Annotated in this window: 52 protein-coding genes and 1 tRNA gene (2 of these 53 cut by a window edge); 29 read left to right on the forward strand and 24 right to left on the reverse strand. The window is 38.7% G+C overall.

Going from position 1 to position 57,671, the window contains the following annotated elements:
• Positions 1–459: the beginning of a beta strand repeat-containing protein gene (locus AC1EU2_RS09580; RefSeq protein ID WP_480298053.1), read on the reverse strand. The gene continues 4,281 nt to the left of window position 1, outside the view; the window shows 459 of its 4,740 coding nt (coding positions 1–459); it begins with the start codon at positions 457–459; its stop codon lies beyond the left edge, outside the window.
• Positions 460–1,053: 594 nt separating this feature from the next.
• Between AC1EU2_RS09580 and AC1EU2_RS09585 the strand changes: the two genes are divergently transcribed.
• Both AC1EU2_RS09585 and AC1EU2_RS09590 read left to right on the forward strand, forming a co-directional pair.
• Positions 1,054–3,195 (forward strand): type I secretion system permease/ATPase, encoded by a 2,142-nt coding sequence (locus AC1EU2_RS09585; RefSeq protein WP_480298054.1) that lies wholly within the window; start codon positions 1,054–1,056, stop codon positions 3,193–3,195.
• On the forward strand, positions 3,195–4,625 hold the full coding sequence (locus AC1EU2_RS09590) for an HlyD family type I secretion periplasmic adaptor subunit (RefSeq protein WP_480298055.1): 1,431 nt from the start codon (positions 3,195–3,197) through the stop codon (positions 4,623–4,625). Before AC1EU2_RS09585 ends, AC1EU2_RS09590 begins: the two co-directional genes overlap by 1 nt.
• Positions 4,626–4,670: 45 nt before the next feature.
• On the opposite strand, the gene AC1EU2_RS09595 is transcribed toward AC1EU2_RS09590, so the two are convergent.
• Positions 4,671–5,453, reverse strand: a complete 783-nt coding sequence (locus AC1EU2_RS09595; protein WP_480298056.1) for a sporulation protein — start codon at positions 5,451–5,453, stop codon at positions 4,671–4,673.
• A 362-nt stretch (positions 5,454–5,815) separates the two neighbouring features.
• On the opposite strand from AC1EU2_RS09595, the gene AC1EU2_RS09600 reads away from it, so the two are divergent.
• From AC1EU2_RS09600 to AC1EU2_RS09625, 6 genes are all read left to right on the forward strand, one after another.
• Positions 5,816–6,880, forward strand: coding sequence for a DUF3083 family protein (locus tag AC1EU2_RS09600; RefSeq protein ID WP_480298057.1), 1,065 nt, complete (start codon positions 5,816–5,818; stop codon positions 6,878–6,880).
• Positions 6,881–7,437: 557 nt separating this feature from the next.
• A complete protein-coding gene (locus AC1EU2_RS09605) occupies positions 7,438–9,345 on the forward strand; it encodes a bifunctional 5-dehydro-2-deoxygluconokinase/5-dehydro-2-deoxyphosphogluconate aldolase (protein WP_480298058.1) in 1,908 nt (635 codons plus the stop codon).
• A gap of 29 nt (positions 9,346–9,374) precedes the next feature.
• Complete coding sequence (gene iolD, locus AC1EU2_RS09610) at positions 9,375–11,228, forward strand: 3D-(3,5/4)-trihydroxycyclohexane-1,2-dione acylhydrolase (decyclizing) (protein ID WP_480298059.1); 1,854 nt, start codon at positions 9,375–9,377, stop codon at positions 11,226–11,228.
• 24 nt (positions 11,229–11,252) lie between these two features.
• Entirely contained in the window at positions 11,253–12,152 is a 900-nt protein-coding gene (gene iolE, locus AC1EU2_RS09615; RefSeq protein WP_480298060.1) for a myo-inosose-2 dehydratase, read from the forward strand.
• A 21-nt stretch (positions 12,153–12,173) separates the two neighbouring features.
• The gene (locus tag AC1EU2_RS09620; protein ID WP_480298061.1) at positions 12,174–13,676 is read left to right on the forward strand and encodes a CoA-acylating methylmalonate-semialdehyde dehydrogenase; all 1,503 of its coding nucleotides are present in this window, start codon (positions 12,174–12,176) and stop codon (positions 13,674–13,676) included.
• Between the two features lie 367 nt (positions 13,677–14,043).
• On the forward strand, positions 14,044–16,635 hold the full coding sequence (locus AC1EU2_RS09625; protein ID WP_480298062.1) for a TonB-dependent receptor: 2,592 nt from the start codon (positions 14,044–14,046) through the stop codon (positions 16,633–16,635).
• Between the two features lie 64 nt (positions 16,636–16,699).
• On the opposite strand, the gene AC1EU2_RS09630 is transcribed toward AC1EU2_RS09625, so the two are convergent.
• Positions 16,700–17,527 (reverse strand): MurR/RpiR family transcriptional regulator, encoded by an 828-nt coding sequence (locus AC1EU2_RS09630; protein ID WP_480298063.1) that lies wholly within the window; start codon positions 17,525–17,527, stop codon positions 16,700–16,702.
• Positions 17,528–17,806: 279 nt separating this feature from the next.
• Here AC1EU2_RS09630 and AC1EU2_RS09635 point away from each other — a divergent pair, with 279 nt between their 5' ends.
• Positions 17,807–19,099 (forward strand): alkaline phosphatase, encoded by a 1,293-nt coding sequence (locus AC1EU2_RS09635; protein WP_480298064.1) that lies wholly within the window; start codon positions 17,807–17,809, stop codon positions 19,097–19,099.
• A 55-nt stretch (positions 19,100–19,154) separates the two neighbouring features.
• Here the strand turns inward: AC1EU2_RS09635 and AC1EU2_RS09640 are convergent, their stop codons facing one another.
• The 7 genes from AC1EU2_RS09640 to AC1EU2_RS09670 form a co-directional block, all read right to left on the reverse strand.
• On the reverse strand, positions 19,155–20,348 hold the full coding sequence (locus AC1EU2_RS09640) for a UxaA family hydrolase (protein ID WP_480298065.1): 1,194 nt from the start codon (positions 20,346–20,348) through the stop codon (positions 19,155–19,157).
• Positions 20,349–20,351: 3 nt separating this feature from the next.
• The gene (locus tag AC1EU2_RS09645) at positions 20,352–20,666 is read right to left on the reverse strand and encodes a UxaA family hydrolase (RefSeq protein WP_480298066.1); all 315 of its coding nucleotides are present in this window, start codon (positions 20,664–20,666) and stop codon (positions 20,352–20,354) included.
• Entirely contained in the window at positions 20,663–21,508 is an 846-nt protein-coding gene (locus tag AC1EU2_RS09650; RefSeq protein ID WP_480298067.1) for an amidohydrolase family protein, read from the reverse strand. Before AC1EU2_RS09650 ends, AC1EU2_RS09645 begins: the two co-directional genes overlap by 4 nt.
• Positions 21,498–22,538: an aldo/keto reductase gene (locus tag AC1EU2_RS09655; RefSeq protein ID WP_480298068.1), complete on the reverse strand. Its 1,041-nt coding sequence runs from the start codon at positions 22,536–22,538 to the stop codon at positions 21,498–21,500. The genes AC1EU2_RS09650 and AC1EU2_RS09655 overlap by 11 nt, the downstream gene beginning before the upstream one ends.
• 191 nt (positions 22,539–22,729) lie before the next feature.
• Positions 22,730–23,566: a fumarylacetoacetate hydrolase family protein gene (locus AC1EU2_RS09660; protein WP_480298069.1), complete on the reverse strand. Its 837-nt coding sequence runs from the start codon at positions 23,564–23,566 to the stop codon at positions 22,730–22,732.
• A 56-nt stretch (positions 23,567–23,622) separates the two neighbouring features.
• Complete coding sequence (locus AC1EU2_RS09665; protein WP_480298070.1) at positions 23,623–24,369, reverse strand: SDR family oxidoreductase; 747 nt, start codon at positions 24,367–24,369, stop codon at positions 23,623–23,625.
• A 16-nt stretch (positions 24,370–24,385) separates the two neighbouring features.
• On the reverse strand, positions 24,386–25,537 hold the full coding sequence (locus AC1EU2_RS09670) for an alpha-hydroxy acid oxidase (protein ID WP_480298071.1): 1,152 nt from the start codon (positions 25,535–25,537) through the stop codon (positions 24,386–24,388).
• A gap of 179 nt (positions 25,538–25,716) precedes the next feature.
• On the opposite strand from AC1EU2_RS09670, the gene fucU reads away from it, so the two are divergent.
• From fucU to bfr (AC1EU2_RS09715), 9 genes are all read left to right on the forward strand, one after another.
• Positions 25,717–26,151 carry an L-fucose mutarotase gene (fucU, locus tag AC1EU2_RS09675; protein ID WP_480298072.1) on the forward strand — a complete coding sequence of 145 codons (435 nt, stop codon included), beginning with the start codon at positions 25,717–25,719 and terminating at the stop codon, positions 26,149–26,151.
• A 70-nt stretch (positions 26,152–26,221) separates the two neighbouring features.
• Entirely contained in the window at positions 26,222–28,210 is a 1,989-nt protein-coding gene (locus AC1EU2_RS09680; RefSeq protein ID WP_480298073.1) for an alpha-amylase family protein, read from the forward strand.
• Positions 28,211–28,353: 143 nt separating this feature from the next.
• A complete protein-coding gene (locus AC1EU2_RS09685; RefSeq protein WP_480298074.1) occupies positions 28,354–29,673 on the forward strand; it encodes a PTS sugar transporter subunit IIC in 1,320 nt (439 codons plus the stop codon).
• Positions 29,670–30,680 carry a phosphatidylinositol-specific phospholipase C domain-containing protein gene (locus AC1EU2_RS09690; protein WP_480298075.1) on the forward strand — a complete coding sequence of 337 codons (1,011 nt, stop codon included), beginning with the start codon at positions 29,670–29,672 and terminating at the stop codon, positions 30,678–30,680. Before AC1EU2_RS09685 ends, AC1EU2_RS09690 begins: the two co-directional genes overlap by 4 nt.
• Before the next feature lie 333 nt (positions 30,681–31,013).
• Positions 31,014–33,776, forward strand: coding sequence for a TonB-dependent receptor (locus tag AC1EU2_RS09695; protein WP_480298076.1), 2,763 nt, complete (start codon positions 31,014–31,016; stop codon positions 33,774–33,776).
• 166 nt (positions 33,777–33,942) lie between these two features.
• On the forward strand, positions 33,943–34,941 hold the full coding sequence (iolG, locus tag AC1EU2_RS09700) for an inositol 2-dehydrogenase (protein WP_480298077.1): 999 nt from the start codon (positions 33,943–33,945) through the stop codon (positions 34,939–34,941).
• Positions 34,942–34,944: 3 nt separating this feature from the next.
• Positions 34,945–35,754, forward strand: a complete 810-nt coding sequence (gene iolB / locus AC1EU2_RS09705) for a 5-deoxy-glucuronate isomerase (RefSeq protein WP_480298078.1) — start codon at positions 34,945–34,947, stop codon at positions 35,752–35,754.
• A gap of 316 nt (positions 35,755–36,070) precedes the next feature.
• A complete protein-coding gene (gene bfr / locus AC1EU2_RS09710) occupies positions 36,071–36,541 on the forward strand; it encodes a bacterioferritin (protein WP_480298079.1) in 471 nt (156 codons plus the stop codon).
• Positions 36,542–36,550: 9 nt separating this feature from the next.
• A complete protein-coding gene (gene bfr / locus AC1EU2_RS09715) occupies positions 36,551–37,030 on the forward strand; it encodes a bacterioferritin (RefSeq protein WP_480298080.1) in 480 nt (159 codons plus the stop codon).
• Between the two features lie 51 nt (positions 37,031–37,081).
• On the opposite strand, the gene AC1EU2_RS09720 is transcribed toward bfr (AC1EU2_RS09715), so the two are convergent.
• The gene (locus AC1EU2_RS09720; RefSeq protein ID WP_480298081.1) at positions 37,082–37,381 is read right to left on the reverse strand and encodes a hypothetical protein; all 300 of its coding nucleotides are present in this window, start codon (positions 37,379–37,381) and stop codon (positions 37,082–37,084) included.
• A gap of 220 nt (positions 37,382–37,601) precedes the next feature.
• On the opposite strand from AC1EU2_RS09720, the gene AC1EU2_RS09725 reads away from it, so the two are divergent.
• On the forward strand, positions 37,602–38,744 hold the full coding sequence (locus AC1EU2_RS09725; protein ID WP_480298082.1) for an alpha/beta hydrolase-fold protein: 1,143 nt from the start codon (positions 37,602–37,604) through the stop codon (positions 38,742–38,744).
• Here the strand turns inward: AC1EU2_RS09725 and AC1EU2_RS09730 are convergent.
• From AC1EU2_RS09730 to AC1EU2_RS09740, 3 genes are all read right to left on the reverse strand, one after another.
• Complete coding sequence (locus AC1EU2_RS09730) at positions 38,715–40,724, reverse strand: winged helix-turn-helix domain-containing protein (protein WP_480298083.1); 2,010 nt, start codon at positions 40,722–40,724, stop codon at positions 38,715–38,717. The genes AC1EU2_RS09725 and AC1EU2_RS09730 overlap by 30 nt on opposite strands.
• Positions 40,725–40,836: 112 nt before the next feature.
• Positions 40,837–41,190 (reverse strand): VOC family protein, encoded by a 354-nt coding sequence (locus AC1EU2_RS09735; RefSeq protein WP_480298084.1) that lies wholly within the window; start codon positions 41,188–41,190, stop codon positions 40,837–40,839.
• Positions 41,191–41,208: 18 nt separating this feature from the next.
• On the reverse strand, positions 41,209–41,601 hold the full coding sequence (locus AC1EU2_RS09740) for a DUF3224 domain-containing protein (protein ID WP_480298085.1): 393 nt from the start codon (positions 41,599–41,601) through the stop codon (positions 41,209–41,211).
• Positions 41,602–41,828: 227 nt separating this feature from the next.
• Between AC1EU2_RS09740 and AC1EU2_RS09745 the strand changes: the two genes are divergently transcribed.
• Positions 41,829–41,916 (forward strand) — tRNA-Ser (locus AC1EU2_RS09745).
• A gap of 208 nt (positions 41,917–42,124) precedes the next feature.
• The gene (locus AC1EU2_RS09750; RefSeq protein WP_480298086.1) at positions 42,125–42,589 is read left to right on the forward strand and encodes a hypothetical protein; all 465 of its coding nucleotides are present in this window, start codon (positions 42,125–42,127) and stop codon (positions 42,587–42,589) included.
• Between the two features lie 715 nt (positions 42,590–43,304).
• Here AC1EU2_RS09750 and AC1EU2_RS09755 read toward each other — a convergent pair.
• Positions 43,305–43,448 (reverse strand): hypothetical protein, encoded by a 144-nt coding sequence (locus AC1EU2_RS09755; protein ID WP_480298087.1) that lies wholly within the window; start codon positions 43,446–43,448, stop codon positions 43,305–43,307.
• A gap of 187 nt (positions 43,449–43,635) precedes the next feature.
• Here AC1EU2_RS09755 and AC1EU2_RS09760 point away from each other — a divergent pair, with 187 nt between their 5' ends.
• Genes AC1EU2_RS09760 through AC1EU2_RS09770 form a run of 3 tightly spaced genes read left to right on the forward strand, consistent with a single transcriptional unit; the run spans position 43,636 to position 45,869 of the window.
• On the forward strand, positions 43,636–44,487 hold the full coding sequence (locus AC1EU2_RS09760) for a S1 family peptidase (RefSeq protein WP_480298088.1): 852 nt from the start codon (positions 43,636–43,638) through the stop codon (positions 44,485–44,487).
• 37 nt (positions 44,488–44,524) lie between these two features.
• Positions 44,525–45,214 carry an alpha/beta fold hydrolase gene (locus AC1EU2_RS09765; protein WP_480298089.1) on the forward strand — a complete coding sequence of 230 codons (690 nt, stop codon included), beginning with the start codon at positions 44,525–44,527 and terminating at the stop codon, positions 45,212–45,214.
• 58 nt (positions 45,215–45,272) lie between these two features.
• Positions 45,273–45,869, forward strand: coding sequence for a putative periplasmic lipoprotein (locus AC1EU2_RS09770; protein WP_480298090.1), 597 nt, complete (start codon positions 45,273–45,275; stop codon positions 45,867–45,869).
• An 81-nt stretch (positions 45,870–45,950) separates the two neighbouring features.
• Here the strand turns inward: AC1EU2_RS09770 and AC1EU2_RS09775 are convergent, their stop codons facing one another.
• The 3 genes from AC1EU2_RS09775 to AC1EU2_RS09785 are packed head-to-tail and all read right to left on the reverse strand — an operon-like array spanning position 45,951 to position 48,328.
• A complete protein-coding gene (locus AC1EU2_RS09775) occupies positions 45,951–47,336 on the reverse strand; it encodes a S41 family peptidase (RefSeq protein WP_480298091.1) in 1,386 nt (461 codons plus the stop codon).
• A 45-nt stretch (positions 47,337–47,381) separates the two neighbouring features.
• Positions 47,382–47,960: a bifunctional diaminohydroxyphosphoribosylaminopyrimidine deaminase/5-amino-6-(5-phosphoribosylamino)uracil reductase RibD gene (locus AC1EU2_RS09780; protein ID WP_480298092.1), complete on the reverse strand. Its 579-nt coding sequence runs from the start codon at positions 47,958–47,960 to the stop codon at positions 47,382–47,384.
• Between the two features lie 32 nt (positions 47,961–47,992).
• Positions 47,993–48,328, reverse strand: coding sequence for a hypothetical protein (locus tag AC1EU2_RS09785; RefSeq protein WP_480298093.1), 336 nt, complete (start codon positions 48,326–48,328; stop codon positions 47,993–47,995).
• Between the two features lie 473 nt (positions 48,329–48,801).
• Between AC1EU2_RS09785 and AC1EU2_RS09790 the strand changes: the two genes are divergently transcribed.
• Positions 48,802–49,194 carry a hypothetical protein gene (locus tag AC1EU2_RS09790; protein WP_480298094.1) on the forward strand — a complete coding sequence of 131 codons (393 nt, stop codon included), beginning with the start codon at positions 48,802–48,804 and terminating at the stop codon, positions 49,192–49,194.
• A gap of 14 nt (positions 49,195–49,208) precedes the next feature.
• Positions 49,209–49,403: a hypothetical protein gene (locus AC1EU2_RS09795; RefSeq protein WP_480298095.1), complete on the forward strand. Its 195-nt coding sequence runs from the start codon at positions 49,209–49,211 to the stop codon at positions 49,401–49,403.
• Between the two features lie 354 nt (positions 49,404–49,757).
• Here AC1EU2_RS09795 and AC1EU2_RS09800 read toward each other — a convergent pair whose 3' ends face one another.
• Entirely contained in the window at positions 49,758–50,063 is a 306-nt protein-coding gene (locus tag AC1EU2_RS09800; protein WP_480298096.1) for a hypothetical protein, read from the reverse strand.
• A 382-nt stretch (positions 50,064–50,445) separates the two neighbouring features.
• On the opposite strand from AC1EU2_RS09800, the gene AC1EU2_RS09805 reads away from it, so the two are divergent.
• Together AC1EU2_RS09805 and yidZ are read left to right on the forward strand one after the other, a co-directional pair.
• Positions 50,446–51,636 carry an MdtL family multidrug efflux MFS transporter gene (locus AC1EU2_RS09805; protein WP_480298097.1) on the forward strand — a complete coding sequence of 397 codons (1,191 nt, stop codon included), beginning with the start codon at positions 50,446–50,448 and terminating at the stop codon, positions 51,634–51,636.
• Positions 51,620–52,630, forward strand: coding sequence for an HTH-type transcriptional regulator YidZ (yidZ, locus tag AC1EU2_RS09810; RefSeq protein WP_480298098.1), 1,011 nt, complete (start codon positions 51,620–51,622; stop codon positions 52,628–52,630). Before AC1EU2_RS09805 ends, yidZ begins: the two co-directional genes overlap by 17 nt.
• Here the strand turns inward: yidZ and AC1EU2_RS09815 are convergent.
• The gene (locus tag AC1EU2_RS09815; protein WP_480298099.1) at positions 52,594–54,426 is read right to left on the reverse strand and encodes a hypothetical protein; all 1,833 of its coding nucleotides are present in this window, start codon (positions 54,424–54,426) and stop codon (positions 52,594–52,596) included. The two genes, yidZ and AC1EU2_RS09815, sit on opposite strands and share 37 nt — an antisense overlap.
• A gap of 211 nt (positions 54,427–54,637) precedes the next feature.
• On the opposite strand from AC1EU2_RS09815, the gene AC1EU2_RS09820 reads away from it, so the two are divergent.
• Positions 54,638–55,489, forward strand: coding sequence for a pseudouridine synthase family protein (locus AC1EU2_RS09820; protein WP_480298100.1), 852 nt, complete (start codon positions 54,638–54,640; stop codon positions 55,487–55,489).
• A gap of 10 nt (positions 55,490–55,499) precedes the next feature.
• On the opposite strand, the gene AC1EU2_RS09825 is transcribed toward AC1EU2_RS09820, so the two are convergent.
• From AC1EU2_RS09825 to AC1EU2_RS09840, 4 genes are all read right to left on the reverse strand, one after another.
• Complete coding sequence (locus AC1EU2_RS09825) at positions 55,500–56,099, reverse strand: class I SAM-dependent methyltransferase (protein WP_480298101.1); 600 nt, start codon at positions 56,097–56,099, stop codon at positions 55,500–55,502.
• Positions 56,100–56,423: 324 nt separating this feature from the next.
• Positions 56,424–56,630: a hypothetical protein gene (locus tag AC1EU2_RS09830; protein ID WP_480298102.1), complete on the reverse strand. Its 207-nt coding sequence runs from the start codon at positions 56,628–56,630 to the stop codon at positions 56,424–56,426.
• Between the two features lie 31 nt (positions 56,631–56,661).
• Positions 56,662–57,114, reverse strand: a complete 453-nt coding sequence (locus AC1EU2_RS09835) for an N-acetyltransferase family protein (protein ID WP_480298103.1) — start codon at positions 57,112–57,114, stop codon at positions 56,662–56,664.
• Positions 57,115–57,236: 122 nt separating this feature from the next.
• On the reverse strand, positions 57,237–57,671 hold the 3' portion of the coding sequence (locus AC1EU2_RS09840) for a GNAT family N-acetyltransferase (protein ID WP_480298104.1). The gene runs 39 nt beyond the window's last position; the window shows 435 of its 474 coding nt (coding positions 40–474); its start codon lies off the right edge, out of view; it ends in the stop codon at positions 57,237–57,239.

Consider the following 57,671-nt stretch of genomic DNA (forward strand, 5'->3'; position numbering starts at 1 on the left):
GACAGAGCTGATCCTGTCATTACCTGTACCACCATTGAGTTTTGCATATAAACCGAACGCTCTGAGAATATCGTCACCGCTGCCTCCTCTCACGTCCGCATAAGCACCATAGGCTTTAACGGTATCATTCCCCGTTCCGCCGTCAGCAATCGCTCTAGCTCCCCAAACTTCGACATAATCATTACCAGAGCCACCATACGCTTCCGCGTTGAGTCCGTGCGCTCTTAGGGTGTCGTTGCCACTTTCGCCCCACAATCTTGCATCAGCCGCCCAAGCAACTAACGTATCGTGCCCTGTTCCCCCCCAGATTTTTGCACCACCTGCAATGGCCTCTAGATAATCATTACCACCGTGTCCCCACATTTGTGCTTTAAAATGAACGAGGGTTTTATGGTCATTGCCATTACCACCATCCCACTTACCTGTAAAAACGGTTCTAAAAAAGCTGAACAACCCCATATTATTCCCCTCGTTTACTTCGCTATCTATTTTTATGTAATTTCGCTAAGTAAAATCATTCAAGTTGTAATTAGACTTTAACCTATACAACACGATTGATAATAAATTGTTAAAAACTTATTTATTACATATGTAACATGTGAACAAAAAAGTATCCAAATATTTTTTAGAATATTAACTCTTATATAAATAACTTTTTTGAATATAAAGAGTGAGCCACTAAATAAGCATTAGTTAATATATATAAGCGACAGCAATAACAGAAAAATCAAATTAACAACCAATGCGTAAACATTCGGAGCACAGTGACGCCAAGCATATGACATAAGTCAGATTTACGTCACACACATCAGCAAAAGTGTGCGACAAATAGTAGATTTCATATTTTAAAAATTCAGTAAAATTAAATTTAACGGTATAAAACACCGTTTAAGTTACATGTTTTTCATATTTATCCAGCCTTATATTTGTGTTTAATAAACAAAAAATGGTATTAATAAAAAATAAAGTTAAAGATAAAAACAAACCATTAACATTTAGTTGGTTTATTAATTTTTATTAATCTTATCCTCTTCAGAAATTGTGGTTGTAATTATGCATTTTCAACAAGCATCAAAAAAAGAAAATAACCAAACTGGATTAATGAGTTTTATTATGATGTTGCAGTACTTAAAAAAGCCTGCTGATATCGAATCAATAAAACATGAATTTTGCCCTGATGGTAACGACCTTTCTCCTACAACCATGCTTAGAGCTGCGAAAAAGCTCAGTATTAAAGCTAAATCAACAATCATTCAACGAGACAGAGCAGAAAAAGCGGCTTACCCACTCATCGCTATTAATAAGGACAATACCTACTTTTTAATCGCTGCAATCCGAGATAAGCAAGCCCTGATACAAGTCCCCGGCCAGCAACCTCAAAAATTATCGACTGATGAATTATTTCAACAATGGGATGGCAGGGCGATTTTGATGACGAGTCGAGCTCGACTTGCAGATAAAGATAGAAAGTTTGACCTTAGTTGGTTTATCCCTGTCATTGTAAAATACAGAAAGTTATTTAAAGAAGTGCTTATTATCTCTTTCTTCATTCAACTTTTTGCTTTAGTTACGCCGTTTTTCTTTCAAGTAGTCATGGATAAAGTTCTGGTAAACAGAGGGTTAACCACACTCGACGTATTGGTCATCGGATTGATCATCATCACCTTATTTGACGTTGTGCTTGGAGGGTTGCGAACCTATATTTTCTCGCATACAACCAGCCGGGTCGATGTCGAATTGGGTTCACGGTTGTTCGATCACCTCGTCCGTTTACCTATTGCCTATTTCAATTCACAACCTGTAGGCCAAATCGTTGCTAGAGTGAGAGAGTTAGAAAGCATTCGTTCTTTTCTAACGGGGAATGCCCTAACCTTAGTGCTTGATCTTGGCTTCACTTTTGTCTTCTTTGTGGTGATGTATTTCTATTCCCCGACGCTCACTTACATCGTATTAGCGTCTATTCCGATTTACTTCTTGATATCAATATTTATTACTCCTGAGCTAAGAAATCGAACTGAGGAAAAATTTCAACGTGGTGCGGTAAACCAAGCCTTTTTAACCGAATCTGTCACGGGTATGGAAACGCTCAAGTCTATGGCCGTTGAGCCTCAAATGCGTCAACGCTGGGAAGAACAGTTGGCAGGATACGTTAAAGCCTCATTCCGGTCAGTGGTACTTGGTATTTTTGGTGGGCAATCTGTTCAATTGGTTAGCCGAGTTGTTTCAGCTATCTTACTTTGGCAAGGCGCACAACTGGTAATTTCCGGCCAATTAACGGTCGGTCAGCTTATCGCATTCAACATGTTATCAAGCCAAGTTTCAGCTCCTATTTTGCGACTAGCGCAATTATGGCAAGATTTTCAGCAATTCAGAATTTCGCTGGATCGTCTAGGTGATGTCCTTAACATTCCACAAGAGCCACAACAAAGTTTAGATCGCCAAGCACTCCCTCCGATTAAAGGAAACATCAAATTTGAAGGTGTGCATTTCCGCTATTCTTCTGAAGGACAAAAAATCCTACAGGGCGTTGATCTTGAAATTCCAGCAGGACAAACCATAGGTATTGTTGGAAAGTCTGGATCAGGAAAATCTACGCTAACAAAACTTATACAGCGGCTTTATATTCCAGAAAACGGAAAGGTACTCGTTGATGGTAGCGACTTAGCATTGCTTGACCCTGCTTGGTTAAGACGACAAGTGGGTGTCGTATTACAAGAAAGCGTGCTCTTTCATCGTTCAGTAAAAGAAAATATTGCCGTTACCGATCCCAACATCTCGATGGATCGCATTATTAACGCCGCAAAACTGTCAGGCGCACATGAATTTATTCTACAACTGCCTCATGGTTATGACACGCCAATTGGTGAGCGTGGTGCAGGTTTGTCAGGTGGTCAAAAGCAGCGTATCGCCATTGCCAGAGCACTTGTAACCAATCCAAAAGTCTTGATTTTTGATGAAGCAACTTCGGCATTGGATTATGAATCAGAAAAAGCAATCCAAGATAATATGAAACACATTTGCCAAGGCAGAACGGTGATCATTATTGCTCACCGACTGTCTACGGTTCGGCATTGCGACCGAATCATCACGGTTGAAAACGGTACCATTGTTGAAGATGGCTCTCATGATGCCTTACTCGCTAAAAATGGACGGTACGCCAAACTCTGGTCTGCACAAATTGGGGAGGCACAATAATGTTTGAGACATTGAAACGATACTCTGCAATCTGGAAATCAGCGATAAAGTATTACGACAAGCAAGGTGAGCAGGATAGGAAAGGTGATGAACTCGAGTTTTTACCTGCTGCGGTAGAGATTTTAGAAACACCAGCTTCTCCAGTTGGCCGGAGTGTTGCCATCATCATCATGAGTCTATTTATCATTCTAGTGATTTGGGCATGGTTTGGAAAAATTGACATTGAAGCCACTGCTCAAGGAAAGATTGTACCTGTTGGTCAGGTTAAAGCCGTCCAAGCTTTAGAAATTGGCAAGATCGATGCGATTTATGTGACTGAAGGACAGCGAGTTTCTAAAGGTGACAAGTTAATTAAACTCAATCCAACTGAGTCTGAGGTCAATGTCCAACAAGTTCAACACGACATGCAAAATGCGCAACTTAATGTATTCCGTTTAAATTTATTACTGCACAGTCTAGATTCGCCTAACGCTCAAGTGAGCTTTACTCAATCAATATCAACGCAACAACCTGAATTATGGAATAAAACCACTAGCAAACAAATTCAACTGCAAAGCCAGTTGTTTAATCGTGACTTTGAATTATTTAAATCACTCAAAAGCAGCCTTGCGTCGGCACTGCTTCAACAAAAAGCCACAATTGAGTCAGTTAAAACTAACATTGAAAAACTTAAAACATTGGAGCCACTTTTTACCGAACAAGAAAAAGTGACTAAAAAGCTGCGTGATAAAGGGCATGTTTCTTATGTGGATTGGCTTGCATACAAAGAAAAACAGGTAGAAACAAGCCAAACATTGAAAGTACAAAAAAGTCGGTTGATAGAGGCTAAATCTCAACTCGCCTCAATTATCAGCAATGGCGTTCATCAAGACAGAATGTTTCGCTCTCAAAGACTCAAGCAACTTGAAGAACAAACGCTTAAGTCAGAGTCTTATGCATTAACTTTGCGCAAAGTGAAACAAAGAGAACGTAATCAATATCTAACAGCACCTGTGTCAGGTACCGTTCAACAAGTTCAGGTACATACTATCGGTGGCGTTGTGCAACCTGCGCAACCATTAATGGTGATTGTGCCTGACAGTGCGAACCTTGAAATCGAAGCTTATGCACTTAACAAAGATATTGGATTTTTAAAACCCAATATGAGAGCTGAAATTAAAGTAGAAAGCTTTCCATACACACGATATGGATTAATACCCGGTGAACTTGTTCAAACCTCGCGTGATGCTATTGAGCAGCAGAATGTTGGCCGTGTTTATAAGATTAAGGTGAAAATGGACCAAAAATCGATTCTTGTAGGCGATAAACAGATAGCGCTACAGCCGGGTATGAGTGTCACCGTTGAAGTCAAAACCGGCAAGCGCAGATTGTTAGAGTTTTTCTTGGCACCATTTTTACGTTATCAAAATGAGGCGATGCGGGAGAGATAACAATGAAGGAGGTAGAGGCATTTGATTCTCTATTTCCTCAATAAATTAAGATTCAGAATCAATTAAATGATGCAATGCATCAGTGAAATTATCATTTAAATCTTCATCGGTGATATCCCAACGAACAAGGCTTTCGTCCATATCAAGCATTTCAGATAAAAAGCCAGTAAACCCTCTTGCTCTTCTGTCTATTTCGAATAATGCGCCAAGATGATGTGGTTCATTCAGCATCACAATTTCAACTTCATCTAACTTGCGATAAAAATCACCTGCTGTTGGCTTAAATTCAAACTCTTGAACAAATGGAATCGACTCCCCTCTGAGTTTTGCGGCTTCACATTTTACTTCTGAAATCCTAAAGCCAAGCGTTTCCATTGCAGATAGTAATGTATGTTGCTTAACATTAGGTGTTACTGAGAATGCATCTTTATCTGACTTATCTAGCGCATTATCAATATCTAGATCAGTAACTATCCAGTTTCTAGATTGTCCAATTGATAAAGGGGCACGTGAGTGCATATTGAACTCAAAATCAAATACCAAAGATTCATCACTTTGGATGGTAAATGCATCAGAGACCTTCACGGCTGATAATTGATACTGTCGTTTTCGTTTTTGACTATTACCTTCGCTGTCTTCTACTTCTTCAATATATTCACAAAAGTGTCGAATGATGATGTGGTTAATCTCTTGATCAACGTTTCCACCTTTCACTTGTACTTCACCGTGAATTGCGCCGCCGCATTCAAACTCGTTAAGCGATAACAGGGTATCAACTTTGGCTGCACCAATTCCAATCGTACTTAGGGCTTTTTTAAAAAATGACATTCCAACTGCTCTGTAAAACAAAATTTTGATGCATTTTATGGAAATATTCTGAGTTTTTATAGTCCTTAATCAGAGGGCTGAGCAGTAAAGTGTTGATCATAATAAACTTAGGACATCCACACGACACTGTTTCTGTATGAACTTATAAGCCTTTTGAGCCTTTTTAGTTTGTCGACCGGTTTCGCTTCTTATCGAATTGTCTTATGAAATTCATCCTCTGATTTATGAAACACTTGTTTTCGTTATGATTTCAAATACAAAGTCAAATTGACAACGAAAACCCAACCTAGATCAAATTTTGAATATTGAGAACTGTTAAGATGCGTGCACTTTTGGCAATACACTAAATCAAGGAAAGCAGCATGCCGATCAGTCACAAACATCGGGTATACATTCCGACAAGTGCTCGTTCTAATCAGTACATCACAGCTGACATCAAAGTCACTCCAGAACTCATTCAACATTTTGGAGGTTTGGAAAATTTATATAAAAATTTAAATCCGACGATTTTCAAATTAGCTGAAGATGAAGGACTTCATAACTGCCAAGTTATTGCCAATGACAAATTACCTGTAATCCGATATCACACTGAGTCATATCACTTTCAGACCAAAGAGCAGATCATATTTTTTTACAATCCTTCTTACCATGAAGCTCAAAATGTGTTTATCGATAAAGGCCATCAACCAAATAAAATCCGTATTGTGCTTTTAGCTACAGGTGAAGATTTAAGAGCAAATTCTGCATCATTCCATAGTCAGGTTCAGTGTTTTGTCACAAAGCTTCAGCAACAATATAAAGATGTAGACCTAAGAATAAAGTTTCGTGACCATCAACATCTTTCTTACGATTTATTTGCTAAGTCCAAAGGCTTTAAAGAATCATATGGATTTAAGCTACGCTCCATTTCTGAGCGTTATAAATCTAGAGGTTGTACATTACCGGATGAACACAGCTCTTTGGCTTACGTGACAATAAACTTGCCAATTAACAGAAAACTGAAAAATGCTTTAATGAACGGTGAAAGCGTTTTATCAAACTTATACGACACGATTCAAGACCATTACTTAACTGCGATTGAAACAAAGTCTCTTACCCGTACCGCTATGATCGCCAATGGGCGGACACCTCTTGTTAGAAACAGCAAATTTGACCAACAAGAAAAAACTGAAGAATTGCAAATGATTGGATTTGATCCTGAATCTAAAGATCTTCAATTCGTTTACGAATGTGATGTTAATGGCACTGCTGACTGTATCAATTTTATAATCGTAGCAGGTAGCGATGACTGTGATCGTGAAGGCTATGGTAAATTTATGAACAAAGTTGAAAAAGTGTTTAAAAAATTAACTGAACAACTAAAAATGGATAAAGAACATGAAGATATGATTGTTCGATTCCATCAACACATTAGCTACAGCAAGTAAGGTTTCGATAGTGACAATGCTGTCTCAAACCGAGGCAGCCTTTATCATTCACACTTGAATCGCATTTTATCGTTTTAGTCCACATAGAGAACCAAAGAAATTAAACCTCACCTTATTCAGCTACATTTGAAACTCTGTCAATTTAATAATTTCAAAGCCTAAACTAGAGGCCGTTCCCAATTAGTCATTTTGATTCTAGGCGTAACCCGTAGGGCTGTGTATATTTTTCATTTCTTCTGTGTTGCCGAACGCTTATGTAGAACAACTACACCTCACATTCGTCGTCTGTGAGCTGAAATTTTTTGTCAGGTTATTAAAATCACCATTCTAACTATCCTTTAAAAAACTAAACCTAAATGTGTAATGAATTTTCTTTGAAATTTAAAATTCTATAAACTTTCAAATTGAAATATTTATTTCATCGTGGTATTTTTTGTTCCATTAATTTCATAGTGGTAAATTGTTTAAGTACCTGACGATAAAATCTTAAGAAATTTATGGTTAGATACTTATGCCTACCACTACAAGAATAACAATAAATTAGGAATAGTTTGCGTATGGAACAACATAAGGCGCTCGACGTAATTTGCCTTGGCCGTGCGGCTGTTGACTTATATGGTCAGCAAATCGGAAGCCGACTTGAGGACATGACAAGTTTTGCTAAATATTTGGGTGGGTCATCCGGAAACATTGCCGCAGGTACAGGTAAACTGGGCTTAAAATCAGCGATGCTAACCCGGGTTGGTGATGAACACATGGGGCGTTTTGTCCGTGAAGAGCTCGCTAACAACGGAGTCGATGTAAGCCACGTTGTAACTGACAAAGAGCGCCTGACGGGCTTAGTGATTCTGGGTGTTAAAGATCAAGAAACGTTTCCTCTTATTTTCTATCGCAATGATTGTGCGGATATGGCGATCAGTTGTGATGATTTTGATTATGACTATATCGCACAATCTAAGTCGCTATTGATCACTGGTACTCACCTTTCACAATCTAAAAGTTATGAAGTGTGTCAGCAAGCCATCAAATACATGAAACAAAGTGGTGGTAAGTTTGTTTTAGATATCGACTATCGCCCTGTTCTATGGGGGCTTTCGAGTTTAGGCGATGGTGAAACGCGTTTTATCTCTAATGAAACGGTATCGAAACATCTTCAAAAGGTTTTGCCTGATTGCGATCTCATTGTTGGCACAGAAGAAGAAATCCACATCGCCGGCGGCAGTGAAGATACCATTACTGCACTTAACAACATTCGTAAATTATCAGATGCGACGATTCTATTAAAATTGGGCGCTCAAGGTTGTACGGTACTTGATGCAGATATTCCAGCATCGGAAGCTCACTTCGAAACCTTTGGCGGCTTTAGAGTTGAAGTGCTCAATGTTCTCGGCGCTGGCGATGCTTTCTTAAGTGGTTTCTTACGTGGTTGGTTACGTGGTGAGTCATATGAAACCGCTTGTGCCTATGCTAATGCGTGTGGTGCCTTGGTGGTTTCTCGCCACGGTTGCACACCAGCATCACCGTCAGAAGAAGAGTTATTCCACTTCATTAAAGAATACGCAAACATCAATGATGTAGCTAATGATCCAACGCTGAACTATTTACACCGTGTCACGAATCGTCCGCCAAAGAACGAACAAGATTTATGCATTCTGGCCTTCGATCACCGTAAACAGTTTTTCGATATGGCTGTTGAAGTCGGTGCCGACCCTAAGCGCATCAATAAGATGAAATCACTGCTCACTCAAGCGGTTGAAAAGGTGCAATCTGAACAAGGACTTGGCGATAAAGTGGGTGTGTTGATTGACGATACTTATGGTCAAGATGCTCTGAACCGAGCTACAGGGCAAGGTTGGTGGATTGGTCGCCCTGTCGAATTGCCTTCGTCTCGCCCTATCGAACTGGAAGGCGGTCGTGATATCAGTGCTCGCCTGCAAACTTGGCCTATCGAACATATCGTTAAGTGCTTGGTTTTCTATCACCCTGACGACAGTACAGAATTGCAAATTGCACAAGAGCGCCAAATCATCGAGCTTTACCAAGCCTGCTGTAATTCTGGTCATGAACTGCTGCTTGAAATCATTCCACCGCATGATATGGACAAAGATGACTCAACCGTTGTCACCGTAATGGAGCGTTTCTACAACTTAGGCGTTTTTCCTGATTGGTGGAAACTCCCGAGTCCAACAGATACAGCATGGCAATTAATCGACAGCTTGATAAAAAGCAGGGCGCCACATTGTAAAGGTGTCTTACTGCTTGGTTTGGATGCACCGATTGAAGTGTTACAACAAACCTTTAAAGCCAGCTGTAAATTTGATATTTGTAAGGGCTTTGCCGTTGGTCGTACGATTACGTCTCAACCGTGTAAACAATGGCTTGCGAATGAAATCGATGATGAAGAAATGGTTGAAAAAGTCAGCCAAAACTACATCAATTTGATTGAAATTTGGCAAAGCCGATAATAAGAAAAATACTAATTGAAGGTAGATTTATGGAAACCCTACGTCTTACTACCGCACAAGCTGTGATTAAATTTTTAGCGGCGCAAAAAGTCGAAATTGATGGCCAATTGGAATCCATGTTCGCAGGTTGTTTTGCAATCTTTGGACATGGAAATGTCGCAGGCCTTGGCGAAGCACTTTTTCATGCGCAAGATGTGCTGCCGACTTATCGTGGTCACAATGAGCAAGGCATGGCACATGCTGCAATAGCCTTTGCGAAGCAACACAACCGCCGTCGTATGATGGCGTGTACGTCTTCGATTGGGCCCGGTGCCGCCAATATGGTTACTGCTGCAGCTTTAGCTCATGTTAACCGCTTACCGGTGTTATTTATGCCGGGCGATACTTTTGCTAATCGCACACCAGACCCAGTATTACAACAAGTTGAAGCCTTCCACGACCCAAGCATTAGTACTAATGACTGCTTTAAACCGGTGAGCCGCTATTTCGACAGAATTAGCCGTCCAGAACAGATCATTACCAGTTTGCCAATGGCAATGCATTACTTGACTGATCCTGCTGATTGCGGTCCTGTTACCTTATCACTGTGTCAAGATGTGCAGGCAGAAGCATTTGATTACCCTGTGAGTATGTTTGAAGAACGAATTCATACTCCGCGTCGTCAAATGCCCGATTCATTAGAATTAGCTTCGGCGGCTCAAGCGCTTCTAAGCTCATCAAAACCAATGATCATTGTCGGTGGTGGTGTCCATTACTCTGATGCTACAGCTGAACTAAAAGCATTTGCAGAAAAACACAGTATTCCGGTTGCTGAAACGCAAGCTGGCAAAAGTACACTGACTTGGGACCATCCAAATTCTGTCGGTGCTATTGGTGTTACCGGTAGCCAAATCGCTAACGAATTGGCACAAGAAGCAGACGTCATTTTAGCTGTTGGTACTCGCCTGCAAGATTTTACTACCGCATCGCGTACACTCTTCAACGCTAAAACTTTCATCCAATTGAATGTTGCAAAACCAGATGCGATTAAACATGGCGCCCTGCCATTAGTTGGTGACGCTAAAGCAACACTGCCTTTATTGAGTGATGTACTAAAAACATGGCAAGCAGAGACTTCGTGGTTAACTCAAGCTCACGACGGTATTGCTACGTGGAATAAACATTATGATGAAGTCACAGCGCTGAGTGATTCTCCACAAACTGAAACTGGCTTACCCAGTGATGCACAAGTTTTAGGTGCCGTGAAACGTACTGGTTCGAATTCTGATGTAGTCATTTGCGCTGCAGGCGGCCTGCCTGGTGAGCTTCATAAATTGTGGCGTTGTGATTCTGAGAAAAGTTATCACGTTGAATACGGCTATTCGTGCATGGGTTATGAAATCGCAGCAGGTTTAGGCGTGAAAATGGCAAACCCAGAACGTGAAGCCATTGTCGTAGTTGGTGACGGATCATACATGATGATGAACTCTGAACTTGCAACATCAGTAATGATGGGGCAAAAAATCATTGTGGTTGTACTTGATAACCGTGGCTTTGGTTGCATCAACCGCCTACAAAAAGCAACAGGTGGCGCACCTTTTAATAATCTATTGGAAGATTGCCAAACTATTGAATCAGGCGCACCAAAACTTGATTTTGCTGCACACGCCAAAGCAATGGGTGCTGAATCAGAGCAAGTTTCAAGTTTAAGAGAACTTGAAGACGCACTTAAACGTGCTCGAACCTCTGATAAATCCTATGTGGTTGCCATTGATACCGACCCTTACCAAACCTCTGCTGGCGGTTACTGGTGGGATGTGGCTGTGCCAGAGGTGTCTCAGCGTCAAGCTGTTAACGCTTCGCATGAAGCCTATGTTCAAGGTAAGCAAAATCAACCTTACTAATCACTAAAATAAAGATAAGAAAAAATGAGTATTCAATTAGGGATTAACCCTCTTACATGGACTAATGATGATCTGCCATCACTTGGAGCAGAAACGCCATTAGAGACTTGTTTAACAGAGGGAAAACAAGCTGGATTTTCAGGTTTTGAATTAGGCAATAAGTTTCCTCGAACGCCTGAAGCGCTTGGACCAATTTTAAATAACCATGACTTAAAGTTGGTTTCTGGCTGGTTCAGTGGTCAGTTATTTGAACGCAGTGTTGAAGAAGAAATCGAAGCATTAAAGCCACATTTAAACTTACTCAAAACCCTTGGCGCAAAAGTCATCGTCTATTGTGAAGTGGATCGTTGCATTCATGGCGAGCAGCAAACCAGTCTATTGCAACGTCCTACTCTACAAGCTGAACAATGGGCTGAGTTTGGCGAAAAGCTCTCAAAGATTGCAGATTATTGCTTAGAACAAGGCATGCAGATCGCCTATCACCATCATATGGGCACTGTCGTACAGACTGAAGCTGAAGTCGATTTGTTGATGCAGCATACCCGTGACTCTGTCGGTTTACTGCTTGATACAGGCCATTTAACCTATGCTGGCGGCGACCCTATTCGTGTATTTGATAAACACAGTCACCGCATCAATCACATCCACTGTAAAGACATTCGCCCTACCGTGTTGAAAGACGCATTAAACCGAAACATCAGTTTCTTAGATTCGGTATTGAATGGCGTATTTACCGTTCCCGGTGACGGCAGCATTGATTACCCAACATTGTTTGAAAAACTGAAACAGTCTGATTATCAAGGCTGGTTAGTGGTTGAAGCAGAGCAAGATCCTGCCATCTATACACCGCTTAAGTACGCCACATTAGGCAACACCAATTTACGTAAATTCTGTGCCGATGCTGGCATTGAGTTATCAGAATAATCTAAACACAAAGAGTACCTTATGAACACACTAGGGAATTTCATTAATGGCCAGAATACGGCCAGTGAAAGTAATGAATTTGCTGCTGTTTATAACCCAGCAACGGGTGAACAAACCGCTAAAGTATCATTATCAACTGTAGCTGAAACTGAACATGCTATTGAAGTTGCTCAAACTGCTTTTGAAAGCTGGAAAAAAGTCACGCCTCTTAATCGTGCTCGTGTAATGTTTAAATTCAAAGAACTGCTTGAAGAGCACAAAGCAAGTTTGGCTGAGGTCATCACCAATGAGCATGGAAAAGTATTTTCTGATGCCATGGGTGAACTGACTCGAGGTATCGAAGTTGTTGAATTTGCCTGTGGTATTCCGCATCTTGTAAAAGGTGAACATTCACTGAATGTCGGCCGTGGCGTTGATAGTCATTCATTAATGCAGCCACTGGGTGTATGTGCAGGTATTGCCCCTTTTAACTTCCCAGCGATGGTGCCAATGTGGATGTTCCCGATTGCAATTGCATCGGGTAATACCTTCATATTAAAGCCATCTGAGAAAGATCCTACTGTGCCAATGATGATGGCAGAGCTTTTGAAACAAGCAGGTCTTCCTGATGGCGTATTTAACGTCGTAAACGGCAATAAAACTTCGGTTGATGTATTACTATCGGACGAACGAGTTCAAGCTGTCAGCTTTGTTGGTTCAACGCCAATAGCACAATACATTTACGAAACGGCAAGTAAGTCCGGCAAGCGTGTTCAAGCATTAGGTGGCGCTAAAAACCATATGGTTGTTATGCCGGATGCGGATCCGAACCAAGTTGTGCAGTCGCTGATGGGCGCTGCTTATGGCAGTGCTGGCGAACGTTGTATGGCAATTTCTGTCGCCGTATGTGTTGGTGATGAAGTGGCAGACAAACTGATCGGCATGATGAAAGATGAGATTGCTCAAATGCGTGTTGGACCAGGAATGGGACTTGAAGACGAAGCGCATATGGGACCGCTCATCAGTAAAGAGCATGCAGCAAAAGTTAAGTCATACATTGATTCAGGTGTTGAGCAAGGTGCAACACTTGTTGAAGACGGACGCAGTTTTGTTTGTGACGGTAATGAAAATGGCTATTTTGTTGGCCCTACGTTATTCGACCACGTTAAGCCAGGTATGCGCATTTATGACGAAGAAATCTTCGGCCCAGTATTATCTGTGGTACGTGTTGATACGTATGAAGAAGCCGTTGCGTTAATCAACGCTCACGAATATGGAAATGGCACCACTATTTTCACTCGTGATGGTGATACAGCCCGTCAATTCAGCGAAGAAATTCAAGTAGGTATGGTGGGTATCAATGTACCGATTCCAGTGCCTATGGCATTCCATTCGTTTGGTGGTTGGAAACGCTCGCTGTTCGGTCCATTGCATATGCACGGGCAAGATGGCGTTCGTTTTTATACTCGTATGAAAGCCATCACAGCTCGCTGGCCAAGTGGAATTCGTGCTGGTAACGAATTTACCATGCCGACGATGAAATAAGGTTTAGAACAACAGAATCACAAGCATAAGCTTTCTCCCCCTTCCCTTAAGAAGGTTTATGCTTTTTTAGATCATTTAAGAATAATAAAGAATTCAGCTCAAAAGAACTCAGCAGTATACAACTTGCGACATTCCACTTCGAAAAAACCAAACACACTTTCAATTCAAATACACATCGCTATACAGATCCACTCGCTGATTACAATTTCGTATCAATAAAAACACAAAAAATATTTCTATCAACATTAGATTACAATTATGTAATGCAATTGAAATAAATATTCTATATTATCATTCATGGAATTTTTTAGTGTTAACGTTTTAACTTTATATAAATTTTCTAAAAAAAATAAAGGACAAATGGAAAATGTCATACAACAAATCTATTCTTGCATTGGCTATTACTTCTGCTTTAAGTTTTTCACAAACACAAATTGTAGTGGCGGAAGAGCGTAAAAATTCGAAAGAAGAAATTGAAAAAATTGAGATCTCTGGTACCTATTCAGACAGTTTATCTCGTGCACGAGAACTAAAGAAAGATGCACCTACCATAACTGACATTATCTCTGCTGAAGATATTGGTAAATTCCCAACTGAAAATGTAGCTGAAGCGCTTCAGCTAATTCCAGGGGTTCAAATTGATAGAAATAGAGGCGAAGGTCTTGGTGTGAGTGTCCGAGGTCTTGGCCCATCATTTCAGGTAACTCAACTCAACGGTCGAAGCATTGCGGTAAATGAAAATGTAGAAAACAGTGGTCAAACTGGACGTCAATTTCGCTACGATATTCTGCCTTCTGAGCTTATCTCTGGATTAGAAGTTGTAAAATCTCCTTCAGCAAGTATGGAAGAAGGTGCTCTCGGTGGTATTGTGAATATTCAAACATTCCGTCCATTGCAATTATCGAACTCAGGATCTGTGTCAGTAAAAGGTAGCTATTCAGATTTAGCTGATAGTGTCGACCCTAAAATCTCAGGTTTGTATAACTGGGTTAATGATGAACAAGATTTTGGTATTTTATTTTCTGGCGCCTATTCTGAGCGTGAACTTCGCCAAGACCGTGCATTTACCTTTGGTTGGTTACAAGGTGCATTAAACGCTGCTGATGGAGAGCCATCATTAGAAGATGCATTCGCACCACAACGGAACCGCCCTACTTTAGAACGCCAAAACAGAGAAAGAAAGTCGATTTCATCTGCAATTCAATGGCGCAGCAGTCAAGAGCATGAAATGAATATCGACATATTATGGTCGAATTACGTTGTTGGTTTTGATGAAATCGGTATGGATATTGAGCTAGGTGGCGATGTAACTAACGCTGTAGTTCAAGGTAACTCGTTAATTTCAGGTATTGCACACGGTACTGGGTTGCAACTCTCTAGGGAGTCTTCTGAATCTGATCATAATTCATTCACAATTGGGATTAATAACGAATGGTCATTTAATGACTGGCGTGTTGAAGCTGATATCAGCCTTTCAAAAGCGGATAGTGAAACCTCTGATCCTATCAAACGTACTCGCTTAAGGTTAAAAGAGCAGGCCGTAGGTTTTAATTACAGCAGCGGTTACAACTCAGCTCCGCAATTTAGCTTCCCAGTTGATATTACCGATACCAATAATTTCCCTGGCCGTAGAATTGAGTATCGAACAATCGAAGCCAGTGATAAAGATAACGGTTTAAAACTAGATTTTGAACGCTACCTTGATGGGACTTTTTCAAGCTTAGAGTTTGGGCTTAGTCTCAGAGATCGTGAACGTGAATACAACCGTCGTGATATTAGAGTCTCTGATGGCATTAGCGGTGAAATATTCGATAGCGAGTTTTTTGATAAATTTCCAGTAAGCGACTTTAGTTCTGGTATTTCTGGTAATTACCCAAGCAGCTTTGCAGTACCAAGTGGCGACGCATTTCATAGCACATTTTTTGGTAATGACTTAACAAATCAACCTTTGACAACAGGTGATCAAAGAAACTCATATAAAGTTAAAGAAAAGGTTTACGCAGCTTACGTCCAAGCAAATTTTGAGTCTGCCGATGATTTACCATTCTTTGGTAACTTAGGACTCCGAGTGGTTCGTACTGAGCAAAATCCAATGGGTACAAGTATTATTGACGGCGAGCCTGTTAGCGTAGATTTCAAAAATACTTATACTGAGCTCCTACCAAGCGCAAATATTAACTTTGAGTTAGAAGAAGATTTAATTCTACGACTTGCATTTGCAAAAGTAATGACTCGACCTTCACTGCCAGATTTAAGACCGGGTCTCACGTTTAGTACTGATTCACCAACCGCTAAAGGTGGTAACCCAAACCTTAATCCATATGAAGCATTCCAATACGATGCATCGTTAGAATGGTATTTCGATGATTCAAGTTATGCATCTGCAGGAATATTCTATAAAGACATCACGACTTTTATTTCGACTCAAGCGCAACTGCTTAATGTAAATGGTACTGATGTAACCTTAAGTGCTCCGTCAAATACAGGGGAAGGTGATATTCAAGGCCTTGAGTTAGCCTTTCAACATGTATTTACCTCGCTACCTGCGCCATTTGACGGTTTAGGCATGCAAGCTAACTACACTTATGTAGACAGTAAAGTTGAAGCTGTTGAAAATGAAGTGCTAAAAGAACAAACCATTGCTGGTTTATCTAAGAATAGTTATAACCTTGTCGCATTTTATGAAACAGATGATTTTGGTGCTCGCTTATCGTATAACTGGCGTGATTCGTTCTTAGTTAAGAACGGTGTTGGTGTTGTTGCTGATGAAGTACAAGCTGATTTCGGTACATTAGATGCAAGCATTTCTTATTCAATTACTGATTCAATCAATGTTTCTCTTGAAGCCGTAAACTTAACCGATGAAACAATTAAATCATATTTTGAAGATGAAATTCGTGGTGGTCGTATTGACCATTATGGAAGACGCTTTTCATTAGGTATGAATGTGAAATTCTAAACGGGTAAAGTATCAAAAAGCCGCTTAATTTAAGCGGCTTTTTTTAATTATAATGAGTTATTTATCACTCACCATTAAATACTAAACTCGTTGCCAAGGTCTGCGCCAAAATCATCGTTGCTGATAGTGAACGGAATGTATGCACTTCCGCATCATGAACAGTAAAGGCTACTGTAGCGTTGCGTGATATTGGGCTAAACCCGTTATCAGAAATAGCAATATATGGCGTTTTGCTCGTTGATACATGGTTTATCACTTCCAATGCTTCTGCCGAATATGGGTGAAAACTGGTAACGATTAATAAATCTTTTCCAGAAATGGCAGAACATTGCTCTTTTAGTAATCCACCAAGTCCATCAAGTAAGTGCACCTTACAACCTGCATGACTTAATGTGTATGTTAAATACGTCGAGACAGGTAAAGATCGACGCTGACCACAAACATAAATATGATCGGCCTCTTTTATTAAACCCAATGCTTGTTCCAAGCTGCTGGGGGAAATGCCCAACTCTAAATGCTGTAATGAAATAATATTTTCTTGGCAGTATTTCTGCATTAATCCGTATGGCGAATCACCTGCGTTTAAATCAGCTTTAACCATGTCATTACTGATGCGCTCTTTATAACTGGCAGTGTGAGCTGTAACATACACCTGAAATATGCGCTGCATTTCTGTGAAACCAGAATAACCAAAAGCTTTTGCAAAACGAATCAACGCCGATGGCGGCACCTTAGCATCATTCGCAATTTTTGCCACCGTCTCTAGCGCCATTGCCGTCGGATGCTCTAGTGCAAAACTTGCGATATCTTTAAGTCTCTTACTTAAGTTTGGAAACTCTTTTTCAATATTTGCAATGAGATTTTCATAAGCTTTTAGAGCATTATCAGGCATAAGTTTCCTTTATTTGGGATACCAAGTGGCTGTTGAGTTATATGAAACTCGTTTTTGAGACCACTTATGAAATTTGAATTCTAAATGATATACAATTCATTCTACAATAGCCATATAACTTTGATTTTAACTCTTCCTTTGTTAATTTTACCGACTTTCGACCTCCTTTTTACACCCTTTAATTTCAACTAGTTATTATTGGAATAAACATTCCAGACAATACTCTATTCTGTTAGTATTTATATTCACTTAAAACTAAAATTATAAGTTGAAAATTAAATGAAAAATCGACTGTATCTCTCTGCCCTATCTTCTGCTTTGCTATTAGCTTCATCGTCTTTATTTGCTGCCAACGACACTGATAAGCCAAAGAATATAATTTTAATGATTGCCGATGGAATGGGGCCAGCTTATACCTCTGCTTATCGTTATTACAAAGACAACCCTGCAACTGAGCGACTTGAACGTACTATTTTCGATGATATGTTGGTTGGCATGTCCACTACACATCCAGATCTATCCAGCGGTTATGTTACTGATTCAGCTGCCTCGGCAACAGCAATGGCTTCAGGCGTCAAAACTTACAATGGTGCAATTGGTGTTGATGTAAATAAAAAGCCAGTAAAAAGCGTATTAGAAATGGCAAAAGAACAAGGGTTAGCCATTGGCATCGCTGTTTCTTCACAAGTAACGCATGCAACTCCGGCCAGCTTTTTAGCTCACATTGAAAAAAGAGGCGACTATAAAGCCATTGCAGAGCAATACCTTGATTCCGGTGCTGATGTAATTTTAGGTGGTGGAAGAAAATACTTCTCACCTGAGCTGATCAAACAATTTAAGAGTAATGGCTACAACTACGTAAATAAAACAGACAATCTAGATAGTGTTAACTCATCAAAGGTTTTAGGTTTATTTGCTGAAGAACAACTGCCTTGGGCAATTAACAACTCAAGTTCAAATCACTTAAGTCGTTTAACCGCCAAATCCTTAGAACTGCTTTCTCTGAATGATAAAGGTTTTGTACTGCTTGTCGAAGGAAGCTTAATCGATTGGGTTGGGCATGCTAACGATATTGCTACCGTTATGGGTGAAATGGATGAATTTGCTCAAACGGTTTCAGTAGTAAAAGACTTTGTTAATGATAACCCAGACACTTTAATGGTGGTAACAGCTGACCACGACACCGGTGGGTTAACACTTGGTGCAAATGGACTAAAAGCATGGCACCCACAGGTGATTAGAAATATTTCTATCAGCCCAATAACAATGGTCGAAAAACTAAAAGCTGATAAACAATGGAAAGCCAGTTTACAGAAATTTTTAGGCTTCATGCCAAATGAAAACCAATGGGCTTATCTCGTAGCGGCTAAAAATGATGATGAAAAGTTTTTAAAAGCAATTCGTGACGTCATTAATACCGAAAGTAATACTGGCTGGACAACCACAGATCACACAGCTGTCGATGTACAAGTATTCGCACACGGTGTGAAATCAGAAAAATTCAGTGGAATGCAAAACAATACAGAGATTGCTAAAAAGATTATGGCGTTACTTCCAAACGAAAAACTATAGGGAAATACAGAAGATAGTGAACTACGTTTTAGTTTTGTAGTTCACTATTTCTAACTTATCTAGAACAAGGTAAGCAGCTTGGCCCGATTTCCTCGAAGTGCTTGTAGGTTAAAATAAACTCTTGATGTTGCAAGGCTTCTGATTTAGTTGGTTTACCAGCTGACACTTTCATAATTAAATCATAGATTTCATCACCAACAGATTGTGGTGTTCCTTCACCCCGTAGTACCTTTCCAGCATTAATATCCATATCTCCAACCATCTTTTTATAGGTCTCAGGGTTAGCACAGATTTTAATTACTGGTGAAATAGCTGAACCAACCACTGAGCCTCTACCGGTAGTAAATAGAATTAAGTGGCAACCACACGCAATCATTTCAACAATCTCAGCGTTATCAGAGATGTTTGGAAAGCCATAGCGCACTTCACCGTCAGGAACGACGTCTAGAAGGTACAAACCTCCCGTTGCTGGAACATCGCCCGGCTTAATTAACCCAACAATTTTGGAGTCACCCGATTTACAGTAAGCGCCCATTGACTTTTCTTCTTGCGTGGTTAAGCCTCCTTCTGCGTTGCCGGGCGCAAAACTGCCATATCCAAGCACTTCATAATAATTAGCCGCTTTCTCTAAGCATTTATCAATTTCATCTGCAAGTTCAGGTGTTTCTGCACGGCTATTCATAACCTGCTCACAACCGATAAGTTCACCCGTTTCTTCGAAAATACAAGTTGCATTATCAGCAACTAATCTATCGAAGCAATAGCCGACCGCTGGATTGGCTGAAATACCACTAGTACCATCTGAACCACCACAAATCGTTCCAACAACCAGCTCATCAATATTGATTCTAGTTTTAGGTACTTTTACTAGTTCTTGTTTTAATGCTTTAACGCTCTCAATCCCTTTAATAATCGTATTAAAAGTTCCTCCATTTTCTTGGATGACTAGCGTCTCTACCGGTCGGCCACTCTGTTTGATATGTTGTTCTAACTCTTCTCGATTGAAGCCTTCACAACCTAATGAAAGCAACAGAGCACCACCAACATTAGGATGAGTACAAACCGCTTTCATCATTTTTAATGCGTAATCATTCGGGTAACAACCTGGGAATCCAATCAAATGGACTTCATGATCGTCAAATTTATGAACAATACGCTGAGCGACATGGTGCGCACACTCAACCAAGTACCCAACGACAATAACGTTGCGAATCCCTTTTTTTCCATCTTTTCTTAACCATGCTCTCATTACTTAAGCCTCGTCCTTTACTAAACCAGAGCGCTGATGGCTAGGAATATAATCACTTTTCAAATTGTGTAGATGCACATGTTCCCCAAAACTAATATCAGTCTTAGCGGAACCAATTTCAGCACCGTACTTAATGATTTTTTCAGTTTTAGAGATATCAAGTCTCGCTAACTTATGACCCACTTGAATCGTTTGTTTAAGCTCTACTTCTACCCCTTCAAGCATAATGTGCTCGCCGTCATCTAACTGCTGACAACACACTAAAATATTGTCTTGCTCATGGAGTAACACGAGCCTTTTGTCTGTAATTGATGTCATGCTTTATCCTCCAAGCGATAGAACTGAATTGCTGTATTTCTAAAAATTTCCTGCTGCTGAGGCAAAGTTAAATCAGCTACATATGTTTTTATCATTTCCAACCAGCTTTGATAATTTGAAGCCATATTCAACACTGGCCAATCACTGCCCCACATTAAACGTTTAGTGCCAAATTCATTGAACAAAACGGCTAAATATGGCTGTAACTCCTTTAACTCAGCATTAGGTGACGCTTCATTCAACAAGCCTGATACTTTACAAAATACATTTTCGCACTGAGAAAGGGCTTGCATGTTTAATTGCCAAGTTTGCATGTGCCCACCAGCAATGTCAGGTTTCGCAGCGTGATCAATCACGATCTTTAATTGAGGATAGCGTTGAGCAACAATAAGCAGTTGAGATAAATGTTTTGGCAAAACTAACGCATCAAAACTTAAATTTAATTTGACCAATAATTCAAATATCGCTTCGAATTTAGGGGTCAAAATCCAGTCTGAATCGTCAATGTCTTGAAGCATTGGACGTATCCCTTTGAAGTTAGGGTCTTGCGATAGAAGCTGCAACTCAATGATTGCGTTATCTGACTCCATATCAATCCAACCAACGACACCAGCAATCGAGTCTACTTTTGAGGCCAACATTAATAAAAAATTGGTTTCTGCGATTGTTGGAGCTGCCTGAACTAAAATGGTTTTCTCAATATCATGATTATTCAGATGAACATCGAGATCCTTCGGTAAATAGTCTTGATACAATACTTTTAAGTCAGGTGTTAGCCACTCATAATCTCCTCGACTTAACTGCCAGTAGTGTTGATGAGCATCAATGACTTTAAACGACATAACGCCCTCCTAAAGGCAAATAGTCTGCAGTTTTTTCTGAGATTAGGTTTTGCACTAACATCGCATGCCAAAATTCTTGAGGGATCGACTTTAAGAACAGTTCACTATTTTTATGCACTAAATCAGCGGAGTTTGCTCCTGGAATGACACTAATTACGCTTGGGTGAGTAATACAGAACTGCAACGCAGCGGCTGGCAATGGTATTGAAAATTCATGGCATAACTGCTCTATTTGCTTCACTTTGTTAATGATTGGCTCTGATGCTGGAGCATAATCATAATAAAGCGGGCTTTGAGTTTGTGTTCCTGTTGCTAAAATACCAGAGTTATAAGGGCCACCTATGATCACTGACGATTCCGCTCGTTCACATTTAGGTAAAAAAGACTCTAAAGATTTTTGCTCGAGTAAGGTGTATCGTCCCGCCAACAGAAAGCAATCCCAATAGCCATTATCCATAGCTTGTTCGCATATTTGATATTCGTTTACGCCCAACCCAATTGCTTTAACAACTCCCTGTGCACGTAATTCATCTAACGCTTTATAACCACCTGACATTGCATCAGTAAAGTGCTTCTGATGATTTTCACCATGCGTGAGTTGACCAATATCATGCATTAATAAGATATCGATTTTATCAAGTCCTAGCCTTTGAATGCTATCTTCAAAACTCCGCATTACCCCGTCATAGCTGTAGTCGTAACAAAAATCGAAAGGCATTGAGCTTTTAAATCCATGCCTTTCTTTTGCATATCCCGCAGGCTTTAAAAGTCGACCAACTTTAGTCGAAATGACATAGTCTTCTGCAGGTTTACTTCTTAAAAAATCGCCTAAACGTCTTTCGCTTAAACCTTGTCCATAATGAGGGGCTGTATCATAAAAACGTAGCCCACTTTCCCAAGCGGCTTGAAGCACATTTTCAGCTTCGCTATCTTGCATTGCTGCATACAAGTTACCAATTGGGGCACAGCCAAACCCTAATTCAGCAACCTTAAGAGAAGACTTACCTACCTTTCTTTTTACTAAACTCATCCTTTGTCCTTTTTATTATTGTTCTAAGTACTCATTCAAATGCAATCGGTTCAATAGATGAGTGCAATGCAAGGCGCATTAAGGGACGCATAGCTACTCTATGTGACCTGTTCTGAAACGCAGTATTGTGCTCAGGAAGCATAATCAGAATGTGTGCTTTCACTTGCATGGGAACTTAATTCAAAGAATGATCACACACTTACAACTAATTGCTTCTGCTCACCTAAGCCTTCAATGCCTAAATGAATTTTGTCACCCTGTTGTAAATATATCGGTGGTTTTTGGCCTAAACCGACACCAGGTGGAGTACCTGTTGTAATTACATCACCCGGATTTAATGTCATGAACTGGCTCAAATAACTCACAATAAAGGCTGGTTTAAAAACCATGGTTTTTGTTGAACCATTTTGATAACGATGGCCATTTACCTCTAACCACATTGATAAATTCTCAACATCCTCGATTTCATCTTTAGTAACCAACCAAGGACCAATAGGACCAAAGGTGTCACAACCCTTCCCTTTATCCCACTGTGAGCCTTTTTCTAATTGAAATGTTCTTTCTGAAACATCATTACAAACGCAATAGCCTGCAATAACATCATTGGCTTCATCTTCAGAAATATAATTAGCCTTCTGTCCAATAATGATGGCCAGTTCAACTTCCCAATCTAATTTATCGCTGTTTTTAGGTTGAATAATATCGTCATTAGGGCCACAAATTGCGCTGGTAAACTTACTGAAAACTTCTGGTTCTGCTGGCACTGGCATGCCTGATTCAGCAGCGTGATCGGCATAGTTCAAACCAATACATAGAAACTTCCCAACACCTGAAACACAAGCACCCATTCTTGGAGAACCGTTAACAATAGGCAGTGACTCAATATCTAAATCAGCGAGTGCAGAAAGATTTTGAATAGAGGCCGCATCAATATCGTTGATTACCGATGAAAGGCAGCGAATGTTATTGTTGTTATCTAATATTCCTGGTTTCTCTTGACCAGGCTCACCGTATCTTAAGAGTTTCATTTTACTTCCTTATATGAAGATACCGCTTACTGCGGAACTGTTTATTGGTAAGAGGATTAAATAGCCCAACCGCCATCAATGACATGAGCTTGACCAGTGGTATAAGCCGATGCTTCTGATCCCAAATACAAAGCCAGTTGTGCAATTTCCTCAGCTTTACCGATACGCCCCATTGGCTGACGTGCAATGAATTCAGCCTTAGCTTTTTCATAGTCCCCAGAATCTATCAACCTTTGTTCTAATGAAGGTGATTCCACGGTGCCCGGACAAATTGCATTACAACGAATCCCTTGAGAAATATAATCAGCTGCAATTGACTTCGTTAAACCAATAACGGCTGCTTTCGTTGCACAATAAACAAATCGATTCGGTACACCTTTCACGGAGCTTGCAACGGAAGACATATTAATAATGCTGGCGTTTCCATGCTTTAGCATTTTTGGCAAAAAGACGCTGATCATGCGATACATTGCCTTTACGTTAATATCAAATGAGAAGTCCCAATCTTTCTCACTGCAATCTAAAATCGTGCCGTTGTGAACAAAACCAGCGCAGTTAAATAACACATCTAAACGCTCAATATCATCTGCAATATTTTGAATTGCTTGATTATTTGTAACATTAAGCACCAGCGGATGAATATCTAGTTCTGACTCAGCAAAGCTTTGTTTTAGCAATTGTTCATTAATATCGGTGGCATAAACTTTTGCACCAGCATTGGCAAACGCAAGTACACTTGATTTACCAATCCCTTGTGCAGCAGCCGTAACTAGTACCGTTTTTCCTTGCATCGTTAAACTCATTTTGAATTCCTAAAAGTTATTCAGTTATTATTGTTTTTGTTAATTCTGAGGGAGTACTACATTTCAATTGACCCATTACCTGCTCTAATTGCATTCTTAATGTATTTATCGTGTGGTAAGCGCCCTTTTTACCTAGTGCAGCGACTCCATAGACAAAAGGTCTTCCAAGGAAAGTGAAATCAGCACCTGTTGCCATAGCCGCCGCAATGTCAGGCCCATTTCTGATACCGCTGTCCATCATGACGCTAATTTGATCTCCGTATTGCTGCTTTATATTTGCTAATACGCTCATTGGCGACTCACCACAATCAAGTTGTCTTGCTCCATGATTAGAAAGCACAACTCCATCAGCACCCAACTCAACAGAGGCTCGAACATCCATAGGGTTGATAAGCCCTTTAATTACAAGCTTTCCTTTCCAAGCATCTCTAAGAACTTTTAAACTTTCAAAATCGACACTGCCCATCACAGTCTTATTCATAAATGCAGCTAATTGTGATGCAGGCATATTTTTGGGCATGTACGGCTTTAATGATTGCATTTCAGGCTTTCCAGCCTTTGCCGTTTCCATTAACCACCTTGGGCAAGACATCATTTGCATGATATTGCTCATGCTCATCTTAGGCGGCATTGATAAACCATTTCGAATATCTCTAGGTCTAAAACCAAAGGTAGGCACATCAACGGTAACAACCAAAACTGAATAACCAGCCATATTTACTCGATTCAATAAGTCTGACCGAATATCACTATCCGTTGGATTATAGAGTTGAAACCAAGCCTGACCATTTGAGATTTCAGCGATGGTCTCAAGGCTTGCCGAAGAAACTGTACTCAATACATATGGAATATTTAAGTCGTATGCCGCCTTAGCTAAAATTTCTGGTGCCTTAGGCCACATTAGCCCTTGTAAACCTATAGGAGCAATACCAAAAGGGAAGTCATAGGTATGTCCCATCAAGTCAACTTTGGTAGAAATAGACGGTGTAGGCGCTAATAGATGGCTGCGTAATTTAACTGATTGTAATGCACTTCTATTCTCTTTTATTCCGTATTCGGAGTTGCATCCACCCTCTAAATAATCGAAAGCAAATTTAGGCATTCTAGACTTGGCTCGTAGCCTTAAATCATCGACATCAGGGAAGTCTGGGGTAAAGAAATTTTTCATTATTATTAAAGTCCAACTTTTGATGATTATTTCAATAAATATATCCTAATTATCATTGATTCTATCCCACTCAAAATGAAAATAAAATTTTATTCTTAACTTTTTTAGAATTTTTATTCCTTTATTTTCTAAAATGAATGTATTAACCTACGAAAAAATGATTTCCATACGGTAAAACCATGTTAAAAGGTATATCTCCTCTCCTAAGCCCTGACTTATTAGCATTGCTATACGAAATGGGACATGGTGATGAAATTGTCATTGCAGACGCACATTTCCCATCTAGCACTTGTAATAACACGGTATTAAGAGCAGATGGGCTGCGCATAGACGACCTTTTAAACGCCATTCTTCCGTTATTTGAGTTAGACAATTATGTCGAGTCGCCTGTAACTATGATGGCACCAGTAGTCGGTGATGCTTTAGTTCCGGAAGTAATAGAGTGTTATCAAAAAGCATTAGATGCTCATGTATCTTTCTCTGTGAACATTGATTTTGTTGAGCGCTTTGACTTTTATGACAAAAGTAAGAATGCATTTGCTATTCTTGCGACCGGTGATACCAACAAATACAGTAATATCATTTTGAAAAAAGGGGTTACCCCAGTAAGTTAAGGTTTATAAAAAACCTTAATATGATTACGTCGAAATTGGACAAATAATAATTTATAAAATGGAGTATTCGATGTCTCAACTGCCTTTTCGTCAAGTACATTTAGATTGTCACATCAGTGAGTTTATCCCTAATGTTGCGTCAGAATTTTCAGCAAAACAATTTGCGGATCAAATTGAAGCCGCACACATAAACTCTATTACCTGTTTTGCACGCTGCCATCACGGTTGGTTGTACTATGATTCAGAAATCATGCCTGAGGTGATTCATCCAAACTTAAGCAATAAGAATTTATTAAAAGAACAAGTAGAAGAGTTGCACTCAAGAGGTATAAGAGTACCTATTTATACTACAGTGCAATGGGACCAATATTCCGCAGAACGTCACCCTGAATGGTTGAGAGTCGATGAAAATGGCAGCCCTACTGTATCGCCCTACGAAGCGACTTTCCGTAGAGACTTATGTGTAAATACACCTTACCGTGATTATTTAAAGCAGCATTTGAGAGAATTGCTCGAAACATTCAATTGCGATGGCATTTTTTTAGATATCGTAAAAGTTAACGAATGCTCTTGCCAATACTGCCGACAGGATACTATTAAGCAAGGCTTAAACCCTGCCAGTTACCAAGACAGAATTACTTTCGCAACGAGCATGATCCACGAATTTAAACGTGATATCACTGCTTTTATTCAAGATATTCAACCAGAGTGCGAAACCTTTTATAACGAAGGTCACGTAAACCCTGACACTCGAAATGTGCTAGAAGCTTATTCGCATTTAGAAGTTGAATCTCTGCCTACTGGCGGTTGGGGATATGATCACTTTCCTGTTGTTGCACGCTACTCACGTACACTCACACCTGATGTACTTGGAATGACAGGAAAATTTCATACTCATTGGGGGGATTTTCACTCCTACAAGTCTCACACGGCTTTGGAGTATGAATGCTTCCATATGCTGGCGCTGAATGCTAAATGTTCAATAGGTGATCAAATTCTACCAAGCGGTCAACTTTGCACTGAAACCTATAAATTAATTGGTGATGTTTACGCTCAAGTAAAACAAAAAGAACCTTGGTGTGTAGATGCAGAAGCCATCACGGATATTGGTATACTGCATCCAGAGGAAGAACGTCAGATTATTAATGAAAATGACCGAGCGCTTTCTCTTCAAGGTTTGTATCGCATTCTATCCGAAGGAAATCAGCTGTTTGATATTATTGATTCTCATGCTGATTTTTCTGGCTACAAGCTTTTAATTTTACCCGACGAAATTATCGTTACTGAACATTTAAGTGCTAAATTGGAAACTTTTGTTTCGCAAGGCGGTAAAATCATCGCGAGTCATGAATCAGGGCTTAACGCTGATAAATCTGCTTTTGTTTCAGAAATGTTTGGTGTCAATTACCAAGGTCGAGCCGATCATGCGCCTGACTTTATTATCCCTAAAGATGAAATTGGTCAAGGTTTACCATCGACTGAACATGTCATGTATTTAGCGGCATCAAAAGTCCAGCCAACAAATGGCAGCAAAGTGCTTGCGAGTGCACATTCACCTTATTTCAATCGTCAAGGTCGTACTTACTGCTCACACATGCATGCGCCCGTAGATAATACGAAGCCAGAGCACCCAGCGATTGTTCAAAATGGCAATGTTGTTTACTTTACTCACCCGGTGTTTAAGCAATACGCTCACAGCGCACCTTATTGGGTAAAGAAACTGGTTTTGAATGCCATAGAATTACTTACTTGCACAGCAAGGTTAACCCATAACGGTCCAGCATCGATGATTGCAACATTGAATCATCAACCAACTCTTAATCGTTATGTTGCTCATTGGCTTTATTATGTTCCTGAAGCGAAATGTAAAGATATTCTAGTGCTTGAAGACACCGTGCCCGTTCATGATACCTACGTTGAAATTGAAACTGAAAACCCGGTTAAATCAGTCAAACTTGTACCTGAAAACACATCAATTGCATTTGAATTTAAACAGAATAAAGCCTGCTTCACTATTCCAAAGGTCAATGGTCATCAAATGGTTGAACTTGAATATTAATATTATTAAATGCCTCACACACAATTTGTGGGGCATTTTTTTATTGTTTATCTGGCCCTACGCTCAGATACATTCGATAACAAATAACAAAAACTGATAAACGGACTTTTGAATGAAAAATAATAAAAATAAAGGAGCACGTCATGCAATGGCTAAATAGCTTCAGCAAATTTATGGAAAGAAGAATTCAACCGATTGGCGAGAAAATGGAGCATCATCCATATATCGTCGCCATGCGAGAGGGGTTCCTTTTAACTCTCCCTTTCTTAATCGTCGGCAGTTTTATTCTCATTCTATTATTTCCACCGTTCGATAAAGATACGACTTACTACGTTGGTCAAGTTTGGTTGTCAACGCTCGAAAAAATCGATGTGCATTTATGGCGTTTATTTCAATTTTCATTTAATGCCATCGCACTTTTTGTGTCAGGAACTATTGCTTATAAGCTTGCCAAAGCCTACGGCAGAGAACCGATGTCGGCCGCTTTACTTTCAATAATGACCTTCTTATTAGTCAGTGCGCCATACAAAGATGAGTACATGCAAATCAGCTACTTGGGTGGTAGTGGTTTAATTCCTGCGATGTTTTTTGCTTTCTTCACTGTTGAGTTCACACGTTTTCTCGACAAAGTTGGCATAAAAATCAGATTACCCAAGGAAATTCCCGATCCAGTTGCTAATTCCTTAAACATGGTCATCCCTTTAGTTATGGTCATGTTAGTGATCTACCCTGCGGTCTTATATATTGAGATCTTTTTCGGCAACCCAATTCCCAAGTTAATGATGGATTGGCTTGCACCGTTGGTACAAGCCAGTGATTCCATCTATGCGATTATGTTATTCACTTTTGTCACCCATGTAATGTTGTTTGCGGGTATTCCAGGCTCACTCATTTTAATGCAATTATGGACACCATTTTTACTGACAAATATGGCTGCTAACCTTGCTGCAAAGCAAGCTGGTGAAGAGTTACCTTATATTGTGACCAATTCATTTTGGGATTTTTATGTGGTGCATGGCGCAACAGGTGGACTTTTAGCGCTAGCTATTCTTCTACTTTGGAGCCGCTCACTCCATATGAAGGCAATTGGTAAAGTCGGAATTGTTCCTGCTATCTTCTCAATCAGTGAACCTGTGTACTACGGGCTACCTATGCTGCTAAATCCTACATTTTTCATCCCTCTCATCTTAGCACCTGTGTTTAATGCCGCTTTTGCTTACATCATTGTTGATGCGGGACTAGTAGGAAAAATGTTCCTCATTGCTCCTTGGACAACCCCGTCACCCATCGGTGCGTTTTTAACAACTGGTGGTGACTTCCGTGCCATTGTTTTGAGTCTAAGTATCATTGCTCTTAATATTTTGATTTATTACCCTTTCTTCAAAATCTATGAGAAGCAATGTTTAAAAAAAGAGCAACAGCAAGCACAGGATAAAGAGAAGGAACAAGGAGTTCCTGCATGATATTTAAAAAAGAAAACTTTCAGTATTTGTTGCAACTAACCGCATCTCTATTGATGCTGTTAGTTACAACATCAGCAAAAGCTACAGACGTTGACAATGGCTACATGTCTCAGCCCTTGCAAAATACTTACTCTATGATGCCCCATAATTCATATCAAAATATGCTCGGGAAAAATAGTAGAGCAGGATTAATCGACTTGCTACAAAAAGGTTATACAACATTAGAAATTGATATTTTTAATAAAAAAAATTCAGGGAACGACTATGTTTCTCATGAGGGATACAGCAATCAAAATAGCTGTACTCCCAACACAACGAATGGCTCGTTAATTGACTGCTTATCCTCTGTGAATAATTGGCTAAACAAGAATGATACACATCATCCAGTCGTCATATTCATGGATTTAAAGGATATTGCAAATTGGCAAGTAGAGGATTTGCAACAGCTTGAATTAACGCTAAATCAGACATTTAAAAATAATAAAATCATCCAACCTAAAATGTTGTTAGATTGGAGTCAAAAACAAAACAACAATAAAAAGCTAGCGCTGAGAGAATCAATCTCGATATCAGGGTGGCCATCACCAACAAACTTGAAAAAAATGGGCGATATCATTATTTTTTACACCGCTGGTACTGCCGATTTCTATAATGCTGCAATCAGTGCTTTTAATGGCAAGTTATCTGGTTTCCCATGTCCAAATATTACAACAGCGAATGAGCTAACATTACACGGGAAACCTGGTAAAACCTCCAGTCTAAATTCAAGTTGGGTTGTGTGTGGCAACATCCAGTGGAAGTCTGATAAACAAGCTCAATCGATTCTTCGTACAGCAAATCAACATAATATTATTACCCATATATGGGAAATTGAAGATAATCTAGATTTTGATGCATTTGAAGATCTAACTAAAGCTATCAGCTTTAAAGCTAACTTCATTAATCGTAAGGATTTTTCTCGACCTCAAACCTTTGGTGGAAAAATACAAAAGCAAGGAAGCTTTTAATGCACATCATAATAACAATCTGCATTCAAATTTGAGTACAGATTGGTGTAAGTACCTGACAAGAAAGCCTTAAGAAATTCATCTTTGGATACTAAAACCAGGTAGGTCCTTATTTACCTGGTTTTTACAAATTAACGTCCACAGTCATTCATTACAGATTCAACAAAAACATCAACATTCTGATTTTTTTCATAGAGTCATCGACATCAATATTTACATCCTCGTAACAATAGAATATATTTAAAGTGAACCAAATGTTTCATTTTAATATAAATGAAATTATTAAAGCATAAGATGTTTTCTTCAAGAATTAAAATATAAAAAGAGACACATATGAAACTTGCAAGCATGAAAAGGAATAAGGTTCTCATTGGAATCTTAACCGCTCTAACCTCATACAATAGCTTTACCTATGCAGCAGAAACTAACAACAGCGATGAAAATATCGAAAAAATCGTTGTGAGTGGTATCAGAGGCTCGTTAGATAAAGCTTTAGCAACAAAAAAAGCAGCTAATAACATCGTTGATGCTATTGATGCTGAAGATATTGGAAAATTTCCTGACACAAACGTTGCAGAATCTTTGCAACGAATTTCAGGAATATCAATCACACGTGAAGGTGGTGAAGGTAAATTCATCTCTATTCGTGGTCTTGGCCCTCAGTTTTCACCTGTAACGGTTAATGGTCGACTGTTAACATCTGGTTTTACTGATGCTCCTAGTACAGTCGCTCTATTTAATGGCTCAAGTCGCGAGTTTGCTTTTAATGTATTACCTTCAGAATTGGTATCAGGTCTTGAAGTTTATAAAACACCAACAGCTGATTTAATAGAGGGAGGAGTTGGTGGTTTAGTCGAAATTAAAACTCGCCGTCCTTTGGACTTTGATAAGCAAACCATTGCAGCGAATGTTCAAGGCGCTTATGACGATCAATCAGGCAATACAGAACCAAAAGGTTCATTCATGTTTGCTGATCAATATGCCGATGGGACTGTTGGTTTTTTGCTTGCTGCGAACTATGCAAAAAGTTCAAGTGAACGTGACCGTTTTTGGACTTGGGGCTGGGAACAACGTGGGGTTGAAGATTTAAACACCGCACCAACCCTAGATGCAGACGGTAATGTTACCAATCCAGATCACCCTGAAGCATGGTATCCATATGAAGACGCTTTTCATTCACTTGAAGATGACAGCAAACGCCTAGGTTTAAATGCCTCTTTACAATTTATTCCTACGGAAAACCTTGAAATCGTTCTTGATGGTTTATACACAAACCTCGACGCTAACCGTAGCCAAGGTGAGCAAGCGATTCGTTGGACTTCAGGTACAAGTAATGGCATTGGTTTTGATGTTGATGGTAACCCAATAACAAGCCGTAACCGTCGTGCATTACGTCTATATGACGTGACAGTTGGATCAAAAGGCGAACTAATAAGCGGTAACACTGGTAACGAAGAAGTTGAAGTTGCTTCAGCTTACGAAATGGCAAACACTAATACCGATACGCTCGCACTTGGTGCTAACTTTAAATGGGAACTTGATTCTTGGAGTATTGATGGCGACATTTCCTACTCAAAAGCCGAATCTGAATTTGACTTAAGTTCAGCTCGCTTCTTGGGTGATGCGCCTATTGCTTATCAAAACACTGGTTCAAATATGCCAAGCTACACCAGCAGCGCTGACTTGAACGATGCCAGCATCTATGATTTTGAGAAGTTAGATATTCGTCGCGTTGAAGTAGAAGATGATGAAATCGCCGCAAAGTTAGACTTCAACTATTATATTGAAGGTGATTTTCTAGACAGCGTAAAATTTGGTGTTCGATATGCAGAACGCAACAAAGTCAATCATGAGTATCGCAGCAGCGGTTTTGCTCCTGGTGGTCACCCAGCATTCGATAATGCCGCTGGTTTAACTCTGGCTGATTTCCAATCCCACGGTTCTAACTCGGAGATTTCAATCAATGGTAACGGTAACTTTATTGTTCCTGATCTTAATAATGTTATCGATACTTTTAATGCAGGTAGCCTACCTTTAGATGAACGCGTAACAGATTATTACGACATCACTGAAACCACCACTGCGCTTTATGCAATGACAAACTTCAACACCGACTTAGGAGATGTTGCTGTTTCAGGTAACCTCGGTGTGCGTTACATCAACACAGATTTATCAGCAAGAGGTAATAGCCCGACCAGTATTTCAGTCGATACAGCAACTCAAACGGTAATTACGGAAGGTGATTTCAGAACGGTAAATCGTTCTTACTCAAACTTTCTTCCAAGTTTAAATGTGAACTTTCAGTTAGACAGTGATTTAATCTTACGCTTTGGGGCTGCAAGAACTTTAACACGCCCGAACCTTGCAGACTTAGCACCTCGCCTAAGCATTAATGCAGGTACATTACGTGGTGTTGGCGGTAACCCTGATCTCGATCCATTCACCGCTGATAGCGTCGATTTATCATTAGAATATTACTTTACTGAAAGTGCGTTAGTCTCTGGTGCTATTTTCTACAAAGACGTAGGCGGTTTTGTATTTACTAATGTTGAAAATCAAGTCGATGTATTGGGGACAACTTTTGATACTTTGTCTTCTCCTGACAATGCTGCAAGCGCAAAAATTAAAGGTTTTGAGCTCTCTTATCAGCAAGCTTTCGACATGCTCCCTGCTCCATTTGATGGTCTTGGCGTAGTAACAAACTATACTTATATCGACAGTTCAACAGCTTTCGATTCAGATTTTGTAACCAGCTCAGTAGATCAAGAGTTTAACTTTGAAGGTTTAAGTAAAAACACGGTCAACTTAACTGCTTATTATGAGAAGAATGCGTTTTCTGCCCGACTTTCATATAACTATCGAAGCGATTACTTACAAGCAAGTAAGTTTATTTTCTCAGCAAGATCAGTAGATGATTATGGTCAGTTAGATTTCTCATCTTCATATGATTTAACTGAAAATGTTGCACTTACGTTTGACGCTGTAAACTTAACAGAATCTGAAATAGAGCAATTCGATGGAACCATTACCGACTTACACTCAGTAATTACAGAAAACGGTCGTCGATTCACGCTAGGTGTTAGAGCAATATTCTAACTCTTCAGTTTTAGATATAAAATTAAAGCCCTGATCAAATTTGTGATTAGGGCTTTTTTGTTATGACGCCAAAAATGAAATTTAAATTTCATAAATCAAACATTGAAACGTTAATTTTATTATCGTAGCATTAGCTCCAATAAATAATAATAAAGGCATGATGCTGATGTTTAATTTTTGTCTCTTTGGTGCTGGTCGAATCGGTACTATTCACGCTAACTGCGCTGCACAAAATCCTGATGTTCAAATCAAATATGTTGTCGATGTATTTCCTGAAGCCGCTGAAAAGGTTGCAACTCAATTGAACGCTGTTGTCGTTGATGTTGAAACGGCATTAGCCGATCCAGAAATTCATGCTGTAATTATTGCAAGTTCAACTGACACTCACGCTGATTTAATTGAACGCAGCTCACGAGCAGGTAAACATATTTTTTGTGAGAAGCCTGTCGATTTAACTGTAGAGCGTGTTCAAGCTTGCTTACTTACAGTTAAAGAAAATAATGTTCATTGTGCTATTGGCTTTAATCGCCGTTTTGATCCTATGTTTGCCGAACTACAACAAGCCATTCGAAACGGTCAAATTGGCTCAACTGAGATCATTCAAATCACCAGTCGTGACCCTTCACCTCCGCCAGCTGAATATATTAAAGTATCGGGTGGACTATTCAAAGATATGATGATTCATGACTTCGACATGGCTCGTTGGTTATTAGGCGAAGAGCCTGTTGAGGTTTTCGCTAATGGCAGCTGTCTTGTTGATGATGCCATCGGCGAAGCTGGAGATATCGATACGGCATTAGTTACTTTAAAAACGGCCACAGGTAAACTTTGTCAAATCAGTAATAGTCGTCGTGCTGTGTATGGCTACGACCAGCGCATTGAAGCTTTTGGCTCACAAGGCATGCTACAAGTAAACAACAAGCTGGAAAATGGCTTAATTGTAACCGGTAATCAAGGTACAACTACCGCAAAACCACAGCACTTCTTCTTAGAGCGTTATGCGGAAGCCTACCGATTAGAGCTTAATAACTTTATCGAAGTATTACGTGGAAATGCTAAGCCACTTGCTGATGAAAAAGATGGTTTAAATGCACTACTACTAGCAGAGGCCGCATTAGAATCGTTCAAAACAAAAAAAGCTGTTGCTGTTGATTTAAAAGGTTAACTTATGTCTTACTTATTATCGAAAGCCCAATCTGCTGATGCAAATGGCAGTATTCAAACTATCACTCCTGAATCCGCAAATTGGGATTATATTGGTTTTGAAGTTTTTGAATTAAAAGACGGTCAACAGTTGGTTCAAGAATCCAATGAATTAGAATTTTGTATTGTAATCCTTGGCGGCAAAGCAAATGTTCAGTCTGGTGAGCAACAATGGACTGACATTGGTGCTCGCAAAGGGCCATTCGAACGCACCCCGCCTTATGCTGTTTTTGTGGGTCGTAATCAAGCCGTTAACGTAGAAGCGATTGGTGATCTTGAATTAGCTGTTTGTAAAGCACCAGCAAAAACTGATCGCCCTGCTCGCCTAATTACCCCTGAGCAGCTTAACTACATCAGTCGTGGCCACGGTACTAACGAACGTTTAGTGTGTAATATCGTGTTCGGTGAAAACGATGCTGACAGCTTATTGGTTGTTGAAGTTATCACTCCTGATGGAAATTGGTCGAGTTATCCGCCTCACAAGCATGATACAGATAACGGTAGCACTGAAAGTCAGCTTGAAGAAACCTATTATCATAGAATCAACCCAAGCCAAGGTTTTGCCTTTCAACGTGTATACACCGATGACCGCAGCATAGATGAAACCATGAGTGTTGAAGATAAAGATGTGGTGATGGTTCCTAAAGGCTATCACCCTGTCGGTGCGCCACATGGTTATGAGCTTTATTATTTGAACGTAATGGCAGGGCCTGATCGTCGCTGGGTATTTAATAATGACCCTGATCATGACTGGATTATGGAATATAAGAAGTAATTCAGCATAGTATTCGAATATGATTATGAGAGTGATGGATTAACACTAACCGCTTCAACATTACTGTATTACCAAAAACAGTAACCAATATAAGTAGCTATGGAACGATTCTATGGCTACTGTCTTCATTTTTGACCGCTTAACAATACGATTAATTTTCAATCAACTCTTCCAACAAGAATCACTCTTATTTTTGTTTTCTTTGAAACATAACATATACGTATTGGCTATAAGAAAATCGTCTTGCAGAGTCCCCCTGTATCGCCCTCTAATGAAGGTATCGTTTTCTATTACTTTGTCTTTTAAGGTTGTTGTTATGAAAACAAACAAGACTATTCTGTCTGCACTCAATAAAGTACTCACGTTCGAGCTCACTTCTATCAACCAATATTTTTTACACGCTAGAATGTTCAAAAACTGGGGATTTTCACAACTCAATGAAAAAGCTTACAAAAAATCGATTGAGGATATGAAGCAAGCAGACAAACTTATCGAACGTATTCTGTTTTTAGAAGGTTTACCCAACCTTCAACATCTTGAGAGACTGAGAATTGGCGAGCACACTGAAGAAATGTTGGCTTGTGATATCTCATTCCAAATGGACCAATTAAAGCTTCTTCGTGAGTCTATCGAACTTTTTGAAAACGAAAATGATTACGTAAGCCGTGATTTACTTGAAGAGATTCTGGAATTCGAAGAAGACCATGTTGATTGGATTGAAACTCAGCAAATACTCATCAGTAACGTCGGTATTCAGAACTATTTACAATCTAATCTTGAAGAATAAGGGGATACTATGAAAGGTAATGATAAGGTCATAGACCTATTGAATAAGCAGTTGACCCTTGAACTCACGTCAATGGATCAATATCTCGCACATTCAAAAATCTATGAAGATTGGGGTATCAACAAACTGCATCAAAAACTCGCTCATGAATATGAAGAAGAGCTAGCTCATTCAAATCTTCTGATAGAACGCATTTTATTTCTGGAAGGCAGCCCTGACACAGCTTCGAGGGAGAAAATACACATTGGCAATAACGTCAGCCAGATGTTGAACAACGATCTTGAAGCCGAACAAACCGTAGCAAAAAGTTTGAAAAACCTTATTGCCGTTTGTGAACAAGAACGAGACTATGAAACTCGTTTGATTTTACAAAAACTGTTAGATGATACTGAGATGGATCATATATTTTGGCTTGAACAGCATTTGGGGTTAATCGAAAAGCTTGGATTACAAAATTATGTTCAATCACAAATGGAAGCAACTGCTTAATGCTTGAAAGTCTGCACCTAATTTATGTGCAGACTTTGCTTTAACCAAGGATCATCCTACCTCTTCAGCCTCTTCTAATTTACCAGCTGCAGCGGCTTTCTTTTGTTTAATATCGAACCCATCAAGCAACAGCAATAAGTCGGCTATATTGGCTTTAAAGTCTGAATTAGCTTTGGTCGTTTTGCCTGTCCGGCGTTGTTCAATTGATTCTCTCAATGTCACTTTATCTAAAAGCTTTGCAAGCTCTGTTTCATTGAGTTCAGTGATCGAAAGCGGTTTTGACTTAGTGGTTTTATTGTAAGTTTCTAAATGTTGTTGAAATTTTTCTTTTGCAGCGCTTAATCTATCCATGATTGAACTCCATTTTGATAATTATCCTATCAAAAATAGTACAGCCTGAATCACTATTCAATTTAAAACAGTGTTTTCTAAGTAAACACTGTTTTTCCAATCAGTTAGATGAGACTAACAGAGCTTCATCAGGAAAAAATCAGCTTTTTATCTGGAATATATCAAGTATTAAAAATGTAGCTATTACATGGTGTTGTTTTAAATTGCATTTGGAATAACTATGAGCACATCAAGCAAACTGGTTTTAACCCTCTTACTCTCAACCATTTTTTTAAAGAATGGATTGTCTTCAACACTTGAACACCAGCATAGATTCGATTTCCCCACATCGAATGCTACTGAAACGGTCAAAGTATTCTTACCTGAAGCATATGATGAGTCGAAAAAAGCTTACCCTGTTCTCTACACTACCGCAGGCGCTAGACGATTAAATATGATGACACCAATGTTGGATTGGCTCACTCACATAGATTGGAGCCCTATTCCACAATTGATTATTGTGACCGTCCCAACGATTAATGAAGGCGTCGAGATGTTTAAAGACGACGGTGCTTCTGGGAAGTTTGATAAAGCGACTACCCAATGGCTTGAGAAAACACTTATCCCGTTTATTAATGACAAATATCGAACTCAACCATTTCGAATTCTTGAAGGGTTTTCATCATATGGAAACTTCCCACTTTATGTTTACCAGCATCAACCCGAATTATTTCAAAGCTATATTAGCCTGAGTCCAGCTCTGGTACTTAATAAGAATAAACTTGTTGCCAGTTTTAAAACGCCTAAAGGTGGTGCTAATTATAAAAACATATCTTTGTTTGTTTCTTTAGGCAGTTTCGAAGAAAACGCCCCTTTGTTCCAAAACCTTAAATCTCACTTACAAACAAGGCAGCAAGAAAGCTCACTGACGTTTATCGATAACCATGATGAGTTTTATTTGCAGCCACCAGTAACATCACTCACGCAAGCGTTAACGGCACTATTCTCTGACAGAACACCTTCTCAGAGTCAATTAGCTGCTTTATATAAACAAAATGGAGTTGATGCAATTGACGACTACTTTCAAAATCTAACTCAAAAATACGGAGCAACAGTATCAAGCAATGCCGCAATAGAGAGTCTTGCAGCAAACTTTGCTCATCAAAAAGATAAGCGATCAACCCGCTTATTTAAGCTACTCATTAAAAGAAAGCCTGGCAATATTTACTATAAAATGCGCTTAGCAGACACCTTTCAGTCTTTTTCGATGCAATCCGAAGCAATGGCGATGTTAAAGACAGCTATCAAGCAAGCTGAGTCACAAAAAAATGAAGAAGCCATTGTTTATTTAAACTCAAAGCTTAGCGGTTTTGAGCAACAATAGTTTATCCGTGCTACTTTGAAAACCATTCGCCATTTTTGACTTTGTTTGCGGAATATAGTCCGTTAAAAATGGCGTTTCTTCTGTGTACCTGTCGTAGATTTCAGGCTGTTGGTTAGGCTTAAAGCGCCAGATGTTAAACTGTTTATCTTGCACATAAAACCTGTCATCAATCGCAAGCATTTCGCTTTGCAATCGAAATTGCTCATAAGGCTGAAAAGGCTGAATGTAGCTGGAGTTCAAATCTAAACTAAAGACTTTGCCAGCCCGATCATTAAACAACAGCGTATGTGCTATTTTCTGCGCCCACTCGATATCACCTTCATACACAACCTCATCACTGAGTTGACTTATGTCTACTTCTCTCACCTGGTAGTTATCGTCTTTTCCACTATTCAAAACTAACACTTGATTTTGAGACGTAAACTGCAATAGACGTTTAACATCAAACGTTAGATCGAGTTTTTCTGGAGGAGAGATGAGGTTGGTTTTCCAAATATGGTTATCAGCCAAAAAGAACAAGGAGTCGCCTGATAGACTCCAGATATAATCATCAATTCCTCTAGGATGATTTGTAAGCCGATATTCATTATCACTTCTGCGCAACCAAATCTGTGTAGAACCAGACTTATTACTCAAGAAACTCATAAACTCAGTATTAGGCTTTAAACGTGCATGATGATTATAAGATGATTGAGTGCCTACCTTTTCAGTCTTAGCACTTTGCTTCCACATGATTTGCTGAGTTGGTGAGCTTACCAACAATACAACCGCTCCATCGTTGAGCGGTAAAACTTGACTGATGGCACCAGTATCAAGATGTTGATGCTCAATAATTTCGCTTTCATTGAATAAGAAAATTGAGTTATGACTTGCTGCGATTAGCTGCTCGGTTGGCGTATAAGAAACTGAATTAATATCATGAGGGACTGCATAGTTACTCTTCAAAACTAACTGGTGATCATTCGTAAACCTTAGTTCTACTATCTCATTGTCAGGCGTTGAAACATAAACCAGTGTTTTTTTCTTCTTGCTAAAAGCCCAGTCAGATACATTACTCGAAGTTAATGTTTTCATCTTATGAGTTTTACTGTTCCACAGCATTAATTGAGACTGTCTCAGTATATCTTGCTGTTCGAAGAGCATGTGTTCGTCATCAAACACGACCGCTGAATGATTAAAAAACTGTGTGCAACCCAAGAGGACCGACTCAAGTTTATTGATTAAATCAAACTCAATAATTTCACTGCATTTATGCGTTCCGGAGTACTTGATCTTTGAAAGCAACACTGTCGTTGGAGAAGAGAATGAAACCTTTCCCAGTAATTCACTTTCAAAAAGATAACTCGTCACACTCTCATTAAATCTGTTTTTGATAATAAGCTGCCAATGCGCATTACTGATCTTTTTTGTATAAGCTAATTTACTGAGATCAGCAGAGGCCGTTACCGATGAGATTTTTGACATCTGGATATCAATGGGTTCTATCGAAGAGAAATATTGCTTGGAATGACTTGTTGGAGAGTCAGCGCCGTCCAACCAATAAAAGATAGCTATAGGCACTAAAAAAACAAACAGTAATGCTAAGTAAATAAACGGGCGAATTTCTTTACTTTTTTTCTTGTTAACTTCTTCGTTCTTATCTGCTATTGGTGGCTGAAGAGGTTCAGTAGCGTTTAGACACGCAGGATTAATGCTGTATCCCAGTTTAGGGTGCGTTTTTATGACATATTGCTTCTTAGCGGAGTCATCAAATAGCTTTCGAAGTTGAGCAATACACCTTTGAACCGTATTGTTTGCAACAAAAGTTCCTTGCCAAACTCGGTCCAATAATTCTTGTTGGCTAACGATCTCACCTTGGCAGCTCACCAACACTTTCAAAACGGCACACAGCTTAGGCTCGACAGCTTCAACTTTGCCTTGATGATGTATTTCGTGCCTTATCCAATCAACTTTTTTATCAGCAATCCAGCTACTTTGCATTATTTATTATCATTATTTCCCTAATGCATTTAATTAGATAGCGATTTGAAGTTAAAAACAAGATCAAAAAAGCCCTTTTCAGGGCTTTATAATGAACCAACAGCTTGAACTACTATGTTTCTGACCAAACAGCGAATTCATTTCCGCTTGGTTCCGTAAAGTGAAAACGGCAACCACCAGGGAATTCAAAAATAGGACGAATAATTTCACCACCGTTAGCCGTCACTTTATCTTGTGTCGTTTGAATATCGTCACTATAAAACACTAATAACGCACCGCCAGCCTCAGTGGTATTAGCATGCTCTGCTTGATAAAAACCACCGTCTATTCCTTGATTTGAAAATGCAGAGTATTCATCACCGTAATCAACAAATTCCCAATCAAAAACGGAATTAAAAAAAGATTTTGTTGCTGATAAATTTTGTGACGGTAACTCAACGTAGTTCAACTTTTCATGTTGGCTCATGCTCAATTCCTTTTAGTATTAAACCCCTGAATATTCAAAATCATAGTAATGCTGGCCATTTTCGATACGAATCTTCATTTTCCCAGTTAACCCTGTCAAATCACCGGTTCCTGAATTTGGCACTACTTCAAGTATAAGCTTATCTTGGCCGCTTTCCATAATACCAAAGTGTTGTAAAACAAAATGCCCAGACTTCCCTGATAAACTACCAGCCACTTGTTCAATAGCAACGTAACCCGCAGATCCTTTAACAGAAGTCATAGCAGACAACATTTCACCTTTGCTCTCAGCAGACAGCTCACCATGAAAGTTCTTATTGATAGACATCCGTCCAAGGTTGTTTCCCTCGACGCCTTTTGCGTAAGTATCCATTGGCTCAAGTGCTACATCAAATGTCCCTGTTATCTTCATTATGGTCCCTTTTAATTAAGAAAAGATGTGGAATTTACTTAACTGAAAGCACCACTGTATACAAATACAGTACACCTGTAAATACATACAATATTTCCTTCTAACTTATTGCACTGACTAGCATTTGGTCAATCAATTGATGAAAGCTTATTTTCTCTTGACCGCATTAATGCCTTTCGTTAAAGTAGCGCTCCGTTATTGAGCTATCTCAAATAACAAATAAATAAGGTGAAGTGTCCGAGTGGCCGAAGGAGCACGCCTGGAAAGTGTGTATACGGAAACGTATCGTGGGTTCGACTCCCACCTTCACCGCCAGATTCAATAAAAAAGACGTCCAAGGACGTCTTTTTTATTGCCTGAAATTTACTCCTCAGTATCACAAGAATTTGTTATCCCTAATAAGTTCAATTGAATGTATTCAGTCTTTTGAAAGGCAGTCTACCTTATTCTTAAATCACCTCTGACTAACCTCTATTTCTGTAAGCCTAATTTTTAAATCAAATTAACTCAATTTGGAGTAAATATGTCAGTAGAAAATAACGATGTCGGAAAAATGGCAGGTCTGGTCCTCGCACACCTAACTCAAGCAATCGATAAAGGCGAAATACTTGGTGCAGACTCTGAAAATTCAAAAATAACAACTGAAAAGGGAAATACTTACAGATTAACCAAAGCAGAGAGCGCTTGGGTATATAAGTTCATGCGTCCAGATGATGATGATACTCAGGTTTATGATCAAGAAGTCATTTCACAAGAAACTAAACAACTTGAAAACATATTCAAACACTTTGAATTAAAAGACCTTCTTAACGAATACAATTCAAGTATAAACTCCTCTAGTCGAGTCAGTAGTGATGGGGACGAAATCGATGGTGGACCCAATAAAGTAAAACAAAGTTTTAAAGAAAAAATTGTTAAGTTCTTTACATCTAACTACACAATCCCTTCAAGGGGCGACCCCTCAGCAATGTTCGGTGGAAACATGTAGTTATTTTTATATGGAACCTTTTCAAACATGCCAGTAAAAAAACTGGCATGTTATATATTGGAATGGATAAGATAAAATCTATTTTTCCAAATTAATTTTTGGGCGCATCAGTCAGAGTACTGACTAAACCACATATTCGTTAGCTAATTTTTTATTATGATTTAACAAGTCAACAGTATTCCCCCTAATTAAACTGCAATTATTTCAGTAAAATTAAGAGACTATTACTTTTATAAAATTATCTTCAATCAGTATTAAGAGTTCTGTGAAAAAATTCGGGTACGAATGCTAGGTTAATCAAAACTAAGAATGCAGTTGCCTTAATTGCCCCTTCTATAAAGGTTGATGGCTTAAAGAGGTTAATTCCATTCATCAAAATACTTATTCAAACTTTCATCTATATTTTGAATACTCATAGTCACTAAAATCACACAAGTGGAAATCAGCATTTTATTGAGCACGCCGGGAAACTCCTCACTTCGGATATGGATAAAATTAGTATAAATTCGGTTAAACCTCATACATCGAACGACAGAATATAATTTGATATCTCTGAATATTATTTTAACTTCGTAAAAAATCACCTTTAGTGTTTTCTTAAATTTTTAGCCAATTACTATGTGTTCTGGCTAATACCTCTCGTTTGTCGGCGATAATTTACGCAATATGGCATTCAGTTCAATATAAGTTTCCAAAAATATTTAATTTAATAAACTCAAAGCAGATACCTTCCCGCTAATTGTCCAATCTGAATACCTAGCCCAAACATTGAAATGACTAAAACGATAACGATTAAGGTGATGACACCACCACGCTCGACTGGCTCCATAGACTCAAGCCACTTTTTGAAACTCGACATAAAATCCCTGTCTAATTACTTCATAAAAAATTGTTGAAATTAACAAGATAATACTAATCGATTAACTCATTAATTTAAAAAGAAAATAACCAAAAGCAGTTTAAGTGAGTGAAATTCATACTTTTCTTGATAGACATGTCGTTTTGAGTAAAGATACGTTCAATTTAATGAAACACATCTTATTAATATGAAATGGATTTTTATTATTTTAAGCCTTGTCAATGTAAGTGTTCAAGCAATTGTCATTCGACATGATATAGCTGATAAAAAGTACCTTGCACACCCCAGTGAATTGAAGGCACTGGCAACGTTCTACAAGGATGGTGCGCACGGTACCTTGATTAGACCTAACTGGGTACTTACTGCTGCACATACAACTTTTTGTTTGCAGAAGGGACGCTATATCTCGATTAATCATCGACTCGTCCCTATCAAGCAAGTATACATTCATAAAGGTTATCGACCGGGACAAAGTCACGATATCGCTTTACTTGAATTATCACATTCAATTGACGAAATAGAACCAGTATCGATATACAACAAATATGATGAGCAAGGTAAAGCAGTTTGGTTTATCGGAGTTGGTGGCACTGGAAATGGGATTGCAGGGCAAACAATTAATAATTATGAAAACGCTGGAACCTTGAGAAAGGCACAAAATATCGTTGAAAGTGCCAATGATGCATTCTTAACGTTTAAGTTCGATAGCAATATTAATGCGCTTCCTCTTGAAGGTGTTTCTGGTAGTGGTGATAGTGGAAGCCCCGCTTACTTTACAAAAGGTAATCGAACTTACATCCTTGGTATTAGTTCTCGAGTTAAAACTGGCAGTATTGGTAAATACGGAGTCATTGAAGTTTATTCTAGGGTCTCTTTTTTTGAATCTTGGATAAAAAACGTTATTAGTGGCAATGACGTTATCAGAGAAAAGATATCAATCAATAAATTGAAAGATTTACCTGCTGGATTAACACAACAAAATATAAATATGATCTGTGATGATATTGGCCAATCTAACCATCAAAGTAGTCGAGAATAAAAATTTGAAACCCAAACTACACCTTATTGCTGGAACCATGTGCAACCAAAAACTATGGTCTGAAATTGCACCCTATCTGATTGAAAATTATCAACTCGTCTATCTCGATATCCCATTAAATAAAGATTTTGATGAGATCGCTATCTACTTTAAGGAAACTATTCAAGAGCCAACGATCAATCTCATCGGGTTCTCTTTAGGCGGGTATGTTTCGGCCTATTTTGCGGCTAAATATCCTATGTGCGTTGACCGTCTTTTTATTATTTCTAACAGTCCTTGTGAGTTAAGTACCGAAGAACTTAAACAACGCCAGCAGATACTTAATTACGTAAAGCAGCACGGTTATAGCGGCATGAGTCGCAAGAAAGTAGCAAGCTTGCTTGATGCAAGTCGTTGTACCGAAAAGCTGATTGATTTAATTACTGAGATGGACGAAGAGCTTGGTGAGAAGACATTCATCAGTCATTATAAATACACTACACACAGAGTCGACCTAGCTGAGAATATTAAAGCATTCAAGTTTCCTACCTACTTTTACTTTAACGAAGATGACTCATTAGTTAACAAGGAATGGATGGCAGAGTTAGCAAGTTGTAATCCGGAGATTAAAGCCATCAAAACATCAGGAACTGGCCATATGCTTCCACTTGAAAAACCTCTAGAACTTGTAGACCTAATTAATCGATGGGCGAGCCATAAATCGTCGTATGCTGTTGAACTAATTTAATGTTTATCAATCTGATATTTGAATTTTAGGAATTTATAACAATAAATATGGAGATTTAATGAAGAAAATTATCCTCGTTTTCTTAGCTTGTTCCACAATGCTGCTTTCAGCTTGCAGTAATATTCCGCTGTCCACAATCTATAAAATGATGACAATGAATCCATTAGATATAGATCCACGACAGCTCGTTGTTGCCGTTGGCTCACCTAAGGGGATCTCGATTCAAACTGGCGACGTTGTTATTCACTTTGAATATAAAACGCCACAAAGTAACGTTACCTTAAAACATGAGTTTTTTGTTCAAGTTAATCCGAACTACAAAGTTCCTACTGAATTAAAAGAAGAAGTAGAAGACAAGGATCAGATTACTGTTTTACAGTTGAGTAAACATGACGCTGAAGCCATGTATCAGGCTCAACAGAAAATTAAAGCATACAAACAAAAGCATGATGATGGATTAGGCACTTTTACAATCCAAATCAAAGCTTCTTGTATGACAAAAAACTATTTAAAAGATGAACTCGAGTTAGATCTATTCTTAAAACTTAAAGATGATGAGGAATTCTTTACGTTCATGGAGGACATTGATGTTATGGAGCTCAAGAACAAACAAGAAATGCCGACTAATAAAATGACAGAATGCTCTGCACGCTAAAGCTCACACTCTGGAATCAGAACTCACCTTATCAATGTTGAAAAGGTGAGTTCATTTAACATTTAACATTTAACCGGCTATTTAAAGTATATTTAGAATTTTCATCGCTTCTTCAAGCGCAGGGTCGGTGCCTTTTTCTAAGTCTTCAGCATTAAAATATTCAAAGTGTTTTGAAACTGGAATGCCAACAAACTCAAATATGTTTCCTCCGACATCAAAGTATTGCTCGTTCGATAAAGTCAGTGACCAACCGTTTGGTAACTCTTTGACAAGCATATCGCTTAAAATACCATTTGTGTTTTCACCAATAAAAGCAACGTTTCCTCTTGCTTTCATGTATAAGAGAAACGCCTCAGCGGCACTTGAAGTAACTTGACTGGTTAAGACGACGACATTACCAAGGAAATGGTTTTGTTCGTTGGGCTCGATAAAGATTTTCTTCTGACGACTAAAACCGTTTAATAATTTATATTTCTTACTCCCTGAATCTAGCTTTTTATCAATAAAGTAAGACATAAATTGCTTAGAAACTAAATCTTCGCCACCACCATTCCACCTTAAATCTATAACAACCCCTTTTGAATTATTGATTACAGGCATTATTCGATTCATCATCTTGTCGACAGATTCAATATCTGAATCATTGGTTTCTTCTTTCGAAAAGTCATACATATCATCTATTCGTAAATAGGATATTTGACGTGGTAACTTAGCAAATAAAACGTTCCAACTTAACTTTTGTACCGTAAATGCAGAGTCAAAATATTTCGCTGTATTTTCAGTCGATTTAGAAAGTTGATAATCGTGATAATCTCTCAAAGACTTATGTTCTGTTTGATTGTTAAAATCCTTCTCTGCTCTTTGAGAAAAAGCCAAATCTCGAGAGTTATGATATGAGATTCTATCACCGTCTTGATCTTCAATGGATGCATGGCCATCATCGAGTTTGAAAAGAAAGTCGTCCAAAATAGCTAAGAGTTCGCGTTCAGAAGTGTTGGAGTGAACCTTTGCTTTCCATTGACTATATTCATTCCTCCAATCCCAGTTTATCAAATGATTAAATGCAAAGTGCTCGTCAAATGTTTGCCAAAAAATATCAAATACTTGAACTGCATTAAACTTATATCCTTGATCACCTTGCCTCTTTGTTGGGTTAACGCAACGCCTTGGTAGGCGGTTCACTTTATTCAGTCTAAGTTTATGTACGGCTCCGATTTCAAACAATGCTTGGTTTTCATTGGTGCGCTCAATTTTGTATTGAGAATAGAACTCTGACTTTTTCTTATTTATCAAACAATGCTTCTTGGTGACATCATAAAAAGTGATCTTGTTACTATCATCTTTTAGAACAAATCCATATCCATTACTTTTCCAGTAAGTCGTATTTTTTTCGGGCTGTTCATGTGCAGAAGTAGTAATTGGTATAAAGAGAGTAAGAGCAAACATCGTCCTAACTGACAGTTTCATTTTTAACGTCCTTTGTTTTTGTTATTTTAAATTATGAAGCACTCATTATTGATTTAAATAGGGTTTTAAGAATTCACTTACTTCTAATTCACAAACTCCAATATCAACCTTAATTCCATTGTCTGTTAACTGTTGAATGCCTCGACCTGAATTCCTTGGATCTAGATCTAAGATTGCAACGACAATATTTTGAATGCCTGACTTAATCAACATTTCAGTACATGCCGGCGTTCTTCCGAAAAACGAGCATGGTTCTAATGTTACATAGGCGACGACATCATTCATGTCATTTGGATAGTTCAAAAGAGCTTCAACTTCAGCATGATTCCCACCCACCTCTTGAGTGTACCCTTCAGAAACAACCTTTCCTTCTTTTACTAATACACAGCCAACAGGAGGGTTAGGCTTACAATTAGGTAACGCTTGTTTTGAAACATCTAAGGCTCTGAGCATGAATTGTTTTTTTATCATTTTGAGCTCTACTTTTTGAAAAAAATAATAAATACCGAGTGCAACTACTGCACCAATTGCCATATAGACATCTATCAAATAAGGTGCGTTAAAATAAATCAGGGTGATAAAAAATAGAAGTGCGAATGCGCTGATTGCGAACTTATATTTCATATTCTCTCCATCGAATTTATTGCCTCATTCATTTAGCTAAATGCTGCCACCAGCAATAAGCCTGTACGTTTGAACATGCCAAATACGAAAGTAATCAAACTGTAACGCCTTAATTTGGGAAATATATTGCTGCAGACTTGGCGTCCATCCAAGGTAAATAACGAGAAACTGTTAATTGGCACCAATAAGGCTTTGACAATAAACTCTTGTTCGAACAACTCGACTTTAACCTTGCTGAATGGTTTCCAGATAAACTTCTTGAATAAAAGATTATTCCCATGTTCAATCGTCAATGAGCCTGATAACCAATTAAACTTGAAAACAACGTCATGACCTTGGATTGTCAAAGTTCTCTTGTGCTTAAACACTTAGTATCCACACCCCTGAAGTTCGCATGAAATGAGACACCCCTGCTTAGGCGACCTTTTCATATGCTTGAGTTTTGATATGTGTAGAAATTCGTCAGAATCTAGCTGTTGTGAGGAGATGAAGTCAAAGCCTCGATCTTCATCCCGTGATTTTAATTGTTCCTGATACATCTTTTATCGAGTTTTATTATTTTATTGAAGACTATCCTTTTACGTTGCTGATCACAACATCTTATTATTGTTGATTTTTATTATTAAATCAGTCCTTTACTAAACTATTGTGTTTTGTTAACTCCAATATTTTCAAGTCAACTATTGCTCTCGTACTCGCCGTACTCCCGCATTCATTCATCATCAATATCATTTATTTAAACTTCTCAAATTGAGATTCTTAAACCTTGAGAAATTACTGTTGACAATTTTCATTATGAGCATTAAATTGAAATTAACGATAATCATTCTCATTTAAGCTTATGAAGAACTCTAACTGGAAACAGCTTTTAACTTCAGGGAATCGATATTTTTATGCTCACCAACTGGGTGAAGCTGAGGAGTGCTATTTAAAGTCATTTGATGAGCTTTCAATGCTGTATCGACAAAATCCCAAATGTGCCGATACGCTAATGGCTTGGATTTGTAACTGTCATAATCTATCGACCTTATATGAGCGCCAACATCGAATGGTTCAATCGTTTGAATATCTACAAATCCCTCATGACTACCTTACAAAGTTATATCATTGCGACGAAAGTAACACTACACGACTAGTTATCATTAAGGCTCTAAATTTAACTTGGCAGAGCATCATGAAATTTAAAAATAGTCACCCTGAAATTTCGATTTCTCAGACCCAAAACATTAATTAAAGGAACTACCCATAATGACCAGAGCACTTGCTTTTATTTTGTTTAGCTTAATATCAATTTCTGCGTTTGCTCACCCAGGACATGATCATGAGTCTCCTACTTCTGAATTGGTTCACTTCTTTTGGATATTACCGCTTATCGTAGCAGGCGGTTTATTCACTTATCTCCAACTAAAAAAACAATCAGAAGCTGACAAAAAAGACAAATAAGAAGGACAAAAACGTCGTAATACTACTCTTATTCAGAAGTTCATATTAAACACGAACTTTATTATCACTTTGGTTATGGGTCACCTCAGTAACTTTTGATTTATTGTTTAAATGTTAAAGTAGTACTTTTAGAATATTAAAGGAAGAATATTCAGCCTCAACTACATGATTATTTACCGATAAAACTGAGATGCGGTTTTTAATCGTTTTGAGGCATTGCTTTCTCTGGCGTCACCCGAAGGGCCATGTATATTTTTCGTTTTTTCTGTGTTGACGAATGCTCATGTAGAGTAGCTACACCTCACATTCACCGCCTTGAATAAACAAAAAATCTACAACAGCAAATCGAAATCGTTAATTGGGAGCGGCCTCTAGTTCTTCTAATCGTTTTTTTATTGATGCTTTGTCAATGTGTGGAAGCATGAATTCGAACCTTTTAAGCCCATTCCATTTAGCAGCCAGCATTCCAAAGAAGAAGAAAACGAGGTTAGCAATCGAATTAACTTGATAACCAAAGTAATTAGGGTTAATCCAGATGAAAAGTGCAACGCCTAATACGGCCATAAAGGCGAGGAGGATCTGAGTTTTATATCGTCTAATCTGTATTTCATTATCAGTCACAAGCTCATTAATGGCTTGTAGATGTTGTTTTTCGCTCAAAGTGTCTCCTTCGGTGCCAGTCTAACTAGGTGGCCCATTAAAATTAAAATCGTGCCAATGAAAAACCCAGAAATTCTGGGCTAATCGTATCATTTTAACACGTGTTCAGTGAGCTACGCATTATGTTCATTCACTGTATTCAGGCTCTTCCGCTGTCCAACGACGATTGCCTCATACCATGTTAAGTGTAATGCTTTGGGCGAGCAGGAAAGTACGTCGAAAAAGCTCCTCATACTCATGTGGAACGGGAGTAAAAGTGGTATGGCAATGACACAAAGGTAATTAACACTTTCCACTGAGGAAAGACTTGCTTTCCAATTGAGAAATATCAGTTTTATTGTTCCCCTAATAGAATACGGCAAATTTTATGAAAGGCGATACAATGAAACGAATTTTGGCATGCAGTTTTGCGTTGGTATTGATGTACCCAGTGGGCATCGATTTTTATTTAATTGGTGTTAATCAAATTGAATCATCCCTCAACGCATCGACCTCAGAAGTACACTATGCATTTGCCATTTATTTAATGGGTATGGCTTCTACGATGATTTTTGCTGGTGCACTATCAGACAAAGTCGGCCGAAAACCTTTTGCAATAATGGGGGCTTTAATTTTTATCGGAGCCTGTATCACTGCAGGGTCAAGTGCTTCAATTGATGATTTTTTGGCCTCACGATTTTTTCAAGGTGTTGGCGCTGGTTTCTGCTACGTGATGTGTTTTTCTATCATAAGGGATGCCTTACCCGAAGATAAACGGGTGAAAGTACTCACGGTAATCAATGGCGTAACCTGCTCTATTCCTGTTCTTGCTCCAGTAGTTGGCAGCGTAATTCTCATCTGGTTCAGCTGGGAGAGTTTATTTTTCATCATGGCTTTTTTAGGCTTATTTCCATTAGTTCTTGTCTCTTTTTTCTTAAAGGAAACGAGAACTCGCATTCAAAGCAGTGTCTCTCCGCTTCATCTTAATAAAAACTCAGAAAATCTCTTCGAATTTAACTTTGTCAGCCGACTGATTATTTCCTCACTGGGTGTCATGTCTATTCTGACTTATGTGAACGTCTCGCCGATGATATTAATGACAAGCTTATCATTTACGACCACAGAATATGCCACAGCAATGGGTTTGCTCTCTTTGTTAAGTATGTTCACCTCTTTTATCACTCCTGTTTTACTTAGAAAGTACCGACAATCTCGTTTGATCCTTACAACTCAAATTTTGTTTTTGTTCGGGGCATTGATGATGTCATTTACTCCGATGTTTGATGCAGAAACCTTGATCACATTGCTTGGAATGTCCTGTGTTTGTATTGGTTTTGCGCTGTCTTTCGGCATTTTGATGAGCCAAGCTGTGCACTCATTCAAATATAAAGCAGGTCTTGCAAATTCAATTTTGGCCGTGAGTCAAATCATCGTTTCAAGTTTATTCATCACACTTGGGGCGTGGTTAGCGTTAACACCAGAAAACATTTTAATGTATGCCTTGTTGTTCACTGCAACAATAAGCACAATACTGCTCACTTACCAACATAAAACTCGACAGCAAGGATACCGCTCTTATGAGCAAACCGCTTAGTCAGCTCGATTTAAATTTGCTTCATATTTTGCAAATGCTGATTCAAGAACAAAGCGTAACTAAAGTTGCAAAGCGACTGAATGTTACGCCCTCTTCTGTGAGTAAGTCATTGGCGAAACTTCGGGAGTGGTTTAATGACCCATTATTTGTTAAATCACCTCAAGGGCTTCAGCCAACAATTTTTATTAAGAATATAGAAAATGATCTGGCTGAGTGGTCATTGATCTCGACAAAGCTGTCACAAAAGAATCAGGGCGTTAACTCTGCAAAGCTTAAATTTGCGATGAGCATGGAATCACCTTTGTATTTATTGGCAGCAACACAGTTACCGGATTTGATCCTCAACCAGTTTCCCAACTCTAAGGCCAAAATTACCCAATGGGATTATGATTCAATTGAATCAATCATTAACGGTGATATCGATATTGGCTTTTGTGGTCGGGAAACGAATGCAAGTTCGCCAGAGTCCCCACAGCTTCTTCCTTATGTTATTGATTACGAAGTACTCTTTGAAGATAAACCTGTGGTTTATTTACATAAAAATCACCCAGCACTGACATCAAAATGGGATCTTGATACGTTTTTAAGTTATCAGCATATAGGCATACTTTGGGAAAAACGAAGTGAATGGGCATTGGATGATATTCTTGCAACTCAAGCTAAGTATCGGAATATTGCACTTTCAGTTTCAAACTTCGAACAAGCGTTATTTTTTGCTGCGAAAAATCAACAACACATGTTTACAGTAGGCCCTAGATATTGCGAGTCATACATAAAACAATTTAATTTAGAACTCACAACTTTACCTTTACCACTATCAAATGAGCAATATCAACAACTCAATATTCCATTCATGATGTTGTGGCATAAACGTAATTCTCATACTGAAAAATTACAGTGGTTAAAAAGTTCGATACGTACTTTAGTTAATGAATTTTTAGTTAAACAGAATAAAAACTACCAAAGTGTCAAGGAGTCATCTCGGTCATTCTGACGTGGCACATATTCATGACCATAAAATGAACACCACTGATAATACATATCATCGTAAATTTCGTGAGGATCATGAAAACTTCGTAAAGCGTCAAAATCTGGTACTCCGTTTTCTGTATATCCTTGTTGAATACAAAAGGTCAATAATTTATCCAAAATCGCAGCCATAGGCTGAATCGTTGTTACATTTTTAAAACCATTTACAGCATCTTGTAAATTACCTGCATCATCATCAAGTATTACTACATGCTTAATGTCTTCTAATTTAAGTCCAAGCTGTGGCAGATGCTCTTTCAAAGCAGTACTCTTACTTCCTTGTTTTGCTATATGTGCAGCAAACCAATCACTTTTGTATCCAAACTTCTCTAACGAAGCTAACTTAGTTTCTAAAATAGCTTCAGGTGTATGGGTAACGACAACAAAAGTTGCCTTATGATATTTAGCCTTTAATCTTTCAATTTTTTCGGGGAACGTTTCATCTACAAATTTGAAGTTGGGTAAATCAGTACCATTCCAACCTTCATATTTTGCCTTAATAATTACTTCATCCAAATCAAAACAAAAAACACATCCCTCGCCAGGTTCATTAACTTTCCCTTCAAGATTCATTTCATTTAAATCGTTAATTTGTTGGTTGACCCAAGCAGACTTTTGAGATTGATTATAAACTTTTTGTTTCACACTTATATCAGCTGTGTTTGATGTATTTCCTTCACTCTGTAATTGGGTATGCGCAGCATGTTCAACAGGTTGTTCACCTAATGAAGTAGATCGTGTTGAAAAATTATTGGGAGTAAAACTGAGAGGCTGATCATAAAAGCCTGTCATTGGTTGTTCTAAGTATTGATTAGTTTGATAACGATAGGCTGTAGCTTCCTCTCCTAGTATGCTTAAAGGTTGCTCAGAGTCATATAAGGCTGGAACTTCAGAAGCTGTAGGATTTTCATATGAACTTGGCTGTTTCTCTTCATGACGAGGAAAAGTTATTGGGCTATGCGACCTATATTTTGGAGCTGCGGCTTTTTCTTTTAGTGAACGCCCGCTTACCAATAAATTTGGTTCTGCCTTAGAAGTCGATGTTGGAATGACTTGCTCAGTATCTAGCGGCGAGTTTTTACCATCTGGAAAACGCTCCTCAAGAAAAGGGATAATTTTTAAGAGGGCATCACCTCTTCCTTTTTGATTAGTAAATGGTTTTGCCCAATCAATATCGTGATCCATAGCCACCATAAACTGCTCTTGAGAAAATTTTGCCACTTGTGAAGTAAAGGCTACGGCTCTTTGGTATAAAGGAATAGTGGAGTATTTTACTGACGCAACTACTTTAGGAGGTTCAGCTTTAGTAGAAGCCACTTTCAAATGCATATCTTGGGAACTTTTAACTTGTGGACATTTTGAGCTTTTAACTCTTTCCTCAACTTTAGAACTAAGTTTGGATTCGCTACTATGCTTTTCAGGTGAATGGTGAAATGGAGGTTTAGAAACAGTGTAACTTTCATTTAACTTTTTAACGAAACCAGCCGCTATCTTATCATTTTTTCCTTCTAAAAAACCTCCAAGTTTTGCCCCCCAGCTTTGATTAGCGAGTTCGAACCCTTCTGGGCCTTTTAATACGCACACATCATAGGAATAATTACGCTTTTCTCCTGACGGAATATTAAGCGTGGCGATACAAATAGCACCTTCATTACTACCTTTACACTTCTCTAAAAATTCGTTGAAGGTATAATCTTCATAACCGTACGACTTATTATTACAATCTTGAACTACGAATACTTCAGTATTTAAAGCTGTCATTAGAGTATATGCTTAGAAGTTAATATATTCACAATAGGATGATTTCGTTTCTAGTGCATTGAATTTGAGTAAATCTTCAATGAGACTTTTTTAATCTAGCGTACATTAAAGCAGTCCATCATTAATTAATAAGTAAAATACTTCCTTTTATTTTTACGTATGAGTGTACAATTAGTTGCTTTTAGCCAATAACGTATAAATATCATCTGCAATGAATATCCTTGAACTCTCTATAACTGTAAATGACACATCTATCGAGTTAAAACCCTCTCAATTACTATCTCATGAGAGTAAGCTTTCACAGTCTCAAATTAAAGATGCTATGCAAAAAGGAGCTGTTTGGTTACATAGAGGGAAAACGAAACAACGATTAAGACGTGCAAGTAAGCCATTAAAAACAGGTGATAAATTAGAGTTAAACTACAACCCTGCTTTACTTGCAAACACCGCTGCTGAGCCTGAACTTGTTTTTGATGCTGGCGACTATAGCATTTGGTTTAAACCTTATGGACTTAACTGCCAAGGCAGTCGTTGGTGCGATCACTTAAGCATAAATCGCTGGGTTGAAATGAACTTTCACAAACTCACAGATACTAAAGAGCGACCTGTGTTTTTAGTGCACCGTTTAGACAGAGCAACATCAGGCATAATTCTGATGTGTCACAGTAAAAACGCTGCTCGAATATTCAGTGATATGTTCAGTGGTAGGAAAATGGATAAACGCTATCAAGCAATTGTTCATGGCGATTTGTCTGGATTACCAACCGAGTACCGAGTTGACCAAGAAATTGATGGAAAGCCATCTTCAAGTATTTTTTCATTTGTTGATAGAAAAGAAGATTACTCATTACTTAATGTTAAATTACTGACAGGGCGTAAACACCAAATTCGCAAACACCTAAGCCATTTAGGCCACCCTATTGTTGGTGACCGTTTATATAGTGAAGTAGTCGACGAAAGTCGAGACTTGCAACTGCAAGCTGTTTCATTAGCGTTTGTTTGTCCCTTTTCAAGTCAAAATCAGAAATTTTACGTTGATGAATCCAAGCGATTAACACTGTGAATGAATAGTCTCAGAGCTTCTCAATAATGGCATAGGTATGAAGCTCTGGATATTGTTCGAACTCTAAGTGCTTACATATACAGCCAAGTTCAATAAATAGAGATAAAAACCCATTAACGCCGAGGGAGGAATAATAAACTTCAGGTCCCATCGCCCGATTTGAGTGCTCACCGGGTTCTTCAGTGCCACCAAATGACAATATAAATACGCCACCAGGGTTAAGGGCATTTACAACCCTTGTGATCGTCTTCTTTTGTTCCGACAAAGGGATATGCCACAAACTATCCCAAGCAGTGATGAAGTCATATTTTTTGGGAAAGTCCCAAGAACAAATATCTTCTTGATAGAAAGTAACATCGGGATGCTTCTGTTTAGCTAGAAGGATCTTTTGCTCTGATATATCTATACCTTCAGGAGAGTAGCCATTTTCAAATAATAGGTTAATGAATCTTCCTGTTCTTCCACAACCAATATCCAATGCTAAACCATAGCTTTTACCGAATGACAGCGCTTTTTTATGTTGCTCGATACCATTATTCATATTGAATTGATCTTCGCCCCATAAATCCGTTATTTCGTCATAGGCTTTGCCGATAGCTATTGGTTTCATATTTTTGGAGTCTCTGATGTAAACTTATCTTCTATTAGGGTCTGTTGATCTTTCGTGATTGTTTTTGCAGCGATAAATTGGTTATTTTATGCAAGGCAGCGCTTGTGCGGTTTGGTTATTCCAAATAAACAAGCGATAACGCAGTAGAACTGACCAATTTGCGCTGTCTTCGATGCTTTTTAGCGTTCACTGTTCTGTGTTGTGACCAGCTCACTTAGATGACTAAGCTTCACTGCTCACGCCTTGAACAGATAAACGCTAAAATAGCACAAAATTTAATCCTGAAAGATCAACAGACCCTAGTATCTGAAAAGTATAAGTACCTTAGCCCTTGTCAAGAGCGGACTTATTTCGTTTAGTATTTTTCCTCAACGAATACTCGACAATGAAAGTTGATATCATCGACCAATAAACCACTTGCTGCCACTGCTCCTTGATATCTATGCCTGCAAGATAATAGATACCAAATATCATAGCTAGGTAACCTGCGAAAATAACAAACATACGAAATCGACGAATTGTATTCTTCAATTTTAGAGCCCTCAACTACTTCCCTTACCTTTTACAAATTAAGCTTCATTTCCAATAGCGTAGGAATAAAACCTGCTTTTTCATACGCTCTTAACGCTGATGTATTTTCTGAGTACACATCTAAATAAAAGTCATGAATCCCCTTGTTTTTACTCCATCCGACGAGATCATCTAAAATACTTTTATTGAGTCCATTACCTCGATATCCTTCCATCACATACATAAAACCAAGATAACAATGCCTTTCATGGTTTAATGACGGCTTAGATTGACGAATTTGACCATAGCCTGTGGCAATAATTTCCCCATCAACTTCCACAACAACAAGCTTTGAATCTTGGCGAGTGATTAACTCTTCTATTTGGTAATAGATCGCACCCTGTTGTTTTATTGATGAATTAAACGGCCTTTCTGCCTCAACAACCGCTTGTTCAAGCTCCCGTAATCTCGCCAAATCACTTAGCTTTGCTTCTCTAAAAATCATTTGTTTGTTTTTATCTCTAAAAATGAGTCAAGTATTTCAAAAGAAAAATAGCCTGTATTGGCTATCGAAAGATACTCTTGATAACAAATAAAAGTAAGTTCTATAACGTAGTCACCATTGGACTAATCATTGTTAGTTTCCCAAACCATTATCGTTGTGATGTCTCCATGGCTATCTGCTTTATGTAACGCTCGAAACCCAAGGCTTGCATAGAAATTGATAAGATGTTCATCACATTGCAGATAAAGCATCTCGATTGTTAATTTTTGCGCATACTCTTGTGCTGTTTTCACAAGCGCTTTGGCGATACCTTTGCCTCTATGGTTTGGACACACATAAACACCACCTAGCCAATGCACATACTCTGGATAGTCCTCATGCTCTCGGTACTTAAGCTCTGCAACACCCATTAGCTCCTTGTCATTCTCAACAATAAATGAGAAAGGCAGTTGGTTTTTGTTGGTTACACGAGCTTTCCCCTTCTCATAAACGTCTTGATAGCTGAAACGCTGGCCTTCACTTCCCCATTCATCGTTATACCACTTTGCAATAGTATC

This window comes from Parashewanella sp. 2304DJ23-3, assembly GCF_056591695.1.

Bases quoted from the DNA above. Each gene is read 5' to 3' on its own strand.
- AC1EU2_RS09585 (WP_480298054.1), top strand. From the start codon at position 1,054: ATGCATTTTCAACAAGCATCAAAAAAAGAAAATAACCAAACTGGATTA.
- AC1EU2_RS09590 (WP_480298055.1), top strand. From the start codon at position 3,195: ATGTTTGAGACATTGAAACGATACTCTGCAATCTGGAAATCAGCGATA.
- AC1EU2_RS09595 (WP_480298056.1), bottom strand. From the start codon at position 5,453: ATGTCATTTTTTAAAAAAGCCCTAAGTACGATTGGAATTGGTGCAGCC.
- AC1EU2_RS09600 (WP_480298057.1), top strand. From the start codon at position 5,816: ATGCCGATCAGTCACAAACATCGGGTATACATTCCGACAAGTGCTCGT.
- AC1EU2_RS09605 (WP_480298058.1), top strand. From the start codon at position 7,438: ATGGAACAACATAAGGCGCTCGACGTAATTTGCCTTGGCCGTGCGGCT.
- iolD (WP_480298059.1), top strand. From the start codon at position 9,375: ATGGAAACCCTACGTCTTACTACCGCACAAGCTGTGATTAAATTTTTA.
- iolE (WP_480298060.1), top strand. From the start codon at position 11,253: ATGAGTATTCAATTAGGGATTAACCCTCTTACATGGACTAATGATGAT.
- AC1EU2_RS09620 (WP_480298061.1), top strand. From the start codon at position 12,174: ATGAACACACTAGGGAATTTCATTAATGGCCAGAATACGGCCAGTGAA.
- AC1EU2_RS09625 (WP_480298062.1), top strand. From the start codon at position 14,044: ATGTCATACAACAAATCTATTCTTGCATTGGCTATTACTTCTGCTTTA.
- AC1EU2_RS09630 (WP_480298063.1), bottom strand. From the start codon at position 17,527: ATGCCTGATAATGCTCTAAAAGCTTATGAAAATCTCATTGCAAATATT.
- AC1EU2_RS09635 (WP_480298064.1), top strand. From the start codon at position 17,807: ATGAAAAATCGACTGTATCTCTCTGCCCTATCTTCTGCTTTGCTATTA.
- AC1EU2_RS09640 (WP_480298065.1), bottom strand. From the start codon at position 20,348: ATGAGAGCATGGTTAAGAAAAGATGGAAAAAAAGGGATTCGCAACGTT.
- AC1EU2_RS09645 (WP_480298066.1), bottom strand. From the start codon at position 20,666: ATGACATCAATTACAGACAAAAGGCTCGTGTTACTCCATGAGCAAGAC.
- AC1EU2_RS09650 (WP_480298067.1), bottom strand. From the start codon at position 21,508: ATGTCGTTTAAAGTCATTGATGCTCATCAACACTACTGGCAGTTAAGT.
- AC1EU2_RS09655 (WP_480298068.1), bottom strand. From the start codon at position 22,538: ATGAGTTTAGTAAAAAGAAAGGTAGGTAAGTCTTCTCTTAAGGTTGCT.
- AC1EU2_RS09660 (WP_480298069.1), bottom strand. From the start codon at position 23,566: ATGAAACTCTTAAGATACGGTGAGCCTGGTCAAGAGAAACCAGGAATA.
- AC1EU2_RS09665 (WP_480298070.1), bottom strand. From the start codon at position 24,369: ATGAGTTTAACGATGCAAGGAAAAACGGTACTAGTTACGGCTGCTGCA.
- AC1EU2_RS09670 (WP_480298071.1), bottom strand. From the start codon at position 25,537: ATGAAAAATTTCTTTACCCCAGACTTCCCTGATGTCGATGATTTAAGG.
- fucU (WP_480298072.1), top strand. From the start codon at position 25,717: ATGTTAAAAGGTATATCTCCTCTCCTAAGCCCTGACTTATTAGCATTG.
- AC1EU2_RS09680 (WP_480298073.1), top strand. From the start codon at position 26,222: ATGTCTCAACTGCCTTTTCGTCAAGTACATTTAGATTGTCACATCAGT.
- AC1EU2_RS09685 (WP_480298074.1), top strand. From the start codon at position 28,354: ATGCAATGGCTAAATAGCTTCAGCAAATTTATGGAAAGAAGAATTCAA.
- AC1EU2_RS09690 (WP_480298075.1), top strand. From the start codon at position 29,670: ATGATATTTAAAAAAGAAAACTTTCAGTATTTGTTGCAACTAACCGCA.
- AC1EU2_RS09695 (WP_480298076.1), top strand. From the start codon at position 31,014: ATGAAACTTGCAAGCATGAAAAGGAATAAGGTTCTCATTGGAATCTTA.
- iolG (WP_480298077.1), top strand. From the start codon at position 33,943: ATGTTTAATTTTTGTCTCTTTGGTGCTGGTCGAATCGGTACTATTCAC.
- iolB (WP_480298078.1), top strand. From the start codon at position 34,945: ATGTCTTACTTATTATCGAAAGCCCAATCTGCTGATGCAAATGGCAGT.
- bfr (WP_480298079.1), top strand. From the start codon at position 36,071: ATGAAAACAAACAAGACTATTCTGTCTGCACTCAATAAAGTACTCACG.
- bfr (WP_480298080.1), top strand. From the start codon at position 36,551: ATGAAAGGTAATGATAAGGTCATAGACCTATTGAATAAGCAGTTGACC.
- AC1EU2_RS09720 (WP_480298081.1), bottom strand. From the start codon at position 37,381: ATGGATAGATTAAGCGCTGCAAAAGAAAAATTTCAACAACATTTAGAA.
- AC1EU2_RS09725 (WP_480298082.1), top strand. From the start codon at position 37,602: ATGAGCACATCAAGCAAACTGGTTTTAACCCTCTTACTCTCAACCATT.
- AC1EU2_RS09730 (WP_480298083.1), bottom strand. From the start codon at position 40,724: ATGCAAAGTAGCTGGATTGCTGATAAAAAAGTTGATTGGATAAGGCAC.
- AC1EU2_RS09735 (WP_480298084.1), bottom strand. From the start codon at position 41,190: ATGAGCCAACATGAAAAGTTGAACTACGTTGAGTTACCGTCACAAAAT.
- AC1EU2_RS09740 (WP_480298085.1), bottom strand. From the start codon at position 41,601: ATGAAGATAACAGGGACATTTGATGTAGCACTTGAGCCAATGGATACT.
- AC1EU2_RS09750 (WP_480298086.1), top strand. From the start codon at position 42,125: ATGTCAGTAGAAAATAACGATGTCGGAAAAATGGCAGGTCTGGTCCTC.
- AC1EU2_RS09755 (WP_480298087.1), bottom strand. From the start codon at position 43,448: ATGTCGAGTTTCAAAAAGTGGCTTGAGTCTATGGAGCCAGTCGAGCGT.
- AC1EU2_RS09760 (WP_480298088.1), top strand. From the start codon at position 43,636: ATGAAATGGATTTTTATTATTTTAAGCCTTGTCAATGTAAGTGTTCAA.
- AC1EU2_RS09765 (WP_480298089.1), top strand. From the start codon at position 44,525: ATGTGCAACCAAAAACTATGGTCTGAAATTGCACCCTATCTGATTGAA.
- AC1EU2_RS09770 (WP_480298090.1), top strand. From the start codon at position 45,273: ATGAAGAAAATTATCCTCGTTTTCTTAGCTTGTTCCACAATGCTGCTT.
- AC1EU2_RS09775 (WP_480298091.1), bottom strand. From the start codon at position 47,336: ATGAAACTGTCAGTTAGGACGATGTTTGCTCTTACTCTCTTTATACCA.
- AC1EU2_RS09780 (WP_480298092.1), bottom strand. From the start codon at position 47,960: ATGAAATATAAGTTCGCAATCAGCGCATTCGCACTTCTATTTTTTATC.
- AC1EU2_RS09790 (WP_480298094.1), top strand. From the start codon at position 48,802: ATGAAGAACTCTAACTGGAAACAGCTTTTAACTTCAGGGAATCGATAT.
- AC1EU2_RS09795 (WP_480298095.1), top strand. From the start codon at position 49,209: ATGACCAGAGCACTTGCTTTTATTTTGTTTAGCTTAATATCAATTTCT.
- AC1EU2_RS09805 (WP_480298097.1), top strand. From the start codon at position 50,446: ATGAAACGAATTTTGGCATGCAGTTTTGCGTTGGTATTGATGTACCCA.
- yidZ (WP_480298098.1), top strand. From the start codon at position 51,620: ATGAGCAAACCGCTTAGTCAGCTCGATTTAAATTTGCTTCATATTTTG.
- AC1EU2_RS09815 (WP_480298099.1), bottom strand. From the start codon at position 54,426: ATGACAGCTTTAAATACTGAAGTATTCGTAGTTCAAGATTGTAATAAT.
- AC1EU2_RS09820 (WP_480298100.1), top strand. From the start codon at position 54,638: ATGAATATCCTTGAACTCTCTATAACTGTAAATGACACATCTATCGAG.
- AC1EU2_RS09825 (WP_480298101.1), bottom strand. From the start codon at position 56,099: ATGAAACCAATAGCTATCGGCAAAGCCTATGACGAAATAACGGATTTA.
- AC1EU2_RS09835 (WP_480298103.1), bottom strand. From the start codon at position 57,114: ATGATTTTTAGAGAAGCAAAGCTAAGTGATTTGGCGAGATTACGGGAG.